Annotated in this window: 50 protein-coding genes (2 of these 50 cut by a window edge); 24 read left to right on the plus strand and 26 right to left on the minus strand. The window is 63.0% G+C overall.

The genetic code is table 11. The features are described 5' to 3' along the window. A protein-coding gene (gene upp / locus R4P70_RS00260; protein ID WP_182261712.1) for a uracil phosphoribosyltransferase crosses the window boundary here: on the minus strand, positions 1–431 show its 5' portion. It extends 193 nt beyond the left edge of the window; the window shows 431 of its 624 coding nt (coding positions 1–431); the start codon lies at positions 429–431; its stop codon lies beyond the left edge, outside the window. Positions 432–654: 223 nt separating this feature from the next. Here upp and R4P70_RS00265 point away from each other — a divergent pair, with 223 nt between their 5' ends. The 11 genes from R4P70_RS00265 to R4P70_RS00315 all read left to right on the plus strand — a co-directional run bounded on the left by R4P70_RS00265 (position 655) and on the right by R4P70_RS00315 (position 16,372). Continuing rightward, positions 655–1,764, plus strand: a complete 1,110-nt coding sequence (locus R4P70_RS00265) for a ring-opening amidohydrolase (protein ID WP_003946033.1) — start codon at positions 655–657, stop codon at positions 1,762–1,764. A gap of 137 nt (positions 1,765–1,901) precedes the next feature. Further along, entirely contained in the window at positions 1,902–3,380 is a 1,479-nt protein-coding gene (locus R4P70_RS00270; protein WP_020971405.1) for an amidase, read from the plus strand. Positions 3,381–3,421: 41 nt separating this feature from the next. Then, positions 3,422–4,645, plus strand: a complete 1,224-nt coding sequence (locus R4P70_RS00275; protein ID WP_317830172.1) for an aspartate aminotransferase family protein — start codon at positions 3,422–3,424, stop codon at positions 4,643–4,645. 292 nt (positions 4,646–4,937) lie between these two features. Next, complete coding sequence (locus tag R4P70_RS00280; RefSeq protein WP_020909747.1) at positions 4,938–6,377, plus strand: uracil-xanthine permease family protein; 1,440 nt, start codon at positions 4,938–4,940, stop codon at positions 6,375–6,377. Positions 6,378–6,466: 89 nt separating this feature from the next. Beyond that, the gene (locus R4P70_RS00285) at positions 6,467–7,369 is read left to right on the plus strand and encodes an FAD binding domain-containing protein (protein ID WP_019746091.1); all 903 of its coding nucleotides are present in this window, start codon (positions 6,467–6,469) and stop codon (positions 7,367–7,369) included. A gap of 2 nt (positions 7,370–7,371) precedes the next feature. Beyond that, positions 7,372–8,016, plus strand: a complete 645-nt coding sequence (locus R4P70_RS00290; RefSeq protein ID WP_029256750.1) for a (2Fe-2S)-binding protein — start codon at positions 7,372–7,374, stop codon at positions 8,014–8,016. Continuing rightward, positions 8,013–10,535, plus strand: a complete 2,523-nt coding sequence (cutA, locus tag R4P70_RS00295) for an aerobic carbon-monoxide dehydrogenase large subunit (protein WP_019746089.1) — start codon at positions 8,013–8,015, stop codon at positions 10,533–10,535. The genes R4P70_RS00290 and cutA overlap by 4 nt, the downstream gene beginning before the upstream one ends. Further along, on the plus strand, positions 10,532–11,203 hold the full coding sequence (locus tag R4P70_RS00300; RefSeq protein WP_003946004.1) for an SRPBCC family protein: 672 nt from the start codon (positions 10,532–10,534) through the stop codon (positions 11,201–11,203). Before cutA ends, R4P70_RS00300 begins: the two co-directional genes overlap by 4 nt. 281 nt (positions 11,204–11,484) lie before the next feature. Then, positions 11,485–13,584: a hydantoinase/oxoprolinase family protein gene (locus tag R4P70_RS00305; protein ID WP_019746087.1), complete on the plus strand. Its 2,100-nt coding sequence runs from the start codon at positions 11,485–11,487 to the stop codon at positions 13,582–13,584. Then, positions 13,584–15,524: a hydantoinase B/oxoprolinase family protein gene (locus R4P70_RS00310; RefSeq protein WP_069145277.1), complete on the plus strand. Its 1,941-nt coding sequence runs from the start codon at positions 13,584–13,586 to the stop codon at positions 15,522–15,524. The genes R4P70_RS00305 and R4P70_RS00310 overlap by 1 nt, the downstream gene beginning before the upstream one ends. A 14-nt stretch (positions 15,525–15,538) precedes the next feature. Beyond that, complete coding sequence (locus R4P70_RS00315) at positions 15,539–16,372, plus strand: NmrA family NAD(P)-binding protein (protein WP_283307762.1); 834 nt, start codon at positions 15,539–15,541, stop codon at positions 16,370–16,372. A 6-nt stretch (positions 16,373–16,378) separates the two neighbouring features. Here R4P70_RS00315 and R4P70_RS00320 read toward each other — a convergent pair whose 3' ends face one another. The 5 genes from R4P70_RS00320 to R4P70_RS00340 are packed head-to-tail and all read right to left on the minus strand — an operon-like array spanning position 16,379 to position 20,803. Then, positions 16,379–17,389 carry a YdcF family protein gene (locus R4P70_RS00320; RefSeq protein WP_019746084.1) on the minus strand — a complete coding sequence of 337 codons (1,011 nt, stop codon included), beginning with the start codon at positions 17,387–17,389 and terminating at the stop codon, positions 16,379–16,381. Between the two features lie 25 nt (positions 17,390–17,414). Then, entirely contained in the window at positions 17,415–18,221 is an 807-nt protein-coding gene (locus tag R4P70_RS00325) for an ABC transporter ATP-binding protein (RefSeq protein WP_069145278.1), read from the minus strand. Next, entirely contained in the window at positions 18,221–19,003 is a 783-nt protein-coding gene (locus R4P70_RS00330; RefSeq protein WP_202022878.1) for an ABC transporter permease, read from the minus strand. The genes R4P70_RS00325 and R4P70_RS00330 overlap by 1 nt, the downstream gene beginning before the upstream one ends. Positions 19,004–19,005: 2 nt before the next feature. Next, the gene (locus R4P70_RS00335) at positions 19,006–19,788 is read right to left on the minus strand and encodes an ABC transporter permease (RefSeq protein ID WP_020971398.1); all 783 of its coding nucleotides are present in this window, start codon (positions 19,786–19,788) and stop codon (positions 19,006–19,008) included. 10 nt (positions 19,789–19,798) lie between these two features. Continuing rightward, positions 19,799–20,803, minus strand: a complete 1,005-nt coding sequence (locus R4P70_RS00340; protein ID WP_029256745.1) for an ABC transporter substrate-binding protein — start codon at positions 20,801–20,803, stop codon at positions 19,799–19,801. A gap of 195 nt (positions 20,804–20,998) precedes the next feature. On the opposite strand from R4P70_RS00340, the gene R4P70_RS00345 reads away from it, so the two are divergent. Genes R4P70_RS00345 through R4P70_RS00355 form a run of 3 tightly spaced genes read left to right on the plus strand, consistent with a single transcriptional unit; the run spans position 20,999 to position 23,019 of the window. Continuing rightward, positions 20,999–21,781 carry an IclR family transcriptional regulator gene (locus R4P70_RS00345; protein WP_019746079.1) on the plus strand — a complete coding sequence of 261 codons (783 nt, stop codon included), beginning with the start codon at positions 20,999–21,001 and terminating at the stop codon, positions 21,779–21,781. Beyond that, the gene (locus R4P70_RS00350; protein ID WP_317830173.1) at positions 21,778–22,590 is read left to right on the plus strand and encodes an alpha/beta hydrolase; all 813 of its coding nucleotides are present in this window, start codon (positions 21,778–21,780) and stop codon (positions 22,588–22,590) included. The genes R4P70_RS00345 and R4P70_RS00350 overlap by 4 nt, the downstream gene beginning before the upstream one ends. Positions 22,591–22,632: 42 nt before the next feature. Beyond that, the gene (locus R4P70_RS00355) at positions 22,633–23,019 is read left to right on the plus strand and encodes a RidA family protein (protein WP_003946047.1); all 387 of its coding nucleotides are present in this window, start codon (positions 22,633–22,635) and stop codon (positions 23,017–23,019) included. Positions 23,020–23,032: 13 nt separating this feature from the next. On the opposite strand, the gene R4P70_RS00360 is transcribed toward R4P70_RS00355, so the two are convergent. The 9 genes from R4P70_RS00360 to R4P70_RS00400 form a co-directional block, all read right to left on the minus strand. Then, positions 23,033–24,283 (minus strand): reverse transcriptase family protein, encoded by a 1,251-nt coding sequence (locus R4P70_RS00360; RefSeq protein WP_317830174.1) that lies wholly within the window; start codon positions 24,281–24,283, stop codon positions 23,033–23,035. A gap of 240 nt (positions 24,284–24,523) precedes the next feature. Beyond that, positions 24,524–25,465 (minus strand): ABC transporter substrate-binding protein, encoded by a 942-nt coding sequence (locus R4P70_RS00365; RefSeq protein ID WP_317830175.1) that lies wholly within the window; start codon positions 25,463–25,465, stop codon positions 24,524–24,526. Between the two features lie 41 nt (positions 25,466–25,506). Continuing rightward, positions 25,507–26,214, minus strand: a complete 708-nt coding sequence (locus R4P70_RS00370) for a class II aldolase/adducin family protein (RefSeq protein WP_020909735.1) — start codon at positions 26,212–26,214, stop codon at positions 25,507–25,509. Then, positions 26,211–27,365 carry an LLM class flavin-dependent oxidoreductase gene (locus tag R4P70_RS00375; RefSeq protein WP_003946051.1) on the minus strand — a complete coding sequence of 385 codons (1,155 nt, stop codon included), beginning with the start codon at positions 27,363–27,365 and terminating at the stop codon, positions 26,211–26,213. The genes R4P70_RS00370 and R4P70_RS00375 overlap by 4 nt, the downstream gene beginning before the upstream one ends. Next, positions 27,362–28,471, minus strand: coding sequence for an LLM class flavin-dependent oxidoreductase (locus R4P70_RS00380; protein WP_283385273.1), 1,110 nt, complete (start codon positions 28,469–28,471; stop codon positions 27,362–27,364). Before R4P70_RS00380 ends, R4P70_RS00375 begins: the two co-directional genes overlap by 4 nt. Further along, on the minus strand, positions 28,468–29,511 hold the full coding sequence (locus R4P70_RS00385) for an ABC transporter substrate-binding protein (RefSeq protein ID WP_317830177.1): 1,044 nt from the start codon (positions 29,509–29,511) through the stop codon (positions 28,468–28,470). Before R4P70_RS00385 ends, R4P70_RS00380 begins: the two co-directional genes overlap by 4 nt. Continuing rightward, positions 29,495–30,337, minus strand: coding sequence for an ABC transporter ATP-binding protein (locus R4P70_RS00390; protein ID WP_031332129.1), 843 nt, complete (start codon positions 30,335–30,337; stop codon positions 29,495–29,497). The genes R4P70_RS00385 and R4P70_RS00390 overlap by 17 nt, the downstream gene beginning before the upstream one ends. Continuing rightward, on the minus strand, positions 30,334–31,191 hold the full coding sequence (locus R4P70_RS00395) for an ABC transporter permease (protein WP_019746071.1): 858 nt from the start codon (positions 31,189–31,191) through the stop codon (positions 30,334–30,336). The genes R4P70_RS00390 and R4P70_RS00395 overlap by 4 nt, the downstream gene beginning before the upstream one ends. 4 nt (positions 31,192–31,195) lie before the next feature. Then, on the minus strand, positions 31,196–32,248 hold the full coding sequence (locus R4P70_RS00400) for an NrtA/SsuA/CpmA family ABC transporter substrate-binding protein (protein ID WP_317830178.1): 1,053 nt from the start codon (positions 32,246–32,248) through the stop codon (positions 31,196–31,198). A gap of 247 nt (positions 32,249–32,495) precedes the next feature. Between R4P70_RS00400 and R4P70_RS00405 the strand changes: the two genes are divergently transcribed. The 4 genes from R4P70_RS00405 to R4P70_RS00420 all read left to right on the plus strand — a co-directional run bounded on the left by R4P70_RS00405 (position 32,496) and on the right by R4P70_RS00420 (position 35,943). After that, positions 32,496–33,245, plus strand: coding sequence for an IclR family transcriptional regulator (locus R4P70_RS00405; RefSeq protein WP_020971387.1), 750 nt, complete (start codon positions 32,496–32,498; stop codon positions 33,243–33,245). A 117-nt stretch (positions 33,246–33,362) separates the two neighbouring features. Further along, a complete protein-coding gene (locus R4P70_RS00410) occupies positions 33,363–33,833 on the plus strand; it encodes an NfeD family protein (RefSeq protein ID WP_029256740.1) in 471 nt (156 codons plus the stop codon). Beyond that, positions 33,830–34,645, plus strand: a complete 816-nt coding sequence (locus R4P70_RS00415; RefSeq protein WP_020971385.1) for a slipin family protein — start codon at positions 33,830–33,832, stop codon at positions 34,643–34,645. The genes R4P70_RS00410 and R4P70_RS00415 overlap by 4 nt, the downstream gene beginning before the upstream one ends. Positions 34,646–34,704: 59 nt before the next feature. Next, the gene (locus tag R4P70_RS00420; RefSeq protein ID WP_317830179.1) at positions 34,705–35,943 is read left to right on the plus strand and encodes an HNH endonuclease signature motif containing protein; all 1,239 of its coding nucleotides are present in this window, start codon (positions 34,705–34,707) and stop codon (positions 35,941–35,943) included. Positions 35,944–36,008: 65 nt separating this feature from the next. Here R4P70_RS00420 and R4P70_RS00425 read toward each other — a convergent pair whose 3' ends face one another. Then, positions 36,009–36,716, minus strand: a complete 708-nt coding sequence (locus tag R4P70_RS00425) for a pyridoxamine 5'-phosphate oxidase family protein (protein WP_019746065.1) — start codon at positions 36,714–36,716, stop codon at positions 36,009–36,011. 97 nt (positions 36,717–36,813) lie between these two features. Between R4P70_RS00425 and R4P70_RS00430 the strand changes: the two genes are divergently transcribed. Together R4P70_RS00430 and R4P70_RS00435 are read left to right on the plus strand one after the other, a co-directional pair. Next, positions 36,814–38,199, plus strand: coding sequence for a PLP-dependent aminotransferase family protein (locus tag R4P70_RS00430; protein ID WP_317830180.1), 1,386 nt, complete (start codon positions 36,814–36,816; stop codon positions 38,197–38,199). Positions 38,200–38,258: 59 nt separating this feature from the next. After that, complete coding sequence (locus tag R4P70_RS00435) at positions 38,259–40,376, plus strand: FAD-dependent oxidoreductase (protein ID WP_070797618.1); 2,118 nt, start codon at positions 38,259–38,261, stop codon at positions 40,374–40,376. 8 nt (positions 40,377–40,384) lie between these two features. On the opposite strand, the gene R4P70_RS00440 is transcribed toward R4P70_RS00435, so the two are convergent. From R4P70_RS00440 to R4P70_RS00465, 6 genes are all read right to left on the minus strand, one after another. Next, on the minus strand, positions 40,385–41,443 hold the full coding sequence (locus tag R4P70_RS00440; protein ID WP_019746062.1) for an isopenicillin N synthase family dioxygenase: 1,059 nt from the start codon (positions 41,441–41,443) through the stop codon (positions 40,385–40,387). 144 nt (positions 41,444–41,587) lie between these two features. Then, positions 41,588–42,691, minus strand: a complete 1,104-nt coding sequence (locus R4P70_RS00445; protein WP_003945979.1) for an inositol-3-phosphate synthase — start codon at positions 42,689–42,691, stop codon at positions 41,588–41,590. Then, positions 42,684–43,247 carry a PadR family transcriptional regulator gene (locus tag R4P70_RS00450; RefSeq protein WP_003946014.1) on the minus strand — a complete coding sequence of 188 codons (564 nt, stop codon included), beginning with the start codon at positions 43,245–43,247 and terminating at the stop codon, positions 42,684–42,686. The genes R4P70_RS00445 and R4P70_RS00450 overlap by 8 nt, the downstream gene beginning before the upstream one ends. 116 nt (positions 43,248–43,363) lie before the next feature. After that, positions 43,364–44,134 carry a DUF1707 domain-containing protein gene (locus tag R4P70_RS00455; RefSeq protein ID WP_317830181.1) on the minus strand — a complete coding sequence of 257 codons (771 nt, stop codon included), beginning with the start codon at positions 44,132–44,134 and terminating at the stop codon, positions 43,364–43,366. Positions 44,135–44,142: 8 nt separating this feature from the next. Then, positions 44,143–44,964, minus strand: coding sequence for a DUF1707 domain-containing protein (locus tag R4P70_RS00460; protein ID WP_317830182.1), 822 nt, complete (start codon positions 44,962–44,964; stop codon positions 44,143–44,145). A gap of 9 nt (positions 44,965–44,973) precedes the next feature. Continuing rightward, positions 44,974–45,813, minus strand: a complete 840-nt coding sequence (locus R4P70_RS00465; protein WP_317830183.1) for a DUF1707 domain-containing protein — start codon at positions 45,811–45,813, stop codon at positions 44,974–44,976. 128 nt (positions 45,814–45,941) lie between these two features. On the opposite strand from R4P70_RS00465, the gene R4P70_RS00470 reads away from it, so the two are divergent. The 3 genes from R4P70_RS00470 to R4P70_RS00480 all read left to right on the plus strand — a co-directional run bounded on the left by R4P70_RS00470 (position 45,942) and on the right by R4P70_RS00480 (position 50,706). After that, on the plus strand, positions 45,942–46,361 hold the full coding sequence (locus R4P70_RS00470) for a DUF5318 family protein (RefSeq protein WP_042448217.1): 420 nt from the start codon (positions 45,942–45,944) through the stop codon (positions 46,359–46,361). Positions 46,362–46,938: 577 nt separating this feature from the next. Further along, positions 46,939–49,089 carry a transglycosylase domain-containing protein gene (locus R4P70_RS00475; protein WP_042953410.1) on the plus strand — a complete coding sequence of 717 codons (2,151 nt, stop codon included), beginning with the start codon at positions 46,939–46,941 and terminating at the stop codon, positions 49,087–49,089. A gap of 39 nt (positions 49,090–49,128) precedes the next feature. After that, positions 49,129–50,706 carry a glycosyltransferase family 87 protein gene (locus R4P70_RS00480; RefSeq protein WP_070795416.1) on the plus strand — a complete coding sequence of 526 codons (1,578 nt, stop codon included), beginning with the start codon at positions 49,129–49,131 and terminating at the stop codon, positions 50,704–50,706. Positions 50,707–50,708: 2 nt separating this feature from the next. Here R4P70_RS00480 and R4P70_RS00485 read toward each other — a convergent pair whose 3' ends face one another. Continuing rightward, positions 50,709–51,008, minus strand: coding sequence for a helix-turn-helix transcriptional regulator (locus tag R4P70_RS00485; protein ID WP_003941253.1), 300 nt, complete (start codon positions 51,006–51,008; stop codon positions 50,709–50,711). Positions 51,009–51,194: 186 nt separating this feature from the next. Between R4P70_RS00485 and R4P70_RS00490 the strand changes: the two genes are divergently transcribed. Then, positions 51,195–55,037, plus strand: coding sequence for a helix-turn-helix domain-containing protein (locus tag R4P70_RS00490; protein ID WP_317830184.1), 3,843 nt, complete (start codon positions 51,195–51,197; stop codon positions 55,035–55,037). 6 nt (positions 55,038–55,043) lie between these two features. Here the strand turns inward: R4P70_RS00490 and R4P70_RS00495 are convergent, their stop codons facing one another. The 3 genes in view from R4P70_RS00495 to R4P70_RS00505 are tightly spaced (at most 45 nt apart) and all read right to left on the minus strand, a layout consistent with a single transcriptional unit that may run on beyond the window. After that, a complete protein-coding gene (locus R4P70_RS00495) occupies positions 55,044–55,823 on the minus strand; it encodes a DUF4190 domain-containing protein (RefSeq protein WP_050656539.1) in 780 nt (259 codons plus the stop codon). 45 nt (positions 55,824–55,868) lie between these two features. After that, positions 55,869–56,453, minus strand: a complete 585-nt coding sequence (locus R4P70_RS00500) for a GNAT family protein (protein ID WP_317830185.1) — start codon at positions 56,451–56,453, stop codon at positions 55,869–55,871. Continuing rightward, positions 56,453–57,671, minus strand: partial view of a glycosyltransferase family 87 protein gene (locus tag R4P70_RS00505; protein WP_007735530.1) — the 3' portion only. It continues 137 nt past the right edge of the window; only the last 1,219 of its 1,356 coding nucleotides appear in the window; the start codon falls outside the window, past its right edge — the gene reads right to left on this strand; it ends in the stop codon at positions 56,453–56,455. The genes R4P70_RS00500 and R4P70_RS00505 overlap by 1 nt, the downstream gene beginning before the upstream one ends.

Consider the following 57,671-nt stretch of genomic DNA (forward strand, 5'->3'; position numbering starts at 1 on the left):
AGATCGATTGTGCGGATGATGGATCCACCGGTCGCCAACATCGGATCGAGGACGTAGACGGGGGTGCCCGACAGATCAGCGGGAAGGGACTCCAGATACGGAACCGGTTGGTGTGTCTTCTCGTCTCGTGCCATTCCCACGAAACCGACGCCTGCCTGCGGAATAAGGGCACTCGCCTGCTCGACCATGCCGAGGCCTGCTCGCAAGACCGGTACCAGGAGCGGTGGATTTGCCAGCCGCACTCCCAGCGTCGGAGCAACTGGCGTCTCGATGTCGAACTGCTCCACTTCTGCGCCGCGCATGGCCTCGTAGACCAACATATGGGTCAGTCTGCGCAAGGCGGACCGGAAAGTTGCGTTGTCGCTGCGAGCGTCGCGCATGGTCGTGAGCAGCGATGCCGCCAGCGGATGGTCGACAACAGTGGTGTCCATGGTCGAATCGTAAGTGAGAACCGATGGGGCGGCGCACAACCGGTGAATTGGAGTCGAAATAACCAATCGCGGTTTTCGTTTGGGCAACTATTGACGATGCCGAAGGGTTCGAGTCGTCATAGCGTGGTCGGCATGGCAGTTCCGAACCGCTCGGCTGGACTGGGCGCCAGGAGCTGTCAAGGCCCAATTTTGCCTCCACGATTCCCTATACAAGGAGATGCCAATGCCCGAAGCAATCGAGGTCCGTAAGGTTCCGCTACACAGCGTCTCCGACGCCAGTGAGCTCGCCAAGCTGATCGACGACGGTGTCCTCGAGGCCGACCGCGTCATTGCAGTCATCGGCAAAACCGAGGGTAACGGCGGCGTCAACGACTACACGCGCATCATCGCGGACCGAGCGTTTCGAGAGGTTCTCTCCGCCAAGGGTAATCGCAGCCCCGAAGAGGTGGCCGAGGTACCGATCGTCTGGTCAGGCGGCACGGACGGTGTGATCAGCCCGCACGCGACGATCTTCGCGACGGTACCGGCAGACAAGGTCACCAAGACCGACGAGCCGCGACTGACCGTGGGTGTCGCCATGAGTGAGCAGTTGCTGCCCGAGGACATCGGTCGTACCGCGATGATCACCAAAGTGGCTGCGGCAGTGAAAGATGCGATGGCCGATGCCGGCATCACCGATCCCGCCGACGTGCACTACGTACAGACCAAGACTCCGTTGCTGACAATCCACACCATCCGTGACGCCAAGAGTCGCGGCAAGACCGTGTGGACCGAACAGACTCATGAGTCGATGGACCTGTCCAACGGCGGTACGGCGCTCGGAATCGCGGTTGCACTCGGCGAAATCGACATGCCGACCGACGAGGATGTCATGCACAGCCGCGAGCTCTTCTCCTCTGTTGCATCCTGCTCGTCCGGCGTCGAGTTGGACCGTGCTCAGATCGTTGTCGTCGGTAACGCACGTGGCGTCGGCGGACGCTACCGGATCGGCCACAGCGTGATGAAGGATCCGCTCGACCAGGACGGCATCTGGGCGGCGATCCGTGACGCCGGACTCGAACTTCCGGAGCGGCCGCACTCGAGCGACCTGGACGGTCAACTCGTCAACGTGTTCTTGAAGTGCGAGGCCAGCCAGGACGGAACGGTCCGCGGCCGTCGTAATGCGATGCTCGACGACTCCGATGTGCACTGGCACCGCCAGATCAAGTCGTGCGTAGGTGGAGTCACGGCAGCTGTCACCGGTGATCCGGCAGTGTTCGTCTCGGTCTCGGCAGCGCATCAGGGCCCCGAGGGCGGCGGCCCTGTCGCCGCCATCGTCGATCTCGGTCAGTAGCCGGTAAGAACCTCGCTGGAAACTTCGACAGTCGCGCGCCGCCACCGGTAATTCGTCTTCGAATCAGTTGCCGGTGGCGGCGAATCCGACCGAGATTCTGCCGGCGCAACCCACTTCACTGCTTGAAAGGATTCACGATGGTTCATGCTGCTGACCCTGTCGACGAGAGCGTTTCCGGTGCGCCCGAGAATCGCGAGCTCGTCATGGCCGATGCGGTCACGCTCAGTGGTCTGATACGCAGGCGTGAAGTGTCGTGTGTCGAGGTGATGGACAGCTACCTCGACCAGATCGAAGTTCATAACCCGGCGGTGAACGCGATCGTCGCATTGCGGGATCGGGAAGCGTTGACGGCGGAGGCGCGCGAGCGTGATTCGCAGTTGGCGAGTGGGCAGTATCTCGGTTGGATGCACGGGTTTCCGCATGCGGTGAAGGATCTTTCGGCAGCCAAGGGTCTGCCGTTCACGTCCGGGTCGCCGATGTTCGCGGATCGAATCGCCGAAGAGGACGACCTGTTCGTCAAGCGGATCAAGTCTGCCGGTGCCATCGTGATCGGCAAGACGAACACACCGGAGTTCGGGCTCGGATCGCAGACGTACAACCCGGTGTGGGGTACGACGGTGTCGCCGTACGACAATTCGCGCACTGCCGGCGGTAGCAGCGGAGGCGCAGCAGCGTCGTTGGCGCTTCGCATGCTGCCGGTGGCTGATGGAAGCGATTACATGGGTTCGCTCCGAAACCCGTCGGCGTTCAACAACGTTGTTGGGTTTCGACCTTCCTGGGGTCGGATACCGGAGACGGGATTCATCGCTCAGGGCGCTGTTGTGGGTCCGATGGGCCGAACCGTCACCGACGTGGCTCACCTGCTCTCCACGATGGCGGGACCGGATGCCTATGCACCGTTGGGGATTCGTGAGAATCCCGCTGTGTTCACCGAAAGCCTCGCACGGGATCTGAAGGGCTCTCGGATCGCATGGGTCGGTGACTGGAACGGCTACCTGGCAACCGAACCTGGAGTTCTCGAGTTGTGCGAATCCTCGTTCGAGGTCTTCGAACAGTTGGGGTGCCGCGTCGAGGCTGCGCTTCCTGACTTCAAACCCGAGGACATCTGGCAACTGTTCCTGCGATGGCGTTGGTGGGCGCAGCTCGGTTTGATCGATCAGTACAACGATCCGAGTTTGCGTGAGTTGATGAAGCCCGAACTGTTGTGGGAACTCGGGCATGCGGTCACCCTCTCGGCACTCGACGTGACCAAGGCTGCGGAGGCCCGCAACGGCTGGCTGTCGGCCATTACCAAGATGTTCGAAACCTACGACTACATTCTCGCGCCGAGTGCTCAGGTGTTTCCTTTCGACAAGAACACTCACTGGCCCGAGACCGTCGACGGGCGGTCGATGGACACGTATCACCGGTGGATGGAGACGGTTGTTCCCTGGACGATGGCCGGGGTTCCGGTTGCGGGGATGCCGGTCGGCTTCGACGATCGTTCGCTTCCCATGGGTATCCAGATCATCGGTCGGCACGGAGCCGACGTGGACGTACTCCAACTCGCCTACGCATTCGAGCAGGCAACCCAGTGGGTCGAGCGGGTTCTTCCTCCCGCACTCCGCGTGAACTGACCTAATCTATTTCGAACGTATCCAGTTGGGAGAGAACGACGATGGCTTCGGCATTGTGGCACGGGTTCGCGGACATGGGCGCTGTGGAGAAGAACGGCGCGTTTGTCGTCTCTCGCGGTGAGGGCGCGTACATCTGGGATTCCGAGGGCACTCGGTATCTGGATGCGACGGCGGGCCTGTGGTTCACCAATGTCGGGCACGGGCGCACGGAGATCGCGGATGCGGTGGCGGCTCAGTTGTCGAAGATCGCTCATTTCTCGAATTTCGGTGATTTTGTTCCCGAGACCACGCAGGTGTTGGCGGAGCGGTTGGCGACGATCGCGCCGGTTGCCGGGAGCAAGATCTTTTTCACTTCGGGTGGTTCGGATTCGGTGGACACTGCGGCGAAGCTCGCTCGCCGGTACTGGCACGAGGTGGGGCAGCCGGAGAAGGCGATCATCGTCGGTCGTCAGAAGGCGTACCACGGAATGCATGTTGCGGGAACGGCTCTGGCGGGTATTCCGGTGAACCGTGAGGGGTACGGCGAGCTGATGGCGGATGCGGCCACGGTCGGCTGGGATGATGCGAAGAGTCTGCTCGAGTTGATCGAGAGGATCGGTGCGAACAGGATCGCCGCGTTCTTCGCGGAGCCGATCATCGGTGCCGGTGGGGTGTATCTTCCGCCGGAGGGGTACCTGGCCGAGGTGCGCGACATCTGCCGCGAGCACGACATTCTGTTTGTCGTCGACGAGGTCGTGACCGGTTTCGGTCGTATCGGCGGCGAGTGGTTCGCGTCTACTCGTTTCGATTTGCAGCCCGACATGATGACCACGGCAAAGGGTTTGACGTCCGGTTACGTTCCGATGGGTGCGGTGTTCATCGCGCCGCGGGTGGCGGAGCCGTTCTATGCGGGTTCGTGGTGGCGTCATGGTTACACGTACGGCGGGCATGCCGGTGCTGCTGCTGCGGCGATGGCGAACCTCGACATTCTCGAGCGTGAGAATTTGCTTGGGGAGTCGAAGCGTCTGGAGGCGTCGTTGCATACGCATCTGCAGCCGTTGGCCGAGCATCCGCGGGTGGCGGAGGTTCGTAGTGGGCTCGGTGCGGTCGCTGCGGTGCAATTGGCTGATCCGGCGGAGGCTTTGCCGTTCGTGAAGACGTTGCGTGAGCACGGTATTTCGGGTCGCGCGGCGGGTCAGGGTGCGATGCAGATTTCGCCGACGTTCGTCATGACCGACGATCAGGTCGCGGAGATGGCAGCAGGGATCCTCGCAGCCCTGGGCTAGGTACCTCGTTTTCCGTTGACAGACATCGTGTTACGGAATCATTAAGCCGAAGAAAATGTTTGGACCCTTCGCGGCGCGGTCCTCATTTCGGTCGAAACTGTCTCCAGCACTGACGATGACCCCTGCCCGCGTCATCTGCCACCATTGTTGCCAATCTCGGCGAGTGGGTTCTGGCAGATTGTCATCACGTCCAAATCTGATTGCTGCATTAGCGTTTCACTCCAGACACGGTGTTTGTGAGCTGGGGCACAAAGCATTTCGAACACCTTCCTCCTTCGCGAAAGGTCTCGTCATGCCGATCTGGACGTTGCACGGAGACGGAAAGAACATCGGACCCGGTGAAGTGGTCGCTCCCGGCGAGCGACTCAGTTGGGGAAGAACCATCGGGTTGGGTGGCCAGCATGTCGTGTCGATGTTCGGCGCGACGTTCGTCTTCCCGATCATCATGGGGCTCAATCCTCAACTTGCCGTGATGATGTCGGGCTTTTGTACGCTCTTTTTCCTCCTGGTGGTCAAAGGACGCGTCCCCAGTTACCTCGGTACGTCGGCGGCCTTCGTCGGCGGCGTTGCCGCTATTCGTGCTCAGGGTGGAACGACGGCGGAAGTGACCGGTGCGATTCTGGTGTCGGGGTTGGTTCTGGGATTCGTCGGCATCGCCATCCACTTTCTCGGCGGTGGCGTCATCAGTAAAGCGCTACCGCCGGTGGTCACCGGCGCTGTGGTGATGCTGATCGGTTTCAACCTGGCGCCCGTTGTCGCGGGGTTGTACTGGCCGCAGGACCAATGGGTGGCACTGATCGTGATGGTTGCCCTGATCGTGATGAGCGTTGCGCTACGCGGCTTCCTGGGACGTATCGCCATTCTCGTCGCGCTGGTTTTCGGCTACATCTTCTCGTGGGTCCTCGACCGGGTCTCCGGTCCGATCACGTCCGCCGGCGGTAGTGGAGCACCCACCGAGCACTTTCGTGTCAACTGGGATTCGGTGCACTCGGCGTCATGGTTCGGGTTGCCGCCGTTCTCGGACGAAGCCAACGGAATCGTCGGTATCCACGCTCCCTCGTTCAGCCTCACGTTCATCGTTCTGGTCCTTCCCGGTGTCATCGCACTGGTCGCGGAAAACGCCGGTCACGTCAAGGCCGTCGCCGAGATCACGGGCGACGATCTCGACCCGTACATCGGACGCGCAATTGCCGGTGACGGTTTTGCCACCGCCATCGCCAGCGCAGTAGGCGGCTCTCCCACGACGACACACGCCGAGAACATCGGTGTCATGGCGGCCACTCGGGTGTACTCGACCGCCGCGTACGTGATCGCGGGTGTCATCGCGATCCTGCTCGGCTTCTCCCCCAAGTTCGGGGCGGTCATGGCGGCGACTCCCGGCGGCGTTCTCGGCGGAATTCTTGTGGTTCTGTTCGGCATGATCGGTCTGCTCGGCGCCAAGATCTGGAAAGAGAACGGTGTCGACTTCGGGAATCCGCTGAATCTGATGCCGATCGCCGCCGGTCTGATCATCGGTATCGGCGACACGGCTCTGAAGTTCAGTGACACGTTCTCACTCGGAGGCATCGCGCTCGGCACCATCGTCTTGATCGTGATGTACCACTTCTGCCAGTTCGTCGGGTCCAGGAACCCCGAACTGAACAGGCCGGAGCCCGGCAGGCGACCGGGCTCCACGACGGGTCCGGATACGTCAGATGACGAACGGGAAGAGCCCGTGGCGCAGCTCACGTGATGCCAAGTTGAATGTATGCCAGGTATGACCCGTGACCGTTGTCACATCTGCACAAAACGTGAAGTGACTCATAGAGGCAGGATTGAGTAATGAAACCGTCGCCGCTGACTTATCACCGACCGTCCTCGGTCGAGGACGCGTGCCGAATCCTCTCCGAGGTCTCTCACGAGGGGAAGGTGCTCGCCGGTGGGCAATCGCTTGTGCCGCTGCTGTCCATGCGCCTCGCCGCGCCCGCCCACATCGTCGACATCGGATCGATCCCGAACCTCGCTTCGGTGACCTCGTCCGAAGACGAAGGAGTGCGGTTCCAGGCCCTGGCCACGCACTCGGTGCTGGCGGCCGACGAAGGTGCTCGTCGAGTTCAGCCTCTACTGAACCGTGCTCTGCAGTTGGTAGCGCACCCCACGATCCGTAACCGCGGGACGAGCGTCGGTTCCATCGTCCATGCCGACCCGTCGGCGGAGATGCCGGCAGTCCTGACACTGCTCGGCGGCAGCGTGACCGTCCAGTCGGTGCGTGGCACCCGCGAGATCGCGTCGACGGATCTCTTTGCCGGTCCTCTCGAGTCGAGCCTGGAATCGGACGAGATCGCGGTGTCGGTGTCGGTGCCCGGCGCCGAACCCGGAGTGGGGACCGCCATCGACGAGATCGCGCGTCGTCACGGTGACTACGCACTGGTCGGCGTCGTCGCCCGGATTCGCGTGGTCGACGGTCTGGTGGCCGAAGCGCACATGACGTACGTGTCCGCCGGAGAGCTGGGGCAGGTCGTGGACTACACGGACGTGCTGGCGGGGGCGTCCGCGACGGATCAGCGAGACCCGCGATGGCGCACTCTCGGAGAATGCGCCCGCGCGCAGATAGATACCGAGGCAGACATTCACGGGACGGCGGCGTACCGCTCGCAGTTGGTGTCCGCGCTCACGGCGCGGGTCGGCTTCGCGGCGGCAACGGATGCTCTCAGTGAGAACGCAGTACTGGCAGGAAAGTGGTGACAATGTCCAAAAACGATCGCTCCATCGATGATCAACTTGCCGAGTTGGCAGCAGACACCGGTGAGCACCATGTGGCCGTGACGTTCACGCTCAACGAGGTGACGAGCACCGTCGTTCTTCCCTCCCGCACTTTGGCTTCGGATGCCATTCGTCACCACCTCCGTAAGACGGGCACGCACGTCGGTTGTGAACACGGCGTGTGTGGTGCGTGCACCGTGCTGCTCGACGGAAAGCCGGTTCGGTCCTGCCTCGTCCTCGCTGCCAGCCTCGAAGGTCGATCGATCACGACCGTCGAAGGCCTCGTCGAGCCGGACGGTACTTTGCACCCGGTTCAGCAGGCGTTCAAGGATTGTCACGGTTTGCAGTGCGGATTCTGCACTCCGGGATTCGTGACGACCATCGCGGCGTTTCTCGAGGAGAACCCCAATCCCACACGTGAGGAAGCAACCGACGCGATCGCGGGAAATCTCTGCCGTTGTACGGGGTACCAGAACATCAGGGCGTCAGTTCTGCGCGCAGCCGAGATCAAGCGTGAACGGGCCGGGCAGTTCCCGCTCGGAATCGACGACGCGTCCACTCGGGAGGCGTTGGATCGCAAGGTGCGGGGAACGACGAATCCCGTCGGAGGACGGGCGGGTAAGGCATGAGTACTCCGGTCAAACCAGCAAAGCGCAACGGGGCGAAGCACCCCGCTTCCGATCATTCGACGGCCGATCATTCGGTTGCCGACGACGGCAAATTCTTCGGTAAACCGATTCCGCGCGAGGAAGATACGCGTCTGCTCAGCGGTCAGGGGCGATATCTCGACGATCTGGGCCACAACGCGCTGATCGCGGCATTCGTCAGGTCGCCGCACGCTCATGCGCGAATCATCGATATCGACATCGACCAGGCGCTGGAAGTGCCTGGTGTGCATGCCATCTACACCTACGAAGATCTCCTGGCCGACACGCCGGAAATGGCGGAGAACCTGCCACTGCTCATTCCGCATCCGGGAATCATCGCTCCGCGCAACGGGTATCCCCTCGCGAAGGACGAGGTGAAGCATGTCGGCGAAGCCATCGCCATGGTGGTCGCCGACAACCGGTACATCGCCGAGGACGCTTGCGCGAAGATCGACGTCACCTACGAGGCGCTGAAGCCTGTAGTGGGGATCGACGTCGCTCGCACCGCCGCCAACGCCGTCCACGCCGACGTTCCGGACAACGTCGCCGCTCACCTGCAGCACGGGTTCGGAGATCTGGATGCCGAACTGGCCGCCGCGCCGCACCGACTGACGCTGGATCTCGAAATCGAGCGTTCGGCTTCCATGCCGATGGAGGGCAAGGGTGTCTACGCGCGCTGGGACGGCGACGAGAACACCCTCACGTTCTGGACCTCCACCCAGACCTCCACGTCCGCCCGCGCCGCAATCGCCGCGCGATTGGGGATGGCGCTGAACAAGGTTCACTGCATCGCTCCTGACGTCGGCGGTGGATTCGGCGTCAAGATCGTTCACCCGTGGCCCGAAGAAGTGATGATCACGTGGGCCGCTCGACGCCTCGGCCAGGCCGGCATCTCCTGTGAGGTGAAGTGGGTCGAGGATCGCCGTGAGCACTTCATCTCGAGCGCGCACGAGCGTGGGCAGATCCAGAAGGTCGACATCGGATTCGACGACGAGGGTCGCCTGTTGGCGTTCGACTTCACGTTCTGGCACGACAACGGTGCCTACCTGCCGTACGGGATCATCGTCATGATCAACACCGCGACGCAGGTTCTCGGGCCGTACAAGCCGAAGTCGTTCCGGGTCAACGCCTATTCGCTGTACACCAACACGGTCATCGTGACCCCGTACCGCGGCGCCGGACGTCCGCAGGCCGTGTTCGCTATGGAGCGATCCATGGACGCCATCGCCAAGTACCTGAACAAGGACAAGATCGCGGTGCGGGAGGCGAACTTCATTCGCCCCGAGGACATGCCGTACGACTTCGGCCTGATGTTCCAGGACGGACGCCCGTTGATCTACGACACGGGCGACTACCAGGCAGGCATCGACAAGCTCAAGAAGCTCATCGACTGGGACGGATTTCCCGAGTACCAGAGGAAGGCTCGCGCCGAAGGGCGGTCGGTCGGCATCGGTATCGGTGCGTACGTCGAGGGAACCGGCCCGGGACCTTACGAGGGTGCCCACGTCGTGGTCGAGACGTCCGGAAAGGTCAAGGCGGCAACAGGCTTGACGACGCAAGGCCAAGGCCATCAGACCGCGTTCGCCCAGATCGTTGCGGACGATCTCGGAGTCAAGGTCTCCGACGTCGAGATCGTCACGGGTGATACCCGCCGGTTCGGTTATGCCGTAGGCACTTTCGCCTCGCGTGGGGCGGTCATGTCGGGTTCGGCCTTCCATGTCGCGGCGCAGATGGTCGCGGAGAAGGCGAAGAAGATCGCCTCCGGAATCTTGGATCTGCCGGAAACCGAACTGGAACTCCGGGAAGGCCACGTGTGCAAGATCGGCACCGAAGCCGGTGTGGAAGGTACGTCCGTACCGCTGAGTGTTGTTGCCGTGCTGTCGAACCCGCTACGATATGCGTTCGACCGTGAGTCGAAGCTGGCCACCGGTTTCGCCAAGACCGACACGGACATGTCGAAGCCGCCGATTCCCGAGGGTGAGCAGCCCGGTCTGGAAGCAACCGGCTACTACTCGCCGCCCAGTTCCACCTTCGCTTCGGGAGTGCACGCGGCGATCGTCGAAACCGATCCCGTGACAGCCGAGATCACGGTCCGTCGTTACGTTGTCATCCACGACTGCGGAAACGTGATCAACCCCCGCATCGTCGAAGGCCAGGTCATGGGCGCCGTCGCGCAAGGTATCGGCGGCGCACTCTACGAGCGGATCGTCTACGACGAGCACGGGCAGATGCTCAACGCGTCGTACATGGACTTCTTGATGCCGTTCGTCACCGAGATGCCGGATTCGCTCGAGATGGATCACACCGTCACGCCGTCAGGGCTCAACCCACTCGGAATGAAGGGTGCCGGTGAGGCCGGTGTGATCCCCACCAGCGCCGTCATCGCGGCCGCCATCGAGGACGCCGAAGGAATCTCGATCACGTCCATGCCCATTTCACCGTCCGAACTGTTCGAACTTCGACTCGCACATGCGGGTTCGTCATCAGAGGAGAATGCATGAGAATCGCCGGCACCGCGCAGCTGACGGCACCTCGCGAAGAGGTCTACGACAAGCTCCAGGACGGTCGTGTACTGGCCGCGACCATTCCCGGTGTGCAGTCGCTCGAGCAGCTCACGGACAATCACTACAAGCTCTCCATCATGGCCGGAGTTGCGTCGATCAAGGGCGTCTACGACGGCGAGGTTGTTCTGTCGCAACAGAATCGGCCCAATTCGTTTGTCATGACGGCTTCGGGGGCTGGTGCTCCCGGCACGGTGAAGGCGGACGTCACGGTCACCTTGACGGAGAACGAGGGTGGCACGCTGCTTTCGTATGACGCCGATGCCGTGGTCGGCGGGATGGTCGGCGGCGTCGGGCAGCGCATGATCACCGGTGTAGCCAAGAAGATGGCCGGGGTGTTCTTCAAGAGCATCGACGGCGTCATTGCCAACGGCATCCCCGAGAAGGTCACTGCCGCCGTGGCGGCGGCAATACCGGCAGTGGCGGTCGAAGGCGCGCCGGTAGTTTCCGGAGCTGTCGCGGCACCGGCGGTTCTTCCGGCCGCTGCACCGACAGCGGGCGGCACAGATGCTCGCACGGTGATGGTCAGCGCCGTCGTCGGCGCAGCCATTGCTTTGTCAGGTGTTGCTATAGGCGGATTCCTGGCGCGTTCTGGTTGTCGCGAGTAGTTCACTCAGGTGTCAACAGCTGATTCACGATGAGGGAAACGCCCCGAACCGACCAGGTTCGGGGCGTTTTTCACGTCCGCGTAACCCACGGGGGCGCCGGCGAAGATCCGCTCGTGATCGTGCGCCGAACCTTGGCCCCCCGATTCGGCGAATTGTGACAAAGAATCCGCCCTTCCGAACCTGTGGAATAGCACTACACGTCAGGTACGAGCCACTCACCGGCTAGGCCGCAACCGTCGATCGGTACCAGACGAGACGAGCCAAAGATCTCAGGAGGAAGCGTGGAACCCAGGAAGATTCGGGTCGGTATCGATACCGGCGGAACGTTCACCGACATCGTGGCAGTGGACGACGAAACCGGCGCCATCGTCACCACCAAGACCCCGTCCACCCCGGCGGATCCCGCCGAGGGCTTTCTCGCCGGTATCGAGAAAGTGCTCGCCAAGCTCGGCGAGAGCGGCGACTCGATCGGTGCGGTCAGCCACGGCACGACCGTTGCGACCAACAAGCTGCTCGAAGGCAAGGTCGAGAACCTCGGCTTCATCACCACCGAAGGCTACGAGCACGTTCTCGAAATCGCTCGTCAGTCGGTGCCGGACGGCTACGGCAACTCGTACTTCTGGGTCAAGCCCGAACGCATCGTTCCCGCCGATCGTGTACGCACCGTCGGTGGACGGCTTTCCTTCGACGGCAGCGAGATTCGTCCGCTCGACGAAGAGAGCGTTCGCAGCGCAGCGCAGTTCTTCAAGGACCGCGGCATCCGGACCATCGGCGTCTGCCTCATGCACTCGTACGCCGATCCGACGCACGAGGAGCGCGTTCGCGACATCCTCTTCGAGGTCTTCCCCGATGCGACGGTGAGCATCTCGAGCCAGGTGCTTCGTGAGTACCGCGAATACGAGCGGTCCATCACCACTCTCGTGGACGCCGCGGTCAAGCCGAACATCCGAAACTACGTGAACAACATCGCGAATCGTCTGCGTGAGTTCTCGACCACCGACGGCGAACCCCGCGACATCCCGTTCTACGTCATGAAGTCCAACGGCGGTGTCCTTTCAGCCAAAGAGGTTGTTCACCAGCCTATTACGACAGTTCTGTCGGGGCCGGCTGCCGGAGCTCTCGGTGCTGCGCTGATCGCCGATGCGGCCGGCGTCGAGCAGGTGTTGACCTGTGACGGCGGCGGAACATCGACGGACGTCACCGTCGTGGTTCGCGGCGAGCCCGCGCTGACCACCGAAGGGCGAGTAGGCAACTACCCCTCGAAGATCCCGATGATCGACGTCGTGACCGTCGGCGCCGGCGGTGGCTCGATCGCGTGGATGACGCCGGAACGCACCCTCCGAGTCGGCCCTCAGTCGGCGGGCGCCGATCCCGGACCGTTGTGCTACGGCAAGGGCGGCAGCGAACCGACCATCACCGACGCGCACGTCCTGCTCGGGCGCATCCCACCCCATCTGCTCGGCGGCGAAATTCCCCTCGACACAGAACTGGCACGCAAGGGCCTCGAAGAGCTTGCAACACAGCTCAGTCTGGGCTTCGAGGAGTGCGCGGTCGGCGTCCTCGAGGTTTCGGCGTGGAACCAGGCCAACGCCCTGCGTCAGATCACCGTCAAGCGTGGCCTCGACGTTCGCGACTTCACCCTCGTGACGTTCGGCGGTTCCGGCTCCCTGCTCGCCTGCCGTCTCGTCGACATCCTGGGTCTGAAAGACGTTCTTGTCCCGCTCAATCCGGGTAACGTCTCCGCGTTCGGTCTGCTGACGGTCGATGTCCGCAACGACTACGTCCAGACGCATGTCAGTCGTCACGACCGGTTGAAGGCTGAAGACCTGCAGAGCCAGTTCGACGCGTTGGCCGGCGAGGCCGAAATCGCGCTTGCCGAAGAAGGATTCGACGAGACGCAGCGCAAGTACTCCCGTACTGCGGATCTGCGTTACCTCGGTCAGGCCTTCGAGGTACGCGTCCCGGTGGCGGAAGGTACCGTCACGGCGCAGATCATGGACGACGCGGCCGAGGCGTTCCACCAGGCGCACCGCGAACTGTACGGCTACGACTTCCGGGGAGACCCGTCACAGCACGTGGAATGGGTCAACCTGCGCGTGAGCGGCATCGGCCCGATCAAGCGTCCGACGCTCAAGGAGATCCCCGCCGGCACTGGCGCCGACACCGCCCGAACCGGTTCGCGGCAATCGTATTTCGACAGCTGGGTCGAAACTGCTACCTACGACCGCACGCTGCTCGGTGCGGGTGACGTCATCGAAGGACCGGCCGTGATCGAGGAGTTCAGCTCGACTGTCCCGATCCACCCCGGATTCTCGGCACGTATCGACACCTTCGGGAACATTCGTATCTCGAAGTCTTCCGACTCGAACGGAGTGAAGTGATGACCGCCATTCTCGATGCTGCTGCTGCCACCGCGGCCAAGCCGTACCGACTCACCGCTACCGACGGCGCGTCACCTGATCCGATCCTGGTCGAGATCGTCGCCGGTTACCTCGCCAGCGTGGAAATGGAAGTCGAGACCTCCATTTCGCGCACCTCGCGTTCGCCGATGATCCGTGACGCTCACGACTTCCGCGCGGGTATTCACGACCGGAACCTCCGCAAGCTCACGGGCCGTTCGTATTCCGCCCTGGTTCATCCGATCGCCCGGGACTTCCCACTCGAGACGATGAAGCCGGGAGACGTGTACTTCCACAACGACGTCTACCTGTCCGAAGGTGGCATCGGCCATCTCCCCGACCTCTGCGTCACGGTGCCTGTCTTCGCCCGCGTCACTCCCGATGCCGAGCCGAAGGTTGTTGCGTTCGTTCAGGCATTCGGTCACCACGACGACATCGGCGGTTGCTGCCCCGGCTCCATGCCGTCCGGCGCCACCACGGTGTACGAAGAGGGACTGATGGTTCCGCCGATCAAACTGTGGGACCAGGGAGTTCCCAACGAGGCGGCGCTGCGCATCATGACGCGTAACTCCCGCATGCCGGACGCTCTCGCAGCTGACCTCGACGCCGAGTGCTCGGCGTGCCTGATGGGTGCGCGTCGACTCACCGAATTGTTCGAGCGTTACGGCGTCGACACCGTCGAGTCGTGCTTCGACGCGATGATGGACGCGACCACCGAGACGTACCGCCGCGAGATCCTCAGCAAGATCCCGGTCGGTGAGTACACGTGGGAGGACTACGCCGAGCACGACGGCGTCGACGAGCCGATGCTCCACATCCAGCGCATCACGCTCACGAAGACGCGGCCGGAGGACGAGGGCGGCGAGCGACTCATCCTGGACTTCAACGGAACCGGACCGCAGGCAAAGGGCCCGATCAACCACTGCGGTGACTACGCGGACGGAAACTTCCTCATCAAGTGGTTGGCCCCGATTCTGCGTAACCTCGCGGACACCCCCGAGCGCATGGCCGAACTGGATGTCAACGAGGGCGTCGTACCGCTGATCGAGATGAAGTTCCCCGAAAAGGGAACATTGATCACCCCGATCTTCCCTGCCCCCACCAACGCTCGCACCTTTGTCATCCTCCGTCTGCTCGGAGTGCTGGCCGGCGTCGTCGCCAAGGCTGTGGACGGCAACATGCCCGCCGACCAGGAGACCATCAGGTACACCGGCGTTTACGGTGAAGACTTCGAGGGTCACTCGTACCTCATGCGTGAGGTGCTCGGCGGCGGTTCGGGCGGACGCTATTACGCCGACGGTGAGGACACGATTCACGTCGTTCCCGATTCACGGAACCTGCCGACCGAATTCACCGAGAGCCGTTTCCCCTTCATCGTCGAGAAGCTCGGTCTGGCCATGGATTCCGGCGGAGCCGGACGCTACCGCGGCGGCCTGGGATACGAGAAGCACATCCGGATGCTCAAGGATGCGCACTTCATGTCCATTGCGGATCGTTCGATCCTCGCCTGCTGGGGAGTCAAGGGCGGCAAGGCCGGTCGGCCGTTCTCCGTGGTCCTGGATCCGGGTGGACCGAACGAGCGTGAGTTCGACGCGCTGACCGATGCCGAGCCGATCAAGGCCGGCGAGGTCGTACGGATTCGCACCACCGGTGGTGGCGGTTGGGGAGATCCACTGGAGCGCCCGATCGAAGAGGTCTTGCGAGACATTCAGTGGCGCAAGGTTTCCGTAGAGGGCGCACGCGACGACTACGGTGTTGTCATGATCGAGGGTGACGAGCCGTCCGTCGACGAGGCTGCTACCACGGAGCTACGGGATCAGTTGCGCTCGGAGCGCGGTGAGAACGAACCCTTCTTCGATCGGGGTCCGGGCTACGCGCAGCTTTCCGGTGGCGCCACCTCAGCGGTCTACGACTACGTCTAGGACGGAAAACTCTCATGGAGAACGGAATTGCTCGCGGCGCCGACATCGCGGTGATCGGTGCCGCGGGTAAGACCGGTGAGGCAGTCGTCGCTGCACTGCCGCCGAGCGTGACAGCTCGGCGACTGGTGCGAAAGGCGCGTGTCGACGGGGACTTCGAGGTAGAACTCGAAACGGGAAGAGGGCTGCGCAAGGCGCTCGCCGGGTGCCGAGGTGTGTACTTCATTGCCCCGAACGTCCATCCCGACGAGCCGGCACTGCTTCGCAATGCGCTGACGGCAGCGGCTTCGGCGGGGGTGGAACACTTTGTCTATCACTCCGTGGCGTGGCCGTTCAGCCCGTCAATGCCGCATCACCTGGACAAAGCCAGGTGTGAGGACGAACTGCATCGTTCTCCCTTGAAATGGACTGTGCTGCAACCATGTGCGTACGCGCAGAATTTCGAAGCGGTACTCACGGGTCGGTCAGAGACCATCGTCGTGCCGTACAGCGCGGACACGAGGTTCTCGTTCGTGAGTTTGGCGGACGTGGCAGCTGTTGCCGCGGTCGTCCTGAGCGAGGGCCCGAGCGAGCATCACGGAGCGACGTACGAGGTGGGGGGCCCTGAAGCTCTGAGCGTCATGGAGGTGGCACAGATGGTGGAGAAGCAGACGTCACGTACCGTCGCGATAGAACAGATCAGCGTGGATCAATGGCGTGAACAGATCGGCAGCGGCCTGGACGTCAACGCCAGCTCACGATTGGCGGCGATGTTCGAGTTCTACAACCACCACGACTTCCTTGCGGGCAGTGCTGCCGTGGAACTGCTTCTGGGTCGCCGACCGATGGGCGTCGAGAGCCTGATTCGGTGATGCTTGCTACGCAATGCCTCCTGCCGCCCAGACAACCAGTGGGGGCAGGGCGGCGAGGATCAGGCAGACCGTTCCGTTGAGCCACTTGTGTTCCACCGTGACGGCGGCGAACTCGCGCAGAATAGCGCTCGGCAGGTAGTACCGGGCGGTGTGGGAACCGATGACTTCTGCATCCAGATCGAGGCTTCGGGCAAACGTTGCGGTTCGGAGTATGTGGAAGTTGCTGGTGACCAGAACCATTCGAGGCTTCGTGGTGTCGGCGCGGAGAAGGTCCCTGGTGTACTCGAGATTCTCGAGCGTGGTGGTCGAACGGTCCTCTAGCATCACGTTCTCGCGCGGGATCCCGTGATCGACGAGGTAGACGCACATTGCCTCAGCCTCGCTGACCACCTCGTCCGATCCCTTCCCGCCGCTGACGACCAACAGCGGGGAACGTCCTTCGCGGACCTCGGCGCGGAAGACGTCCGCGGCCTTGTCCAGACGGCTGGCCAGCAGGGGCGTCACGTCGGCACCCGAAAGCCCGGCGCCGTGCACCACTATCGCGTCCATCCCGGGCTGGTACTTCTGGCGTCCGTACACGTAGGAGTAGAGCAGAAAGCTCGTGAACAGAAACCCCAGGTACGACGCGACCAGGCTGAACGATCCGAGAACGACTGCGAGCCAATATCTCTGCGTCAGCAACGCTGATGCGAGCAGAACGTAGGGAACGAGCAGTCCGAGTCCGGCGACGAGGGAGAGCAGGTTCGCCACGCTGAATCCCTCGCGCCGCAGCATCGTGACCCCGTTGACGATCAGGAATCCTGCAAGCAGGAGCACCAGCAACGGCGAGAGCAGAGCGATCGTCGCGATGACGAACGACGGGATCTCGGTCCCCGGTGCACCCGACTGCAGCATCCACAGACCGGTGAAGATCACTCCGAGAAGTAGATAGACGCCGTTGCTCAGCCTCCGCCGATCCTGCCTGAACCGGTAGCCGCAGAATCCGAGCAGCGCGAGGCCGATGAGGAGAAGGATCACGGAGCCAGACTAGGCGAGGTGCCCACTACACGGGCGCCACCGTTTTGGACTGCTGGATTGCGGACAGCACCCTGGTACGGCACTCGATGAACAGTGGGTCCGCCTTGGTGGTCAGTTGATCTCGAGCTCCGGTCAACGGGACGTCGACGATGTCCTGCATCAATGCCGGCGTTCCGCCGAGTACGACCACTCGATCGGACAGGTACACCGATTCGTCGACGTCGTGGGTGACCAGGAGGACGGTGATACCAAGATCACGTTGAAGCGTCAGCAGCAGGTCTTCGAGTTCCGCGCGGGTCTGCGCATCGACCGACGCGAAGGGTTCGTCCATGAGGAGTACCTGCGGCCGATAGGCGAGAGCGCGAGCTATCGCTACTCTCTGCTGCATTCCGCCGGACAACTGCCAGGGGTAGGAACGCGCAGCACCGCCTAGACCGACAACGGCGAGTGCATCGGTAACCCTCTCGTTCTGAACCTTCCGCGCCAGACTGTTGCCCCGCAGCGGCAGGCGAACGTTCTCGCCCACTCGAAGCCACGGCATCAGTGTGCGTCCGTAGTCCTGTGACACGAGAGCCAGAGTGGCCGGCGGTGCATCGATCGCGATCCCGGCGATGCGGACCTCACCGGTGGTCGGCTTCTGCAGACCGGCGATGCAACGAATCAGCGTGCTTTTGCCGATGCCGGAATGGCCGACGATGCAGACGATTTCTCCCGGTGCGACCGTAAGGTCGATCCCGCGGAGCACTTCGCGGCCGGTGGGGCCGCCGTAGGTCACCCCGAGGCCGCTCAGTTCGACTGCGGGTATCGATGCCGCAGATTCTGTGGATGACATCAGTTTCCTTTCACTGCGAGAGCGTCGTGGGTCCGCGGCTGCCATCTGAGCAACCATCGTTCGATCACGCCGTATCCGAGGTTGAGCACATATCCGATGATTCCCAGCAGGAGAATTCCGGACCACATGTCCGCGATGGCGAATGTCTGTTGCGCGACGATCACGAAGTGACCGATTCCTGCAGTGGAGACATACATTTCGCTGCCGACCATGATGACGACACCGATCGCGAGACTGGTACGGATACCGACTGTTATCTGCGGCATCGCTCCGGGGAGGAGTACCTGCGTCACCAGGAGGGGTGTACGGATCCGGTAGCTGCGCGCCACCAATCGGATACTCGGGTCGATGGAGCGAATGCCGTCGAGGGTGTTGAGGAGTATCGGCCAGACCGCGCCGAAGGCGATGGCGGCAACGTTACCCGTCGAACCGGTTCCGAAAACGATGAAGAGGGCGGGCAATACGGCCAGCGCCGGAATGGCGCGGAAGAACTGGAGAAACGGATCGGCAATATCGGCAGCCAGCGGGAACAGGGCCAGCAGGAGACCGGCGCCGATGCCGACCACCAGTGCCACGGCGAGACCGAAGGCAAGGTTGGTCAAGCTCGGTACGACGTCGTGGGCGAATCCCGGACCGAACCAGTTGTCCACAAACGCTTTCCAGATACGCGACAGTGGCGGGAAGTAGGGTGACTTGCTCGACTCCGAACCGAAGTACCATACGACGACGATCAAGATCGGCAGCCACAACTCCCACGCGAGGAGTCGAAGTCCTGACATCATCTTCACGTCGTCATCCTCCTCGGGATGTAATGCCAAGCAAGTAAACGATTCTCGATCGCCATCACGGCGAAGGCGAGCAGCATTCCGAGTAGTCCGGCGACGATGATCAGTGCGAACATTCGATCGGGGACGGATTGGCTCAGCAGGATCTCCTTACCGAGTCCCGGCACGCCGGCGATCAATTCTGCACCGATGGTCAGCAGCAAGCTCAGTGTTGCCGAGATGCGAATTCCGGTGAAGATGTAGGGCATCGACGCCGGTGCGACGACGAGAGCGAGTCTGCGCCACAGCGGAAGTCGGAAGGAGCGTGCGGTCGCCAGCAGTTCCGGGTCGACGTTGCGCACACCGTGAATCGTCTGGAGCAGAATCGGCCACACACTTACTGCCACGATCAGCGCCACCGCCATCCGTTGGGTCGGGCCCATGATCAGCAGAAAGAGCGGAATGATTGCGAGCGGCGGAACGGTTCGGCAGAAGTCGATGACGAAACGGGAGGAGACCGTCAGGAACGGGTGCGCGGCGAGCAGCAGTCCTGCCGGGATCCCGATGACCAGGCACAGCGCCAATCCGATCGCTGTGGTGGTCACCGTTTGTCCCAGTGATGTCCACAACGAGGATGTGCCGAGTTCGTTCACAAGGGCCACTGCCACGTCGCTGAACTTCGGAATACCTTTGACGTCCTCGTCGCCGAGCATTCCGAAGATCTGCCAGGCGGCTGCCAACGCGAAGAGCGTCAGCAGCCGACCGAGCAGAACCTGCCTCCGGCGAGTCTGCAGGGTTGTCAAGGCGGACAACTCAGTTGGCCGGGGTCAGCAAGGAATCGGCCTCGACCGAATCCGTCAGTACCCCGTACTTGACCAGCAGTTCGATCTCCGTGCCGAGAGCACCCGGTTCCACTACTGCGACGAACTGAGGATTCTTGCTGTTGGCCAGCATTTCGAGCGGAATCTTGGCTTGTGTCGAGAGTGCAGCCTTGACGGCGCCCGGATTCTGATTGGCGTAGTCGACGGATTTGGCAAGCGCCGTGCGGAATTTGGCGAGTGAGTCCGGGTTCGCGTCGACAAACGATTCCGAAGCGACCAGCGAGGTCCCTGGCACACCGGGCGCGGCCAAGGGGAAGGGGTGGCCGAGGATCTTCAGCCCCGAGTCGGTTGCTTTGCTCAGGAACGGATCGATGAGGAATGCCGCATCGGCTCCGCCAGTGGAAACAAGGTCGCCGAGGTTGGGCATGGGCGCCTGAATGAACGAGATCTTGTCCGCTGCTCCACCGGACTTCTCCACCGCAGCAGAGATGACTGCCTCGCTGACGGACTTCAATCCGCTGATCGCAACGGTTTTGCCTTCGAGGTCACGGAAGCCGCTGATGGAACTGTCTTTGGCGACGACGAGGCCGGACTGGTCGACGCCGTCACTCGCGGCAAAATTCGTGAGTCCTCCGACGATGGTGACGGGCATGTTCTGGCTGCGTGCCTGAATTGCGGCGGCGGCGGTCGTGGCTGCCATATCTGCATTTCCGCTGAGCAGCAACGGAATTTGAGCCGAGGAACTAGCACCGCCCTCGACGAGTTGGATGTCGAGTCCTTCGTCGGTGAAGTATCCCTGCTCCATTCCGAGCCAGATCGGTGCGAAGTCTGCGATCGGCTGAGGTGCGATTCGAATCGTGGTGGTCTGGGTGCCCCCGTCGTCGGAGGCCGTGGCGTCGCTCGAGCAGCCGGTCAGTGCCAATGCTGCGGTCGCGACCGCAGCTAGGGCAACAACTCTGAACCGTGGTGTCGACCGAAGGGTATGTCCAACCGTCATGTCCGAAAGCCTCTCGCTGGGAAAGATATGACTTCCTTGCCGGTAATCCGGTGGGAAGGTGAAGACGCTCAAAGAATTCCGTACGCCGGAACGATTGTTGTGACTATAGTAATTTCCAAGACGAATGCCAAGGGTTTTCCAAGAACACGAGATTTCGGATCGCCGGGTACATCCACGGCACCGGGAGGGGATCGGATGACGAAGGGTTCTGCGTCCGCCGTCGACAAAGCGCTGGATCTACTCGAGGCCATCGCGCGCTCGACCACGCCGATGAAGCTCAGCGAACTGGCAGAAGAAGTCGGGATGCTCCGCCCGACTGCGCACCGAGTGCTCGGAGAACTCGCGAACCGTGGTTGGGTCTTCCGCTACGACGGTCGCTATCTCCCCGGCCCGGCTGCACTGCAGGTTTCCCACGAAGCGGCAGCGCACTCGTTGGCGGCCTTGTGCGATCCGACCATGCGGGTGCTGTCCGAGAGCACCGACATGATGGTGAATCTGCAGGTTCTCGAGAGCGGCGGAACGCGGATCATCGCGGCGCTGCGTCCCGAGAGACTCAAGATGATCACTCGGATGCTCGGGGATCTGCTTCCGCCGCACCGGTTCGCGGGTCCGCTCGCGTTGGTCGCGGCACTCGAGGACAACACCCGGGCGCCCTACCTGGCGATGGTGGAGAAGAGCGGCTATCCACTGGAAGGCCCCACCGGCTTTCTCGCCGACATAGCCGAGACGCAGAAAACCGGATTCGCCGTTGTACACAAACGATCTCAGGACATCATCGGTTCGGTCTCGCGTGCAGTGTCTTCCCGCAAGGGATCTCCGCTCTGCGCGTTGACGGTGATCGGGTTCGATACCGACTTCGATGCGAAAACGACGCGAATGGTCGAAGAACACCTGCTGCGGGCCACCGATGAAGTGCAGCAACTCCTCACTGACCACACTTCGGGCAAGCGCCCGTCCGACACAGGAGAAGAAGGATGATTTCACGGACCGAGGGCTTCATCACCGTCGCAGACGGCGAACGGGTCTGGTACGAGACTGCCGGCGAAGGCCCGGATCTGATTCTCACGCACGGTCTCGGCGGCAACGCCGCGGTCTGGTACCAACAGGTACCGTACTTCGCTCAGCATTATCGGGTAATCAGCTGGGATCAGCGAGGATTCGGCCGGTCCACCAACAAAAAGGGCAACCACGGCCCGGTAGCGGCAGTCTCGGATCTGATCGAAATCATGAACCTGTTGGAGGTCGATCGAGCGCACGTGGTCGGCCAGTCGATGGGCGGTTGGGCCGCATTGGGGACCGCGATCGCTGTTCCGGACCGGGTGGAGTCGGTAGTCCTGGCCTGCACGACCGGCGGCATTCCCGTCGGATTCGGTCCGGACGGCGCACCTCCCCTTACCGCGGCGCCCGTCACGGCGCGGCCACTGGGGGAACACCCCGCTGTGGGCGGACGGTTGCCGAGCTTGGACATGGCGAGGGCATACCTGTACCAAGCTCTCGGCACCTTCGGTCATCGCCCACCTGACACCGAGTTCTTCCGAATTCTCAAGGCCCACAACTACTCGCCGAGCGATCTTGCCGCGGTGACGGCGCCGGTTCTGCTGATCGCTGGTGAGCTGGACGATTTGATGACACCCGAGCGGATTCGCAGCGCCGCCGAGTTCCTGCCCCACGCCGAAGTGGTCGAACTTGCCGACCGCGGCCACTCCCCCTACTTCGAGGACCCACACGCGTGGAACGAGTTGGTGGCGCACTTCCTGGCCGATGTTCGTGCCCGCCCAGTGCGCTGAAACACCAACTCGTCACGCATATTCCAACTCCGAGGAGATCTAATGGATTCATCTCAGACCGTCGAGTTCATCCCACCCGCTTTCGATACGCCGTTCTCCACCGGAGTGCGCGTCGGAGACGTTCTGTATCTGTCGGGTCAGATCGGTATGCTCCCGGACGGGACTTTGGCCGACGGCTTCGAAGCGCAGGCTCGACAGACCATGGAGAACATCGTGGCTTCGCTGATCGCTTACGGTTCCGGCGTCGAAGCAATCTTCAAATGCACTGTCATGCTTGACGACATGTCTCGTTGGCAGGAGTTCAACAAGGTCTACCTCGAGTACTTCCCGGCGTCGAGACTGCCGGCCCGCAGTGCGTTCGGAACAGATGGACTGGCGCTGGGTGCGCACATGGAGGTCGAATGCATGGCGTACACACCGCGGGTCTGACTGCTCGCGGGCACTAACCGTCCCAATCCACACGTTCAGCCAGGCGCAGCAATGTGTGTCGGCGTGTAGTGCTGGTTTCGCCGATGTGCGCGATCCGGCCGTAGATGTGGGCGCGGAAGTTCTCGATTCCGTCCCGATTCTTTTCCTGCGCAGAAGTACTGGCGGCATTGTGCAGCAGGGCACGCAAGCGATCGTAGTCGTCACGCGGATACGACGGTTGGTCGTTGATCACCAGCCCGGTGAGGTGTTGGCGTCGATGAGGGCGCATCACCTTGGTCTTTCGTGGATGGATGGCAAACCCTTCGTCCCTGGCGATCTGCTCGACGCTCCAGAGGAGGGTTCCGACGTCGGCAACTTCGATTCCGGAGAAGGCGAGGTCGTCGGCGTATCGGGTGTAGGTGAGCCAGTTTGCTTGTGCGAGTCCGCTCAAGCGGATATCGAGTTTGCGCGCGACGAGATTCGCCAGTGCAGGCGAAGTTGGCGCGCCTTGCGGAAGATGCGCGGTGCGTAGCTGTGATGCCTGTGCATACGGTAGGCCGCGCAGGGTATCGGCAGGTGTGGCAACAGTGCACAATCCGGTGAGAACTCCCGCCACTGCGGGTGGATAGCCGAGGGCGGTGAAGACGGCGTGGACGCGGCTGCCGCTGATCGAGGGGAAGAACTGCGCGAGGTCCACACCGATCACGATTTCCGACTGTGCGTGCGGCGCTGCAAAAGTCAGAGGGCTTCGACCACGGACAAATCCGTGTGCCGCGTCGTGCGGGGGCACCAGGTCGAGTATGCGGCGCAGAATCTTGCGCTGAATTTCGCGCAATCGAGGTTTCGGTACCTCGAGGAGGCGAGCGCCGGTCTTCTTGCTGATCTGCATCGGCCGGTAGTGGCGTAGCGGTAGGGGTTTCGTGCGGAGCCAATCCCCTCGGTCGGCAAACCACTCGAGTTCGGAGATCGTCAGATCCAGTGAACGAGCCAGGTCCACACTGGTGTTGTAGCGAGGAACGTCGAACCGCCACACCGAGGATTCATTGGTGTCCAGTGAGAGAGGAACAGGCCGCAGGCGAGGTAGTTCGCGTAGCAATCGGTACAGAGTCTGCGGTTCGAACGGTGGGGCGGGCATGAGGTCGAGAACGCGCACGGCCAGGAGCGTCGGGGAAACGCCGAAGACGGTTCCGAATGCCTCCTCGAGTCCGCTGAGGGTCCACGGAGCGTCAGCAGCCGCAACGGCCAGACGACGCGCCAACTCGGGATCGAGCTCGAAGTCACGCATGATTCGACTCCGGGATGCGACGGGGCGGGGTGACCAAATCCTTTGTCCGGTGCGGCGGCAAGCACGCGGAGCGTGCCGAACGCCGGTGGACGCAGTATCCAATTCTTCTGGCCGACCCAGGGGTTACCCCTGAGACTGGTCGCGTGGACCAACTCTCACCCACGCGCCGCCGCATCCCTTCACAATGGCAGACCGTCCGGTATCTGTCACGTGTGAAGCGGATCTGTCAGGTGTGGGTTCTCAGATCGACGAACGATCCGAACCGACGAACTCGCTGATCCACGGCACGACTGCTTCGCGGACGGTGACCGCCTTCGGCAGTAGCCCGTTGCTCAGCAGGAGATCGGCCGCTCGCTGCTGCTCGTCGAGGAACACGTCGGTGACCGGGTTGACACCGAAAGGACGCCCGCGCAGTGCAGCTTCCCAGGCATCGATGCTCGCGGACCCGCCACGCTTCTCGATGTCGTCGACGAAGATCTGCGCGGCTTCGCGGGGGTTGGCTTCGATCCAGGCGTCGGATTCCTGCAGGGCCTCGATGATCGCCTGGAGGGCCTCCGGGTTGGTATCCGCGAAATCGCGCCGGGTGAACCACAGTGAGGGGTGGCTGAAGAGTCCGTCGGTGGCGATCAGCGTGCGCAGTTCGTGGTTCGCTTCGATGTCGGTCAGCCCCGGGTACGCCCCTACCCAGGCATCGATGGTGCCGTCGACGAGGTCCGCTCCACCACCGCGCACGTCGGTGTCGACAGGGACGATGTCGGACCAGGTCAGCCCCGCCTGATCCAAGGCGAACAATAAAAGTGTGGTCTGCCACGATCCGTGCGCGATGCCGGCGCGCTTGCCGCGCAGGTCCTCTACCGTGTTGATCTCGGACTCTGCCTTGACTACCAGGCGCCCGTTCTCCACGCGGGGGCCGGAGATTCCGATGTAGACGAGATCGCGGCCCTGGGCCAATCCGGTGACCGGCGGCGTGAAGCCGGTTCCGATCACGTCGTATCCGCCCTCCTCGAACAGCCAGTCCGAGTGCAGGGTCGGCAAGGCGTTCTCCGGGTTCACTGCAGGCTTGGCGGGAAGCTCACGCAGGTCCACCCACTCGACATCGGGGAGACGGCGCTCGAGGATTCCGGTGTGGCGCAGTACGAACAGCGAATTGTTGTGTGGGAAGTATCCGACGCGAACGGTCATGAGATCTACGGTTTCCTGTTCTGAATCAGTGATGGGGGTGGCTAGATGAGGCCGCGTCGACGCGCCTCGTCGGCGAGTCCGCTACGGCCCCACTGGACCGTGAGGTTGGACGGATCGAATTCGACTGAACCGCCGAGGGTTTCGGCGATCGCCTGGAACTGCGCGCCTTCCTCGAGGAGGACGACGAACTTCGCGAGGTCGAGCAACCCGCTGCGGCCGATGACGTTGACCCCGCCGTTGGCTTCGAAGATCGCCACCAGATCGGGATCGTGTTCGAGACGCTCGAGAATGAACTCGCCCGCAGACCGGGACCGATCGATGTGCGGCGGAATCTCTCGGGAGAGCGTCAGCCTCTGCGAAGCCGCATATCGGATGGGTAGCGTCCGGTGTGTCTGGGCCCAACCGCCGAGCCACGGAGTGTGGATGTGGACAACGCTGGTGATTTCCGGATGCTCACGGAACACTGACGCGTAGCCGGTGACAAAACCGGCCGATCCGTTGCCGGACAGCACCTCTCCATCGAACGTAGCAACAACCGGTGACACCGACGGATCGTCCGCCCACGGTCCCGGGTCGTTCAGGGCGACCGCGATTTCGGTGCCGGGTACGCGTTCGACGAAGTTCACGGTCCCGTTGGCTGCAACCGTTCCAGTCTTGCGGAAGACGTCGAATGCCTTGTCTGCTGCTTTGCGCGCTGCTTCGACGAATGCTGCGGTATCGGCGTCGAGTCGAGTTTCGGTGGTGGTCATCGAGTCTCCAGTCCAGAAGGTGTGATCGGGGTGCGCTGCAGGAGGGGAAGAACTTCTTCGCCGACGCGGTATGCCTCTTCGAGATGCGGGTTACCCGCGAGGATGAAGGCGTCGACGCCCAGTTCGCGGAGCTCGTCGAGTCTTTCGGCGACCTGTTCGTAGCTGCCGACCAGTCCGAACGCTGGTCCGCCGCGGATGAGGCTGAAGCCACACCACACGTTGGGCTGCACTTCCAGATCTCGGTAACCGGTGATGTGTTCGGGCACCCACCCCTTGATGCGGGCGGCGCCCACCGAATCACCCTGCGCTGCGCGGTCGGCGGCCCCCTTGTCGACGAAGGCCCAGCCTTTCTCGATCTCGGCCCAGGCGGCTTCTTCGGTGTGCCGGGCAACGACGTCGATGCGTACGGCGAACTTCGGGGTGCGTCCCAGCTTGGCCGAGTTCTCCCGCACGCCGTCAATCTTGGCTCTCAGATCGGCGTACGGCTCCAGCCAGGAAAGGTAATAGTCGGAGTGCAGTCCGGCGGCGGCGACGGCTGCTGCCGAAGATCCGGAGAAGTACACCTCGGGAAACGGCTGGCCGGCAAGCCCGGGTGGAAGTGCAGCACCGTGGGTTTGGAAGAATCGACCGTCGAAGTCGAAAGGTTCGCCGTCCCACACACCCTTGAGGACATCGAGGAACTCGGACGTCCTGGTGTAGCGATCGTCATGGTCGACTTTGTCGCCCCACCACAGCTGAGGCGCGCCGCCTCCACCACTGATGATGTTGTAAACCAGACGTCCGCCGGTTGCTCGCTGCAGACTGGCCGACATCCGCGCGGCCTGTACCGGGTGAAGGAACCCCGGTTGGAACGCGACCATGAAACGGTACGTGGTGGTCTCGGCGGCCAACGCTGCTGCGGTCGCCCACGGATCCTCGGTCATCGGGAAGGACGGCAGCAGTCCACCGAGGAAGCCGGCAGACTCGGAAGCCTTTGCCACTGCGGCCATGTGGTCGATGTAGCTGTATCCGTCCAACTCGCCGCCGCGGATCGCGGGAGCGATGTTGCCCGGCCCGTATCCACCGGCATCGCCGCGGTTGTAGCGACGCGGAGTACGCAGCGACGCGTGGTCGCCTTCCATCCCGATCCGCCAATAGAAATCGATGCTCATGCGGTGGCCTTCTCTTCTGTGGTGGCCTTCTCTTCCTTGCGGATCCGACCCTCGGGATCGACCAGGTGCAGGAGATGCTCGCCCGCCCGGTGCAGCTCTTCGATGTGTGGCCGACCTGACAGGACGAAACCGTCCACGCCGAGATCGCGATACGACGACAATCGCTGCGCCACTTCCTCGTAGCTTCCGACGAGGCCGATACTGTGCTCGTAGCCGATGCGGTCGAATCCGGACCACAGGATGCCGCCCCGATCGATTTCGAGTGCAGCGGAATCGGTTTCTCTCAGTTGCCGTTCGACGCGAGCCCAGGCTTCGTCGGCTGTCTCCCTCGCGATGATCGGGATGCGCAGGACCTTCTCGACGGTCCTGCCGAGTTCGGATGCTCGGTCGTCGAGGGTGGTGATCCGTGTCGACAACTCGTCACCGGCAAGGGTGAACTGATGGACATCGGCATGGTGGGCCGAGAGTTCCAGAGCTTCCGGTGAGTCTCCGGTCAGATGTACTCGGGGAAAACGGAGCCCCGACAAGATGCCTCGGAATCCGCCGCCGAGTACGTCGTAGTACTCGCCGTCGAAGTCGTAACCCGTGCCGCCGAATCCGCCGGGGAGAATCTGTTCCTCGTTCCACACACCGCGTGCGACGGTCAGGAACTCCGCGGCGCGCGCGTAGCGGTCGGCTCCTCGAACCACGTCTCCGCGAGCAGCGGCGTCTTCGGGGTCCGTCTCTACCTTCACTCGCCATTCGAGACGACCTGCCGACAGGCGCTGAAGTGTCGCCGACATTTTGGCGGCGTAGACGGGGGTGCCGAAAGTGGGGTGAAACTCCACGACCACTCGCGAATGACGCGTCTGACGTAGGGCGGCGGCAGCAACGATCCAGGATTCTTCGCCATTCGGATCGTACGGTGCGACAACGCCGTCGACGCCCGACAGTTCGGCTGCGAGAACGATCTGTGCCAATTCGTCGAAGGGCCCGAAGTTTCCGGGGCGAACATCGGTCGCGACGGTAGTCGGTCGCTGTGGCCCGAAGCCGCCGCGACTGTTCAGCGCGGCCACTGCCCGGCGTCCGTCACCGCGCGAGGGCAGCTCCCAGTAGACGTCCGTCATTCTTCTGTGCCCTTCTGCGCGGCGACAAGTGCGCGTGCCTGTTCCAGTGGTTCGTGCGCCACCCAGGACCGCAGGTCGAAGTCGGCGGCAAGGAAGCCGTGCGCATACAGGAATTGTTTCTGCACGCCGAGCAGGTCCACACGCTCGTCCGACAGGCTCAAATGCAGTCCGGTGTGGAAGTTCTCGCCGTAGGCTGCCACCACACCTTCGGGCCCGGACTGTGTTTCGGTCTGCAGCACGGCTCGGACCTCGTCGATGTTGGCTGCGGCCCAGTCCGCCGCTCTCAGGCTCTCGGCGAGGAAACCGACGACGATGTCCGGGCGCTGTTCGAGTAGGTCGGCATGAACCGTGATCGGTCGTGGGGTGCCGTTGTTCACGCGATCACGTAGCGATGCAGTGGAATCGAGATCGACGGCAACGGCGAGGCCGTGTTCGCGGGCAACTTCCTGGGCGCGGGCACCCTTGACGTAGATGGCATCGACGTCGCCGCGGAGCAGGGATTCGACACCCCACGTCGTGTTGCGGGTGGACGAGGCGGTGCGGACCTCGGGGGCTGCGGTCGTCGCAACCTCGACGAGGGTGACGTCGGCAAAACTCAACTCGCCCAGTCGAAGTGCGGAGGCGAAGCCGTGCAGGGCCATGGCGCGAGGAAAGCTCCTGGCCTGATCCGCAGCCCAGGCCGGGATACCGATCCGAGCGCCGGCCAGAAGACCTGCTTCGCGGATGTCGGAGTCTCCGCGCACCAGGATTGCCTGGGCCTCGTCGATCCAGGTGAGCCCGATGAGCCTCGTCGGAGAACCACTGGCACGCGCAGCCAGTGCGGGGACGTTGCCGCCTTCGCGAATGAGTCCGGAGAGATGGTGATCGAAATGGCGCACTGCCAATTCCGGTCCGGCATCTTGCAGTACGCCGAAACGCACTCCGGATTCGTTTGCCGTCCGGCCGAGCCAACCGAGACTGTTGGCGAGACCGCTGGCGGTGGGAACGGGGCAGCGGGTGTACCAGAGTGTGTCGATTGCGGAATCAGCGATCAATGTCATGACTGTCCTGTCCGTCGGGGAAGGTGCGGCCGACACCGAGTTCCTTCAGGAAACTCGCTCGGTAGCGCAAAGATTCGGGATCGTTCCGATCGCGGGGGCGTGGCAGGTCGATGTCGACGTCCACGGCAAACCCGCCCTTGTCGAGGATGAGCACGCGGTCGGCAAGTCGTACGGCTTCGTCGACGTCGTGCGTGACGAGTAGTACAGCCGGACGGTGGCGGGCGACCAGATCGCCTACCAAGTCTTGCATTTGGAGCCTGGTCAAAGCGTCGAGGGCCGCGAACGGTTCGTCGAGCAGTAATAGTTCAGGTTCGCGAACGAGAGCGCGAGCCAATGCGACGCGTTGGGCCTCGCCGCCGGAGAGGGTGGCCGGCCAGGCACGGTGCTTGTCCGCGAGGTTGACCTCGGAGAGTGCGTTGCGTGCATTGTCGGTCACCTGACGTGACCGCTTCTGTCCGACTGTGACATTGGCCAGAACTCGCTTCGACGGGATCAATCGCGGTTCCTGGTAGACGACCGTGCGGTCGCGCGGAACCAGCACCTCGCCGCTGTCCGGTGCTTCCAAACCGGAGAGCACTCGCAACAGGGTCGTCTTGCCGGTGCCGCTGGGGCCGAGGAGAACGACGAACTCTCCGCGTGTGATCTCGAGGTCGATACCGCCCAGAACAGTCTTGTCACCGAACGATTTCCGCACTCCGGTGAGTGAGACTGCCACTGGTGATCCGGCTCGTCGTTCGGCCGCGGTGGTACCGGTCCGCTCACGCGTTGCCAACGGTGGTAGAGGTGCTTCGGTGGTCGGCAGCGAGCCGACGGTCGTGTTCGTCACCGCGCCACCGACAATCTCCGCCACGGCATGGAGTACCGCTCGATCAGCCTGACGACGGCGTCGAAGATGAGACCCAGCGCCGCGTACATGACGATGCACAGAACCATGTAATCGGTGCGGTTGTATTCCTGCGCCAGAGTGACCAGGTATCCGATGCCCTCACGTGTGCCGACCTGCTCGGCGGCGATCAATCCGGTGATGCTGAGCGACAGGCAGATTCGAAGCCCCATCAGAACACCGGGGAGGGCGGTCGGAAGAATCGCTCCGAACACCAGTCGCCAACCTGTCAGTCCGAAACCCTGTGCCGCTTCGACCATCTTGCGATCGACCCCGCGCACTCCCAGGTAGGTGTACGCGTACATGGGGGCGACGGTCGCGACCGCGATCAGGACCACCTTGAAAGTTTCGTCGATACCGAACCAGGCGATGAACAGCGGAACGAGCGCGAGGAACGGGACCGCGCGATTGATCTGCATGGTCGAGTCGATCAGTTCTTCACCGAGCGAGGAGAGACCGGACAGAACCCCGAGAACCAATCCGACGATCACACCGACCGAAACACCGAGTGCAGCACGTTGAAGCGACGCGAGACCGAAGTCGACCAACTGACCCGACTGGTACAGCTCGGCGAATGCCGTCCACACCGCCGGAGGTCCGGCCAGGATCTCTTCGCGGATCAGTCCGGTAGCGGATCCGATCCACCATCCGGCAACCAGCAGCGCGGGCACGAGGAAGCGGAGGGGGATCGAGACCCACTTGGGCCTGCTGCGATTGCGCCGGTAGCGGGGCGTTTCGAGTTGCGGATGCTCCACTGACGGCGACGCCGTTCGTGCGGGCCGGGTCAGCGTCACCATCGGGTCACTTCCCCTCGGTGGTGGGCGCTGCCGTTGCCGAACCTGCCACAGCACCCTGGAGGTCGAAGATCACGTCGCTGCCCTCGAGGGGCTGCTGGATCACCTTGTTCTCGGCGAACAGCGTGGAGATGGATTCGAGGTCGGTAGCGTCGGCTGCAGTCGGGTAGCGGAAGTTGGTGATCTGGCCGCCGAGGGTGATCGCGTCGTCGAGTCGCTGTCCGGAGAGTGCACGCGGACCGGTCTGTTCGAAGACGTTCTCGAAGGCTGCTGGGTCGGCCTGCTGCTTCGCGGTGAGTTCCTGGGTGACCTCGAGGAACTTCTGGACAACCTCGGGATGGGCTTCGAGTACTGCGGTGCGGCCGGCGATGATGGTGCTGTCCACGGAGTCGATGCTCGCCTCGGTTGCGATCTCGACCGCGCCCTTGGCCTTCGCCTCCTGATACGGAATCAGGAACGATGCCCACGCGTCGACCTGCCCGGTGGAGAACGCCGACGCCGCGTCAGCCTGTTGCAGCGGAACGCGTTCGACGGAATCGATCGGCACTCCGGCCTGCGTCAGGGCCTTGAGCGTGATGTACTCGCCCTTACCTGCAGGGTTGACGGCGATGCGCTTGCCGGCCAGATCTGCGACGGTCTTGATTCCGGATTCCGGAGTGGCGATGATGCCGGCCTGGTCCTTGTTGTACGGGTCGGACGTGGCGAAGATGCGGACACCCACGTCCTTGGACAGTGCTCCGACGACGGGACTGTATGCGCCGGTTTGGATGTCGAGTTCTCCGCTGTTGAACAGTTTGAGGTTGGAGCTGAATCCCGGTGTGGTCTTGACCCATTCGATCTTTGCGCCCAGCGGTGCCAGCGCCTCGTCGTAGGTTCCGTCACGCTTGCCGACGGCGATGGCACCGGAGTTTCCGGGATCGAAGACTTTGAGCGTGAAGTCGGCGCTGGAATTGCCTGCGGCGCTGTCGGAATCGGAAGACCCACACGCCACCGCCAACCCGGCCAGCGGGATCATGGCGAGCGCAGCGGCAGCTCGTGGCAGTCGGCGGAAGCGGGACATGTATGTGGCTCCTTCAGGCGTTGATTCGTCAGAACTGACGACGATGACGCTATTGGGTGCCTGTCCGTTTTACCCCCGTTTGTTTTCTGGAGATTGGAAATCTTGACAACATCGGAAGTCTGTTCATCTGGGCTTTTGTGGGTCCGCGTCTGCTTCCTTTCCACCTGACGGAAAGGATGGCCGGACTGCTGGGTCCGTGTTAGCGTCCGATTCTCAGGTCGATCAGGCCACAGCGAAAGGATCGTTCGTGACGGACGCACGCGGCGCGGGAGTTCAGACGGTAACCCGTGCCCTGACCATGCTCACATGTTTTCGCAGTGGCGAAGAACTGGGAGTCTCGGAAGTTGCGCGGCGACAAGAGCTTGCGGTCAGCACCACGCATCGATTGCTGCAGTCGCTCGTCGACGCGGGGTTCCTCGAGAAGGACGACGCAACCAGTCGGTATCGCATCGGCGCGGCGCTGGCGGCATACGGACAGGTCTCCTACCGGCAGCATCGGATCTATCTGTCCGAGCCCTATTTGGAGCAATTGGCCGCGACGACAGGAGCATCCGCCTCCCTGGCAGTGCGAAGCGGAAGTGAGGTGGTGTTGCTCGGATTCAGCCGATGGCGCGAGGCCGACGGGCACGTGCTCCAGGGTGTCCGCCTTCCCTTGCATGCGAGCGCACTCGGGAAAGCGTTTCTGGCGTGGTCCGATGTCGACGATTCCGAGCTCGCTGCGCTGCCACGTGAAGCGACCACTCAGCGTGCGATCACCGATGTTGCCGGTATCCGCCGGGAATTGGAACTGACTCGTGAGCGAGGATACGGATTCAACGACGAGGAGTTGACCCCGGATTACCGAACGATCGGAATTCCGATCATCGATGGATCCGGCACTGTGCGTTACGCTCTCGGGCTTCGTGGTCCGGTCGAGCTGATGATCGACGAACGGATTCCGTTCCTCGCCGACCTTGCCAAGGTGACTGCGCGACAGATCGGTGAAGTGCTTCTCTGAACTGGCGTGAAGCGCTTGTGGCAGATCCGGCCGAACGTGATTACCGTTGAAGTCGAGGGCGCGATCGCACAATGGCTACGCGACGTGACCGCGTCCTCGCGAGCGTGGAGACGAGTGATGACGACGATCGGTGTCGTTGCCCTGCTGCTGGGCGTCCTGTTGATCGTGGTCGAGGCGCATGCCCCAACCGCGGGGGTGCTCGGTGTGCTTGGAGCACTCATGATCGGTGCCGGCGTCTGGATGCTTTTCACATCCGACGGTATCGGCCAATTGATCGCGATCCCGGTGACGGCGGGAGTCGCGGTAGTCGGCCTGGGCGTGGTGGCGGTAGCGAGTCGAAAAGCGCTTACCGCGCGCCGCGCTCCCGTGCGTACGGGGACGGAATCTCTTGTCGGTTCCGACGCGACCGTTCGCAGTTGGACCGGCGCGCAGGGTCAGGTCGAGCTTGACGGCGGATTATGGAGTGCTCGAATGGAATTCGGGTACGACGACTCTGTGCCTGCCGTGGGCGAATCCGTCGTCGTAGAGCAGGTACGAGGCCTGACTCTGAAAGTGCGCCGTCGTGAACCGTGGGAGCTGCCGCTATGACCACCGTGCTTGTCGTGTTGTCCGTGTTTGTCGTGCTGATTGCAGTCCTTGTGGGAATGTCGGTGAGAGTTCTGCGCGAGTACGAGCGCGCGGTGGTGTTCCGCCTCGGCCGATTGATCACCTTGAAAGGCCCAGGCCTGGTGATTCTGGTGCCGGCGATCGATCGTATGGAACGGGTCAGTCTGCGAACCGTCACGCTGAAAATACCGGTCCAAGAAGTGATTACCCGCGACAATGTTCCTGTGAAGGTCACCGCCGTCACGTACTTTCGGGTCGTCGACGCTGACCGTTCGATAGTCGAAGTCGAGGACTTTCTGGCCGCCACCTCACAGATCGCCCAGACCACACTGCGCTCCATCCTCGGTAAAGCTGAGCTGGACTCGCTGCTCTCCGAACGTGAACGCCTCAACGAGGATCTGCAGAAAGTCATCGACCAGCAGACCGAACCGTGGGGCGTCAAGGTCACGACCGTCGAGATCAAGGACGTCGAGATTCCAGCCAACATGCAGCGCGCCATCGCCAGGCAAGCAGAGGCCGAACGTGAACGTCGAGCCAAGATCATCAACGCCGACGCAGAGTTTCAGGCTTCGGCCAAGCTCGCCGAGGCGGCCGAGGTGATCAGCCGCAATCCGACCACTCTGCAATTGCGATATCTGCAGACACTTCACGAGATCGGTAGCGAGAACAACTCCACCGTTGTCTTCCCCTTGCCGCTGGATCTTGTCCGGCCGTTCATGGGCGGCCAAGCGGAGGTCTCCACAGCCACCCAAGAACATGCCCGTTCTGTCTGGAATGCGAAAGTTGTTGATTAGCAGCTAGTTTCATCTCGTTTTCTCTTGTATTCGAAACTGTGTTCGAATATGATTGCTGCATGGACAGTCGGGAAGCGTGGCAACTGGATGGTGAGGACCTCAAGAGTGAGGTTCTCGATCTGGCGCGTGCCCGGCACGAGTTGCAGTCGCGGATGGTGTTGTTGATCGTGGAGATGTTTTCCCGTGAGGTTCTCGGGGGGAAGGGTTTTCGGGCGATCGCGCAGTGGTTGCATGGTTCGACGAATCTGGAGATCGGTGAGTGCAGTCTGCTGGTCGGGTTGGCGCGGTTGTTGATGCTCGAACCTGTTGTGGCGGATGCGTTTCACCGTGGTGATGTGGATGCGTTGAAAGCCCGTCAGGTGGCGTCGTTTTGTCAGCATCCGCCGAAGAACATGACCCTGGCGGATGTGGACAAGGCCCGCGGGATTCTGTTGTCGTTGGCGTCGAAGAACATTGCCGATTGTGATGCGGTGCGGGCAGCGATCCGGCGGATCGAGAAGCAGTACGGCAAGCGTGAGGACGGTGTTCCGGTCGGCGAGGATTCCGAACGGAACGAGTTCTACGCCTCGAAAGGCTTGTACGGGCGTGTGTCTGTGAAGGGCGATCTGGATGCTGTGAACGGGGCCCGTCTGATCACGTTGTTGTCGAGCCTGTCCGCTCCGACACCGGAGAAGGACGGCGTGAAGGACACCCGTACTCCTGCATTACGGCGGGCGGACGGGTTTTGCGAACTGTTGCGCCGGTACGAGCGGGCGGGGTTGGGCCCGGTCGAAGGCGGGGTGAAACCGCACATCACGGTGACCGCATCGGCAAAAGACATGACGGACCTTAAAGCTTTGAAAGACCTGTTGCCGTCCACGGAGGAACTCGGGTTCGCGTGGACGGATTGGGTGGGTCCGATCAGTATCGACACTGCCCGGATGTTGGCGTGCGACTGCACCGTCACCCGAATTTTGTTGGATGAGAATGGTGTTCCGCTCGACTGCGGTAAGGAAGCGAGAACGGCAACGGTGCCGCAGAGGCGGGCGTTGGCGGTTCGTGATGGCGGTTGTGCGTTTCCAGGGTGCGGGACTCCGTCGGGGTGGTGCGATGCCCACCATATTGTTCACTGGGGTGATGGTGGCCCAACAGATCTCGACAACCTGATCTTGTTGTGCGGTCACCATCATCGGACACTGCACCACACCGAATGGCGGGTCGAGATCGGCCCCGATCGGAAGACGGTGTTCTACCCACCGATGTCGATCGATCCGCACCAGCAGCCGATCGGCGGGAACAGCCCACCGACAGCAGCCTGAACGGGCGCAACTGAATACGTACACACCGGGGCATAGCCATGCCCCGGTGTGTACGGCGTGTGCGGTCAGAGCATCGTCGAGATATGGTCCGGAAGCGCGACACCTGAGTCGAGATCCTCGGACGGGATCGGTTCACCGAAGTGCGTAGCTGCGGGAACTACTCCAGCCCAAACGGTTTCGACACCAATGTCGGCGGCATCGTCGCCGGGGCCGCCGGTGCGGGCCTTGACGGAAGCCTCGTACAACGGCAGTGCAAGAACGATGGTTGCCGCCATTTCCTTGCGCGTGTGATCCCGCAAGTGTTGGGAACGTCCGGGAACCACCTGGTCGACGATCAGATTCAAAGCCTTCACTCGCTCGTCGCCGTCGGTCACGACTCGAGGTGATCCGATGATGACGCCGCTGCGGTAGTTCATCGAGTGATGGAAGCCCGACCGCGCCAACACGAGCCCGTCGAGGATCGTGATGGTGATGCAGATTTCGCTGTCGGGAGCCAAGCTTCGCGAGGCCACCGAGCCGTGAACATAAATAGACCCGCCGCGGTCAGGGCCGTCGAGGTCGAACCCGTACGCGGTGGGAAACACCATGGGAACTCCGCCGACGGTCACGCCCATGTGGCACAGCTTCGCGGACTGCAAGACGTCGACGAGTGCCGCGCGTTCTGCGACGCCGTGGTGGCGGGCGCGCTTGTGCGTCGTACGTGCTGTCGGGGACAGCGGAATAGGTGCAGTGGGGGCAGGAGCAGGGGCAGCAAAGACAACGGAATCTGTCATGCAGACAATGCTGGTGGCAAAGTGGCTTCAAGTCATGGTCCAATCAGTGGAGACTTCGATAGGCCACTTCGATTCGCCACTTCCGGGAGGGTTCTGAATGTTTCTTCCTTCGGCGGTAGCCGTCGTCCTCGACCGGACAGATCGGCGGGCGCTCCCGATCCAGATTGCCGACCACCTCAGAGCGGATATCCGCAGTGGTAAGGCGGCAGTGGGTCTGAGGTTGCCCAGTTCCCGGAAGCTGGCGGCGGAGCTCGAGGTGGCGCGGGGCGTCGTGGAACGGGCGTATGAGCAGTTGATCGCCGAGGGATGGCTTGTCGCTGTGCACGGCTCGGGCACCTTCGTTGCCGAGGCGCCCTCTCCCGTGGTCACTCCCACGACTACACCGAAGAAGGCCGCCGACAAGATGTCACCCAGGGTGCAGCTCCGGCCGGGCGTGCCGTGGACGCCGCCGCGTGCATCGGCAGCGTGGCGGCGGGCGTGGCGTGACGTCGGGGCCAAACCGCCACCATTCGAGGATCCCGATCCTGCGGGTGACTACGAATTGCGTTCGGCACTCTCGGAATTGCTGGCAAGGGCCCGCGGAATGTCGGTTGAACCCGAGAGAATCCTGATCACCTCAGGTGCCACGCATGGTCTCGGCCTCGCCTTGTCGGCCCTGCGTACCCGTGGTGCTGTTCTGGCGATGGAAGATCCCGGATACCGGTATGCATCCTCGGCTGCAACAGCCTGTGGATGGTCGCTGCTCGACGTGCCCGTCGACGCTCATGGTCTCTGTGTCGACCAACTCGAAACGGCGTCGGAGAGCGTCCGCGGTGTGTATGTGACACCGTCCCATCAGTATCCGACAGGTGGGCTGCTTCCGGTAGGTCGGCGCAACCAGTTGATCGAGTTCGCACGCGCCCGCGACGTCGTCCTGTTCGAGGACGATTACGACTCCGAATTCCGTTACGACGTAGCGCCTTTGCCTGCGCTCGCCCAGTTGGCTCCTGATCGGGTGGTATATCTCGGAACGGTTGCCAAAACGCTCGGCGCCGGAATTCGATTGGGCTGGTTGGTAGCTCCCCTCGACCTGGTCGACCGCATAGCAGTACACCGCAAGCGAATCGGCGACTTCCCGTCGGTTCCGCTGCAGCAAGCGCTCCTGTCCCTGCTCCGTGACGGCGAATGGGATCGAGCGGTACGTACCGCCCGGCGCAGGTACCGCGAGCGCGATCGGGCGGTCGAGGAAGCACTGTCATCGTTCGGTGAACTGCGCGGACTCGGCGCCGGCATGCACACGACGCTCATGCTCGACGCGGATCTGGCAGCCACCGTCGCTCGCGAGGCACTTGAACTCGGCGTCGAAGTGCCCACCCTGGTCGAGTCCACCCGAACGCACGGAGACCCCGGTGGATTGGTCATCGGCTACGGGCGAGTGGAATCCGCGGACCTCGAATATGCGCTCGAGGTGATAGCCGAGTGCCTCGCACGTCACAGCGCGTGAAGTCTCGATGATCGGGAGTGCGGCAACGGATGGGCGTGGTCCAGCTCTAGCGTCTGCTCGTGACGATCCGAAGCCAGACCTTTCCGCACCTGCTCGCACCAGGCACCATCGGCCCGATGACCGTGCCCAATCGTGTGGTTCTCCCTGCGATGGACATGAACCTGTGTGAAGACGGGGAAATCGAAAAGGGCGACATCGACCACTTCGTGGCTCGTGCGGCTGGTGGAACGGGTCTGATCATCACCGGTTGCTGCGCTGTTGCGTACCCGCTGGGCTGCACCAGCCGCAAGGAACCGGGGCTCTCCGAAGACCGGTTCATCCCCGGACTCAAAGCGCTGGCCGACGCGGTGCACGACGCAGGCAGCAAGCTCTGTGTGCAGATGACACACCACGGCAAGGTGGCGCGCATCGATACCCTCGACGGCCGACCCCAGTTGGTCCCGTCCACACCGAAGCCGCCGGGTGACATGAGTGCGATGGCCGATTGCACGCCCGAAGAACTGGGCAAGATGGCTGCCATCAACGAGGGCAAGAGGGCGACCTACCACGAGGCCACCAAGGAAGATCTTGATTGGCTCGTCCGCATGTTCGCCGAGGCTGCCGGACGGGTGAAAGCGGCGGGCGGCGACGCCGTCGAGATTCACTGTGCCCACAACTACGTCCTCGGAGCGTTCCTGAGTCGGTACACGAATCAGCGCAGCGATGAGTACGGAGGTTCCATGGAGAACCGTGCACGCCTGGCTTGTGAGGTCATTCGGGCGGTCAAGGAGGAGGTCGGCGGTGCGCTTGCCGTCATCGTGCGTCTGGCCGGTCAAGAGTACGGCGAAACCGACGGGCTGACCGTCGACGAGGCTGCTGCGGCCGCCAAGATGTTCGAAGAGGCCGGCGCTGACGCCATTCACGTCACCGGTACCGCGCTGAATGCTTTTGCCAACTTCACCGACGGCCCCCTGCCCGACAAGGTCGGCTACTACACGGACAATGCAACGCGAATCAAGCAGGCGATATCGATCCCCGTGATCACGGTCGGACGTATGCTCCCCGAGGTCGGCGAGAAGATGATCGCGGAAGGTCGTACGGACTTCGCCGCGATGGGCCGCCAGCTCCTGGCCGATCCACAGCTGGTGAACAAACTCAAAGACGGTGTACCCGAGCGGGTTCGGCCGTGCATCAATTGCTACGTCTGCGTGCAGGAGAACTTCTGGGACGAGACCCCGCTGTGCGCGGTGAACCCTGCCCTGGGCAACGAAGCGCTGCTCCCCTTCGTTCGGACCAGCACCCCGAAACACGTTGTTGTGGTCGGAGCGGGCCCCGGTGGTCTCGAAACGGCTCGCGTGGCCGCTGAACGTGGGCACCGAGTCACGGTGTTGGACAAGTCCGATCGCCTCGGCGGCACCCTGTGGTTCTCGAGCCTCACTACCCCGGACAACGGGCGTCTGCTCAGCTGGTTGAAGGTGGAAATCGAGCGTCTCGGTGTCGATGTTCGACTGAAGACCGAAGCCTCGGTTGCTTCGATCCGGGCACTGAACCCCGACGCCGTAGTTGTGGCCACCGGTGCAGTTCGTGAGCGGCCTAGTGTTCCGGGCGGCGACTTGCCGCACGTGCACACCGGTGATTCGTTGCGCGCGTTGATGACCGGAGCGGGAGACGTCTCACAGGTGCCGCCGTTCCTGCGTACGATGGCCAAGTTGGGCAAGCTGTCCGGTATCACCAAGAGCCCCGCGGCGATTCGAGCTGTGACCCGCAAGTTCCTGCCCATGGGTAAGGACGTTGTCGTGATCGGTGGTTCGCTTGTCGGACTCGAGCTTGCGGAGTTCCTGGCCGAGCGAGGTCGCAATGTGACGCTGATCGAAGAAGGCCAGCAGTTGGGTATTCCGATGGCGATGCCGCGCCGCTGGACGGCTGTGCGCCACGCCAAGCATGTCGGTGTGGACATTCACCGCAATTCAACGGTGCAGCGAATCACCAAGGAGCACGTCGAATTCCGTTCCGGTGACAAGACACTGACCGCTCCAGCCGACATGGTTGTCGTCGCGTCGGGGGTGTCAGCGCAAGCGCCGCTGGCCGACGCTCTGATCGGCGTCGTCTCCGACGTGCACGTGGTCGGTGACGCGGTGAACGTCGACTACATCGAAGGTGCGATGCACACGGCGTGGAAAGTTGCGATGGATCTTTGACCCATCCCCTAGGTAGCGCTTTGTGCCGCAACGATGTCCGGCCACCATCGGGCCGCGACATCGGGGTGCGCGCGTAGTCGACTCTTGAGGGCGTTCGCCCCGTAGGAATCGTGGATCGGGTTGTTCGCGTCCACGGTGACGCCGGTGGCGCGCGCCGCCAGCTCGGGCGGTAGGTCGAACTCCGGGATCTGCGCTGCGTAGTTCGGGTTGAAGAAGAACGGCACCGAGATACGTTCACCGTCACCTTCGGGTGAAACTACCCGGTGCACAGTCGCTTTCAAGTAGCCGCCGGTAGCGACCTCGAGCAGTTCGCCGATGTTGACCACCAGCGCCCCGTCGATCGGCGGGGCGTCGATCCAGTCGCCGTCGTGCTCGACCTGCAGACCGCCCTTGCCCGGTTCGACATAGAGCAGAGTCAGCACACCCGCATCCTTGTGCCCGCCGACGCCCTGGGAGCCGGCACCTTTCGGGCGGCCCGGGTAACGCACCACCTTGATGAGGATCGACGGATCGTGAGCGAACGCGTCGTCGAAGATGTTCGCATCCTGGCCCAGGGCTACCGCCCATTCGCGTAAGAGGCTCAATGCGATCGAGGTGAGTGTGTCGTTCCACTCGGTAATGACGTCGCGGAGTTCGGGAAGGGCGTCGGGCCACTGGTTGGGGCCCTGCAGGATCTCCCAGGCCGGTGAGGTGTCGGTGCGCTCGGCTGCGGGCTGCTCGGCGCCGATGTCGATCTGCTCGCGCCAGTCCTGCTTGCCTTCGGTCAGTTCGCCGCCGAGCCTGGTGTACCCACGGAAGTGCGGGCTGCGGACGTTCTCGATCGCGAGCTTCTCGGCAGTCGGTAGCGCGAAGAACTCGCGGGCGACGGCGAGGAGGCGGCGCTGCAGTTCGTCGGGAATTCCGTGGCCGACCAGGTAGAAGAATCCGACCTCGTGGGTGGCCTCGCGGAGCTGAGTGCGGAATTGCTCGGCGGTGTCGGGGTTCTGCGCAAGCGACAGATCGAGCACTGGCAGCGACGTAATCGACATGGGGTCCTCGATCCGTGTGATGGTTCTGATGTCCATCATTCCACGCTGATCGGCACCCGGACCCGCTCGGCGATTCGGCAGCCGCAGGCGTGATTACCCGCGCGGATGCGGAAACACCCTGCGGATAACAGAATCGGGGCCTTGCGCCGTTGGCGCAAGACCCCGAATCAGCGTGAACCTAAATCAGGCCTCGTCGGCTCCGATGATGAACGCTTCGAGCTCGATGCGAGCCTTGTCGTCGGCCATCTGGACCGGCGGGGACTTCATCAGGTAAGCGGAAGCCGGGTAAACCGGTCCACCGATGCCGCGGTCCTTGGCGATCTTGGCTGCGCGGACGGCGTCGATGATGATGCCGGCAGAGTTGGGCGAATCCCAGACCTCGAGCTTGTACTCCAGGTTCAGGGGAGCGTCACCGAAGGCGCGGCCTTCGAGGCGGACGTATGCCCACTTGCGATCGTCGAGCCACTCCACGTAGTCCGAGGGACCGATGTGGACGTTGCGGTCGTGAACCTTGCCGGCAAGTGCGCCGGTCAGGTTGGACGTCACGGCCTGGGTCTTGGAAACCTTCTTGGACTCCAGGCGATCACGCTCGAGCATGTTCTTGAAGTCCATGTTTCCACCGACGTTGAGCTGGTAGGTGCGGTCCAGCACGACGCCGCGGTCTTCGAACAGTTTCGCCATCACGCGGTGGGTGATGGTGGCGCCGACCTGGCTCTTGATGTCGTCGCCGACGATCGGGACGCCGGCGTCCTTGAACTTGGCAGCCCACTCCGGGTCGGAAGCGATGAAGACGGGCAGGGCGTTGACGAATGCCACGCCTGCGTCGATCGCGCACTGTGCGTAGAACTTGTCAGCGTCGTCGGAACCGACGGGCAGGTAGGAGACGAGGACGTCGACCTGAGCGTCCTTGAGTGCCTTGACGACGTCGACGGGCTCGGCGTCGGACAGCTCGATGGTCTCGGCGTAGTACTTGCCGATGCCGTCGAGGGTCGGGCCACGCTGAACGGGAACGTCCAGGGGCGGGACGTCGGCGATCTTGATGGTGTTGTTCTCGCTCGCGAGGATCGCCTCGGAGAGGTCGAAGCCGACCTTCTTGGCGTCGACGTCGAACGCAGCGACGAACTGCACGTCGCGGACGTGGTACTTGCCGAACTTGACGTGCATGAGGCCGGGGACCGTCTGGGTCTCGTCGGCATCCTTGTAGTAGTGGACGCCCTGAACCAGGGACGAGGCGCAGTTACCCACGCCCACAATGGCTACGCGCACCGCGGTGCTGTTCTCACCCATGGTCGGGTTCTCCTTCTTTCCGGGATGTTCCTGTTGTCGATTGCTCGGCTGCGATCAATTCGTTGAGCCAACGCACTTCGCGTTCACTCGATTCGAGTCCGAGCTGATGGAGCTGACGGGTATAGCGGTCCAGCGATCCGCTGGCCCGACCGACGGCCTCGCGGAGCCCCTCACGGCGCTCCTCGACCTGGCGTCGCCTGCCTTCGAGGATCCGCATCCGCGCTTCTGCGGGGGTGCGGCTGAAGAAGGCGAGGTGAACGCCGAAACCGTCGTCGGTGTAGTTCTGCGGCCCGGTGTCGGCGACCAGTTCGGTGAACCGTTGCCGACCTTCCGGAGTGAGCTGGTAGACGCGACGCGCCCGACGCTTGAGCGTGCCGGTGGCAGTGTCGACGTCTTCCGAGATCAATCCGTCGGCTTGCATGCGCCGCAGTGCCGGGTACAGCGATCCGTACGAGAACGCGCGGAATGCGCCGAGCAGACCAGTGAGCCGCTTACGCAGCTCGTATCCGTGCATCGGTGACTCGAGGAGCAGCCCGAGGATTGCGAGTTCGAGCAACTGACAAACCTCCCGAGTCGTTGAACCTAACCGCTTGATGCGATAACCAACTATATCGCGCCGATATATAAAACCACACTGCGGCCCGATACGTGTACCAAGGTGTCACGGCTAGATCAGGGGGTGAACGGGTAGATCGACATGATTTCCCCGTCGAGGCCAGCGGTCAGGTACCCGCTTTCGTCGAGGTCGTTGCCGACGTGGATCTCGATGGTCGGCACGGTTTCGGTGCTTCCGACAGAGACGTACCGAGTGGTCGGATTTTGCACCGACGTTGTGGTTCCGGCGCCGTCGAGCAGGGCGATCACGATGCGAGGATCGAGCTGTGTGACGTCGATCTGTGTCACGTCGGGTTCGCGCGATCCTCCCGAAGTCGTGTCCTCGAGGTCGCCTCGGTAGTAACTGTCGAGGCTCTTGCGCTGCGCAGCAGGATCGGCGCGCGTTACGCGTGCATAAGTGGGATAGATGGTCATCTCGTCGACCAGTCCGCTGCCGTACTGCGTTTCGATGGCACGGAACATCGCCCCCAGGCCGTCGACGGTGTGCAACTGTGGCTCGGGGCTGGAGAAGATCGTGACGTCCGACGCCACATATTTGATTCCGAAGCCGATTGCCGACACCAGTGACAGAGCGATGATCGCAAGGGCGATCAAACGCGTGTCGAGCGAAGGTTCTTTCCGGAGAACAGGCAGAGACGCTTCGGTCTGCAGATCGGACGTCAAATCTTCGAGATCGCCGAGAGTGACAGCCACCGCGGCGAGTTCGGTCAATTCGTCGTGCTCGGTCGCCGTGAGTTGCCCGTCGGCGAAGGCGGAGTCCAGCACTGCGCAGGTAGCCTCGCGATCGGCATTGCGAGCGCGGGTGGTCCTGGTCAGATCGTTCGGCATGTCCGGGCCTATCGAGGAGTGAAGGGAGACAAGCGGATCGGGCGGCCATCCGGGGTCAACTCCATCGAGGCGCTCGCGCCGAGGTCGTTGTCCACGTAGATGGAAATGCGTGGTTCCTGGCTCGACGAGCTCATGCCGATGTGTGAGACCTTGGCGTCGGGGACGTTGAGATTGGCGGACGCTCCGGCCAGGTATCCGGCGAGTTTGTCGATGTCGACCGAGGCGAGGTCGAAGGTAGTCGTGCTGGCCGCCCGGGATGTGGAGCTCTCGCTTGGTGTGAAACCTCCACGAAAGTCGATGTCCTCCTTTAGATTCGGCGAGACATCGGCGGCGCGAGTGACGCTTGCATGGCCGTCGTAGAAGTTAGCGGAATCGATCATCGTCGTGCCGAACTTGTTGTTGTACCGGGTGATGAACTCCCGTATTCCGCTTGCTGTGACCGTATCGAGCGTCGAACCCACAATGGGGGCAAGCGGTTCGATTGCCTGTGGTGAAACCGGCGGAGGCGCAGGGGGTGAATCGTCGGCGGACAAGGTGAGGTACCCGATCAGGCCGGCGAAGATAGTCGATGCGGCTGCGAGGTACCAGATCTTGTCGATACGACGAACTTTGGCAACGGCGTTGCGCAGCGTTGCTTTCTGCAGATCGCGGACCAGTAGATCGAGCTGGCCGAGGGTGGTCGCGGTCATCGCCGCAGCCGTCCGGTTGGCGTGCTCGTCGACCGTGATCTGGCCGTCGGACAGAGCCGTATCGAGAACGGCGCAGGTATCGGAACGGTCGACGTCGCGCGCACGGGTGCGCGTAGAGGTAGTAGTCGGGGACCCACTCACCGGCTCACCCTAGCTCCCGTACGGGTAGGAACGAGAGATCTCGCCCCACGGCGTGACCTCGATTCGTCCTTGGTGGCCGAGTCCGTTCTCCGCATAGATCGCGATCTCCGGGAGGCCGTAGTTCGCGTCCACGATCAAGTGCGTGATCGTGGCGTCCGAAACATTGACGTAGGCGCCGATGTTCACCATGTACGGCGCGAGCTTGTCGATCTGGATGGAACCGAGATCGAAGGTCGGCTGGCCCGTCCGCCGCGGAGTGGATGTCACTTCCCGCTCGAAGCCGTCGCGAAAACTGATGGACTCGGCGCGAGCTGGAGCGTCGGGGACCGCCCGGCTCACCAGGGAGAAGTCGCCGTGGAAGCTGGCGTCATCGATGAACATGTCGCCGAACTCGTCGCGATACTTCTCGATAAATGCGCCGATACCCTCGGGAGTCAATGTGTCGATGTGTGCGATCAGGATCGGTTCGACGGTCGGCTCCGGCACCAGGGTGGTGGTCGGCAACGGTGGCGCGAGGGAAGTAGTGCCGGCATAACTGGCGGTGATGTCTTCCGAAGGCGTCAATGGTGAGCGACTCCAGGCCACCGCGGCGACCGCGCCGACGACGATCAGAGCAGCGCCACCGATGTACACGGCCTTGCGCGTCACCGACGTCCGAGGCGCCGTTGTGGTATCGATCTTCGGCACCTGCAGATCGTTGACCAGGCGCGCGAGCTCGAGCAGGGTTTTCGCGGACCTCGCCTTTTCGGTCCGTTCGAAGTAGTCCTCCGCGCTCAACTGCCCTTCGGCGTACGCGGCGTCCAACACATTGCACGTTTCGACGCGATCAAGATCACGAGCACGCGTCATCGGGGAACGGGAAGACTTCACAGGAAGTGATCGTAATGGCTGGTCGCCATGCGTCCGGACCGCAAAATGTGTTCATCGTGACCCTCCCGAACCGTCCGTGGCGGCACGGACGCACGTACGCTGGTCAGGTGCGGATACAGCGGCAAGTTGTGGACTACGCGCTCGCGCGTCGGTCTGTGCTGGCCGAAGTGTCTGCGGGTAGGACCGACGTCAAGCAAGTGTGTGACGCCGATCCGTACCTACTCAGAGCCGCGAAGTTCCACGGCCGGGGCAGCGACGTCGTCTGCCCCATTTGCCGCAAGGAACAGTTGACGCTCGTGTCCTGGGTGTTCGGCGACAAGCTCGGTCAGGTTTCGGGATCGGCCCGAACCTCGGACGAGCTCGCTCGGCTTGCGGAAACAGCAGAGGAGTTCACGGTGCACGTTGTAGAGGTGTGCCGTACCTGCAGTTGGAACCACTTGGTGCAGTCCTATGTGCTCGGCGCAGTACCTGCGCCGCCGCGACCGCGGCGAGCACGCCCACCAAGCCGGCGCACCGCCAGCGAGTAACGCCACACCCGAAGAAGGGCCCGATCGAAGTCTGCACGTGATCGGTCCGTGACCACTGGAGATTTGATTCGTGAGTTCCCCCAGCAACAACAACCCGGGAGGCAACAACCCGGGTGGCCGTCCCGTCGGTCCCAACCGTCCCGCCGGACCTCCTCAGGGTCGTCCGCCGCAGGGACGTCCGATGGGTCCACCACCGCAGGGTCCGCCTCCGCAGGGACGCCCTCCGATGGGTCCGCCCCCTCAGGGTCGTCCGCAGCAAGGCCGTCCGATGGGACCCCCGCCTCAGGGTCGTCCGCCGCAAGCCCGACCTTCGGGCCCGCCTCCTCAGGGCCGCCCCGCCGGTCCCCCTCCTCAGGGTCGTCCGCCGCAAGGCCGGCCTGCCGGCCCGCCGCCTCGAGATCGTGCCGCAGGCGCTCAGGCAAACGAACCGACCCAGCGCGTCGCGGCAGCAGCAGCGACCACCCGTACCAACGCGGGCACCCGCCCGCCGGTCGGACCTCCGCCGACGAAGCCGCCGACAGGTGGCTCCGGTGGCGGTGGCAACGACGGACAACCCCCGAAGGGAAGAAAGAGCACCGTGAAGAAGAAGTCCAAGTGGCGCACAGTTCGCCGCTCGGCCTACGTCTTGGTGGCGCTCGGTCTTGTTCTGCCCGTCCTTGCCTTCATGGCCGCGTACATCGTGCAGGACGTCCCCAAGCCAGGTGACCAAAAGACCAATCAGGTGGCGACGGTCTTCGCCGCCGACGGCACCACGGTGATCAGTACTGTCGTCCCGCCGGACGAAGGTAACCGCGTCGAGGTCTCACTCGATCAGGTGCCGATGCACGTTCGGAACGCCGTTCTGGCCGCAGAGGACCGCGATTTCTACTCGAACCCGGGCTTCTCGATCTCCGGTTTCGCGCGCGCAGCCCGTGACAACGTGCTCGGTCGTGACAGTGCCGGTGGTGGCTCGACCATCACGCAGCAGTACGTGAAGACCGCGCTCGTCGGCTCGGAGCGTTCGCTGACGCGAAAGATGAAGGAACTCGTTCTCTCCTCGAAGATGGCCAACGAGTGGTCCAAGGACGACATTCTCGCCGCATACCTGAACACCATTTACTTCGGTCGCGGCGCGTACGGCATCGAAGCTGCGTCCAAGGCTTACTTCGGCAAGCCCGTCGACCAGCTGTCCATCGAAGAAGGCGCCGTCCTGGCATCGTCGATTCAGCTTCCGTCACTCCTCGATCCCGAGACCAACCCGACCGGTGCCAAGTCCCGTTGGAACTACGTGCTCGACGGCATGGTGTCCGCCGGCACGCTGGATCAGGCCGCGCGCACGCCGATGCAGTACCCCGCCTACATCCCGCTCGCCCAGGTCGACAACAGCAGCCAGGGCTCGACCGGACCCGAGGGCCTGATCAAGCGTCAGGTGCTCAAGGAGATCGGCGACGCTGGAATCAGCGAGCAGTTGCTCAACACCGAGGGCTTGCAGATCACCACGACCATCGACCCGCAGGCTCAGGCCGCAGCGGTCGAGGCAGCCCGTTCCAACATGGAGGGTGAGCCGGAGAACCTGCGCACCGCAGTTGTCTCGGTCGACCCGAAGACCGGTGCCGTCAAGGCGTACTACGGCGGTGAGGACGGCGCGGGATACGACTTCGCGAATGCCGGACTTCAGACCGGTTCCTCGTTCAAGGTGTTCGGTCTCGCAGCCGCCCTGGATCAGGGAATCCCGCTCTCGCAGATGTACGACAGCTCGCCGCTGACCGTCAACGGCATCTCCATCGGCAACGTCGAAGGTGAAAGCTGCGGCACCTGCACCATCGCAGAGGCGCTCAAGCGTTCGCTGAACACCAGCTTCTACCGCCAGATGCTCAGCCTCGACGGCAACGGCCCGCAGGCAATCGCGGACATCGCACACCAAGCGGGCATCCCGAAGGACATCCCGGGCGTCGGCCCGTCGCTCACCGAGGCTGACGGTTCCGGTCCCAACAACGGCATCGTGCTCGGCCAGTACCAGGCCCGCGTGCTCGACATGGCGTCGTCGTACGCGACGCTCGCCGCATCCGGCACGTATCACGCACCGCACTTCGTCCAGAAGGTCGTTGCCGCCGACGGCACCGTGCTGCTGGACCGCGGCGCACCCGCTGGCGAGGACCGCATCGACGCTGCCGTGGCGGACAACGTGACGGCTGCGATGCAGCCGATCGCGGCGTACTCGCGCGGTCACAACCTGGCCGGCGGACGTCTGTCGGCGTCGAAGACAGGTACTGCGCAGCTCGGTGACACCGGAGCCAACAAGGACGCATGGATGGTCGGCTACACGCCGTCACTCTCGACCGCGGTCTGGGTCGGAACTCCCGACGGTGAAGCGATCACCAACTCGGGCGGCGCGATGATCTACGGCTCGGGTCTGCCTTCGGACATCTGGAAGGACACGATGGACGGCGCCCTCGACGGCACCGACAACGAGAAGTTCCCGACGCCGGGCAAGATCAACGGCCAAGCCGGTGGTGTTCCGGAGTACACGGCACCTGCACCGCCCAAGACGTCGGCGCCGCCGACCACCGCACCGACGACGACGGAAACCACTCCGCCGCCTGTGGTGACGACGACGCAGGTCGAGGTTCTGCCGGGCATCACCATCCCGATTCCGGGCATCTCCCGACCGACGACAACCACGCCGCAGGTACCAGGGGCAGGCGAGACCACCGAGGAAGAACCGGCAGGTGTGAGCCCCGGCCAGTAGTTGGAGGGTGGTCGGTTCGAAAGACGGTAACCTCGCGGAGTGGCCGCGAATGCTGATGATGCCGAACCGACCTCCCCCGCTCCGCTGGCCGAAGATCTTCGTTCGGCGGATTGGCGGGACGTTCCCAGTCGCAACGACGCGATGGTGTCTGCGCTGTCGGGAACCGTCGGCGGTCCGGTAGGTCGTCACGCACTGATCGGACGCACTCGCTTCTTCACCCCGATGCGAGTGATCCTTCTGCTCGCCGTGGTGTTCTTGGCTTTCGGCTGGTTCGCGAAGGCCGGCTGTATTCAGCAGGCGCCGGTCGGCGAGAGCGGGCAGGTCGGCCTCGACTGGAGCGGCAGCCGTCAGTACGTGGCGATGTGTTACTCCGACACCGTTCCGCTGTACGGAGCCGAACGCCTCGATCAGGGAGCATTCCCGTACAAGACGTCGTGGGAAGAAGTACGCGGCGACGGTTCGATCCAGATGCGGTACATGGAGTATCCGGTCATCTCGGGGCTCTATCAGTACGGCGCGATGAAGGTCGCCAAGGCGTGGGATTCGATCACCTGGCTGCCGGGCGCGATTCAGGTGGCGCTCTATTTCAACGTCGTGGCGTTCGGGTTGGCGTTGGCGTGGCTGGTCACCGTGTGGGCGAGCACCCTGCTGGCCGGACGACGAGTGTGGGACGGCGCGCTCATCGCGTGTTCCCCGTTGGTGATCGTGCACGTGTTCACGAACTTCGATCCTCTGGCGACGGCGTTCGCGGCTGGCGGGTTGTTGGCGTGGGCACGCAAGCGGCCGGTGCTCGCGGGAATCCTGCTCGGCCTGGGCGGCGCCGCGAAGCTCTACCCGCTGCTCCTACTCGGACCGCTTTTTGTCCTGTGTCTGCGCGCGGGCAAGACGAGGGACTGGCTGGTGACCGCACTCAGTGCCGTCGCGGCATGGCTTGCGGTGAACCTGCCCATCGCCGCGCTGTACCCCCATGGTTGGTACGAGTTCTTCCGGCTCAACTCCGAGCGCGGGGCCGATCCCGATTCCCTCTACAACGTGATCGCGTCGTTCACGTCGTGGAAGGGCCTCGACGGTCCTCTCGCACAGGGTGAGTCGCCGTCGAATCTCAACGCCGTCTCTCTGCTTTTGTTCGTGGCCGTCTGCATCGGTGTCGGATACGTCGCCCTGACGGCGCAGCGTCGTCCGCGCGTTGCACAGTTGTGCTTCCTGTTGGTGGCGGGCTTCCTGCTTACGAACAAGGTGTGGAGCCCGCAGTATTCTCTGTGGCTGGTGCCGCTGGCCGTGTTGGCCTTGCCGCACCGCAGACTCCTGCTCGCGTGGATGACCATCGACGCCCTGGTCTGGGTTCCACGAATGATGTATTACCTCGGGGTGTCCAACAAGGGGCTGCCCGAGCAGTGGTTCACCGGAACGGTCGTGATCCGGGACATCGCGGTACTCGTTCTGTGCGCGCTGGTGCTCCGGCAGATCTACCGGCCGTCGGAGGATCTCGTGCGGTACGGGTTCATCGACGATCCGGCGGGCGGTGTTCTCGATCAAGCACCGGACAAACAACCTGCCTGGCTACCCGGTTGGTTGAAGCCGTCCAAGGCGAAGGAACCGGAACCCGTCGCGGTCTGAGGTCACCACTCGTCGAGGGTGGTGTACCCGTCCTGGACCGCGCGGGCAAACAATGCTGCCTTCGTGGGAGCCGGCCGCCCGACGTCGCTGTACTTCGTGCGGATCCGAGTGATGTGTGTGTTGACGGTGCAGACGCGTAGGCCGAGTGTCTCGGCGACCTCGGACTTGGAATCCGAACGTAGCCAGGCAAGAAGTACTTCGATCTCGCGGACGCTCAGCTTCGGCTTGTGCTTGCCGTGCTTGGGGTTGCCGACTCGGGACACGTTTGCCTCGATCTTCGGAGAAATGCCGATTGAAGACATGCGAGTAGCGCCTTTCGACGGAGGGGATGGGCGTCGACTGCCTTATTTGCAGAAGGGCTGCTGGCTCAAGGTGCGACTGAGACGAGTATTTCGATCGAGGTGTCTCAGTGGAACGGGTGCAACTCTCTCGATACAGAGTCCATACAACGGACAAATCTCCTACCTGCTCCGATAGAGTGCGTCGCTATGAACTCGAAGGCGGAAGCCGGTACGCACTATCAGGTCGATCCCGCCCGGATCGAGTCGCGTGGGCAGTTTGCTGAGACGCTCACTGCACTGCGGAACGCAGCCGGACTGACGGTCCGCGAAGCCGTCGAGCGTTCGGGTGGTTTGCACGGAACCGTCAGCGGATGGTTTGCCGGCCAACACCTGCCGACGCCGGCGAGTACCCCGATGTTTTTCGCGCTCCTCGAGGCCTGCGGCGTCGATTCCGAGGATGAGCGGCAGCGCTGGATCAGTGCGGTGCAACGAGTGAGGCAGTTGACGGCCAGACGACGCGGCGACGCCACCGTTCCGTACCGAGGTCTCGAATCTTTCCGACAAGAGGACGCCGAGTGGTTCTTCGGTCGAGACGAACTCACTGCCAACTTGGCCCAACGGGTGGCGTCGGCGATACGAGGTGTCGGCCGCCGTCAGTTCATGGTGATCGGTGCTTCCGGATCGGGTAAGTCGTCGTTGCTGCGGGCCGGGCTCGCCCCCAAGGTTGCCGAGGGCGATTCACGGTTCGACGGCTGGCGGGTGGAAATCCTGCAGCCGGGTACGGGAGGAATTCCGTCGTCGATTTCCGACGAACCAACCGTCTTGATCCTCGACCAGTTCGAGGAACTGTGGACGCAGTGCGACGGTGATCGGCGCGAGGAAATACTGCGGACTCTCGCGGAACTCGGTGAGAACACCATCGCCGTCATCGGAATGCGCGCCGACTTCTACGGGCTCGCGGCGGAGGAACCGCTTTTGGTGCCGCTGCTCGACGATTCGCCGATGGTGGTCGGGCCGCTGACCGACGAACAATTGCGCGAGGTGATCGTCGAGCCGGCGATCAAGGCCGGGATGACCGTGCAGAGCGAATTGGTTCAGGTTCTGGTCTCCGAGCTGACACCACGCGGCTCGCGTACGGCGAGCGACCCCGGAGCTTTGCCCTTGCTGTCACACGCACTGTTGGGGACCTGGCAACGGTCGACGCGTAAAACTCTGACCGTCTCGGATTACTACGCCACCGACGGGATTGCCGGAGCCGTCCAGCAAAGCGCGGAGGAAGTGTACGGCGAGCTCACAGAGCGGCAGCAGCAGTTGGCGCGCAGGATCTTCCTCCGATTGGTCAACGTCGACGAAGTGACGCAGACGCGTCGGCGTGCACCGCGCACCGAACTCTTCCTCGGTGACGACGTCGACGACGTGAACACCGTCATCGACCGGTTCGCCTTACGGCGCCTTCTCACCGTCGACGAAGAGACGGTCGAGGTTTCGCACGAGGTCTTACTGTCAGCGTGGAGTCGGCTTCGCGATTGGATCGACTCGGACCGCGCCGGCCTGGCGGTGCATCGCCGGTTCACCTACGCGGCGCAGGTGTGGGAAGACAGTGGACGCGACCCCGGCGCGCTGCTCGGACCCGCACGTCTTCACCTGACGGAAGAATGGCTGAACTCGGGTGAACTCGGTCTCCCACTGGAACCGAGTCGGACCCGCGCCGCCGACCTCAACGCCACCGAGCGGGAGTACCTCGCTGCGAGCATCGAGCATCGTGATCAGCAGGAATTTGCCGATCGCCGACGTACACGCGTTCTGCGACGGCTCGTGACTGCGTTGGCAGCTGCGTCGGTGATCGCTCTGGTGTTGGCGGTGGTTGCGACCGTCGCCGGTATCGGAGCCAATCGTCAACGTGTCCAAGCAGATACCGCGCGAGACGAGGCGATGTCGCGTCAGGTGGCCACCGAGTCGATCAGGATGCGCGAGCGGGATCCGTCGCTGGCGTCGCAGCTTGCTCTGGCGGCATTTGCGGTCAACGAAACAACCGAAGCCCGCTCGGCATTGCTGGATGCGTCGGGCGTTCATTCGGCTACTCGCATCATCGGACCGCCCGGCGCGATGAAGGCCCGGATAAACCCAGCCGGAACTGTTGTGGCGGTGGGTGGTTCGGATGGGAAGGTCAGACTTTATCCGATGGTGGACGGTGTGGCCTCAGCTGTTCCGCAGGCGGAGTTCCTCGGAGTCTCGGAGGGCACGGCGCTCTTTGCCGTCGCCTACAGCCCGGACGGACGGCTGCTTGCGACCGGTGGCGCCGGCGGCGCTGCGCTGTGGGACGTGTCGGATCCCGAGAATCCGGTCCGTGGAACTCTTCCCGTCGACGGTGAACGCGTAGTGCAGGACATGGAGTTCAGTCCAGACGGAACCAAGCTGGTCGCCGGTACCTCGACGCCCGACGTCCTGCGATGGAACATCGACGTTTCCGCGAATGCCGTTGCTTTGCCTGCTCTTCCGCACCCAGCTGACGGCATCGTCACCGCGACGTTCAGTCCTGACGGACGTTTCCTCGTGGCAGGCGGGCGTCAATCGACACTTCGTGTGTGGGACGTCGCGAAGTGGGGTGAGGAATCGGCGCCGATCTTCGCGACCGAGCCGAACGGCACCACCGTCCACTACCTCGGTGTTGCCTTCAGTCCGGACGGACGCGAGCTTGCGGCGGGAACCACTGGCAGGGAGGTGGTTCGGTGGGACATGAGCGATCCGGCGCGCCCCACTCCCCTGCCGGCACTGACGGGATTTTCCAGCTACGTCAACGAACTCAACTACGGCAAAGACGGAACACGTCTTGCCGCAGGAAGTTCCGACAACTCCGTGCGCGTGTGGGACCCACGAACCGGGGCGTTGATCGAAACACTTCCGGACAGTGGGGCGGTGACCACCGTCGACTACAGCGACGACGGCCGCAACCTGGTCACCGGAGGACTCAACGGTGTGACTCGCGTGTGGGCTCTACCGGGTCCGGTCTGGGCGGGACCTCGGGACACGATTTTCACCAGTCCCTTTGCCGCGGACGGCTCGCGTCTGGTGGCCGGCGTCGGGGCCAGGGGTGGCGCGATGTTGGCGTGGAACACCGAGGATCTCGATCGCCCCGCGGTGATGCCGGAGTTGAAACCGCAAGGGGACGACTCTTTCAGCGGTGCGTCGGCGGTGTCGGCAGACGGGAACCTGGCTGTGAGCGGCACCGGCGGCGGCGGTGCATATCTTTGGGACCTGAGTGATCCGGCGTCGCCACGGATCTACAGCGAACCCGCGGTGTACGTGAAGGGCATCGTGGCGGTCGTCGCGTTGAATCCCGCCGGAGATCTGCTGGCGGTGTCCTCGCAGGACGACAACAGCATTGCGTTGGTCGACGTTTCCGATCCATCGGAACCGAAGCTGCTGTCGTCGACCGATGTCGGCTCTTACCCGCAGATGATGGCATTTCAACCGGGCGCCGACATCCTGGCGATCGCGAACGCCAAGAACGAAGTGGATCTGTGGGATGTGTCGAACCCAGCGTCGCCCCGGGTGGCGGCGACGGTGGGTGGATTCGAAAGTTACGCATTAGCAGTGTCTTTCAGCACCAACGGAACGCTGTTGGCCGCCGGAAGTGCGGATCACAGTGTCGCCGTGTGGGACGTACGCACACCGTCGGCACCCGAGGAGCTCGCTCGTCTTCTCGGTCCCGAGGGCGCAATCTATTCGATCTCGTTCAACCGCGCCGGTGATCGGCTCGCTGCCGGTGTCGGCGACGGAACCGTCTGGCTCTGGGATATCGAGACGCCCTCGCAGTCAACACGATTTGCGACGCTGTCCGCCCACCCGGGTCGCGTCAACGACGCTCAGTTCGCCGGCGCGAGTGACATGATCGCGGGCAGCGGGTCGGACAAGACCGTTCGCTTGTGGGGAATCGACCCCGACAGCGTCGTTGATCGATTGTGCCGCACCGCAGGATCTCCCATCACGGAAGCCGAATGGGAGCGTTACCTGCCCGGTGTTCCCTACCAGGATCCGTGCGCCGGCTGACGCGGGTCAGTTCATCCAGAACTCGAGCGCCGCTTCCCGACCCAGCTCGCCTCCGCTGCCGGTGATCACCAGTCCGGCGGAGGTGAGCTTGTACGTCACGTCCTTGTTGGTGACGGTGAATCCGTTGCCCGTGGGCGTCGGATCGTCGAGTTCGATGGTGGCGCCGTCGCTCAGCCGTTGACCCTTGTAGTAGTAACGCCCGACTCCGGTTTCGCAGATGACGATTCGTGATCCGGTCGTGACGGCGATGGCGACGGCAGGATTGGTGGAGTTGCAACTGGGGCCGCCGGAGATGAAGCCCTGACGGTTGGTGCCCGAGACGGTCGGCGCTGGTCCGATCGAGGTTGTGACGCGTGGGGGCGTCGTCGTTTTCGGCGCTGTGGTGGGTGCACTCGGCGCCCGAGTTGTGGTCGTGGAGTACGAGTACGGCGTCGTATAGGTGAGACTCCGCGAACTCGCTTCATTGGCGGCGTTGCCGAAAGCGGCGGCGAGCAGCCCGAAGAACGCGATCCACACGATCACGGCCAAGATGCCGAGCGCGGTGAAGATGTAGCCGATGATCAGTCCGGCAAGGGCGAGTCCGTCGCCTTCTTCGCCGGTCCGTTTGATCTGGCCGCGAGCGATGTGCCCGAAGACGATCCCCAACGGCGCGATGAGGAACGCGAAGACGAGGGCGAGCACCGCGAGTGTGTTCGTCGGCCGCCTGCCGTACGGATCGGGCTGCCCGTACGGAGACGGTTGCCAATTCTGATTGCCCTGGTACCCGTACCCACCCTGATCGCTCATGAGGTGAATCTTGGCATGGACTTGGCCGAAGAGTGCAGGTGATCGCTAGTTTCGGGTACGTGTCTCGAGCTGAGGTGCGATGGTCGGCCAATCGTCGTCGGTCATCGCGAACAGCGCTGTTGTACGCCAACTGCCATCGGCGCGGCGTCGGTGCTTGCGCAGCAGGCCCTCGAACTGAGCGCCGAGCTTTGCGATCGCGGCCCTGGACTGTTCGTTGAACTCGTCCGTGTGCCACTCGACGCGTACGGCTTCGAGCTGGTCGAAGGCGTGACGAAGCAGGAGCAGCTTCGATTCGGGATTGATCCCGGTTCCCTGAACCGATCGCGACAACCACGTGTATCCGATTGCAAGACTGCGGTTTACCGGGTCGATCTGGTACATGGACGTGGTGCCGACCACGGCGTTCGTCGCGATGTTCACCTGCGCGAAGGCGATCCGATTAGGGTCGTCGGTTGCTGCAGCGATGTACTTCTGTGCCTGTTCCCGATCGGTGATGGGCGATGCGGTCCAACGAAAGATCGCCGGGTCGTCGGCAGCAGCGAGCAGAGCGTCGGTGTGCGCGACGCCCAGGGGCTCGAGTCGGACACGATCACCGGTCAGCGTCGGTGATTCGAACCATGATGCAGCCATCAGGCGTGCTCCCGTGAGTGAGTCGGAAGGTTGTTGTCGGAGTTGGCAATCTGATCGGTCCCACCGGCAAGCGGATACCGCAACGGGACTCGCAGGAACAGGAAGAAGAACACGGCGAGCAGGATGACGTGGCCCCACACGCTCGCCTGGACGACGGCCTCGTACTTGCTCGGATCGAGATTCATGTCCAGTTGGTAGAAGTACCGGAAGATGCCGATACCCAACGCTGCGTCGGCGATCAGATAGGCGACGATCCAGAACCACCGGATCTTGAACAGTACGAGGAAAGGCAGGATCCACAGTGTGTACTGCGGTGAATTGACCTTGTGCAGCAACACGAATCCGCACAGCATCGCGGCACTGACTGCAATCCACGGAAAGTAGCCGTCGCGGACGTAGCGGCGCCAACCCAGATACATCGCGAGCGCGAACGACAACAGGATCATCACCGGAGACAGGATGCTCACCAGTGCGTCGTAGTCGGCGTTGAGTTCGCGAACTCCGAAACCGTAGAACGGGCGCAAACCCCAGAACCACACCGAGTTGGTGGTGATGTCCGCGCTTCGCTTCTCCTGGAAGCTGAACGACGCGCGCCAGCCTTCGTACGAGATGAGGGCGAACGGCAGGTTGACGAGGACGACGGTGACGATCGCCGCGCCCGCCGTCATCAGCGCCCCACGAACGTCGTAGCGCTTGCCTTCGGTGCCGCGTAGGAGCACGTAGGCCATGAGCGGCAGCACGAACATTCCCGGGTACAGCTTCAAACAGAAACCGATCGCCAGGATGACGGCCGCCAGAACCGCGCGAGTTCGCAGCGGGATCCGCTCGAACGTCATCAGGAAGATCGCGCCGACGCTGGTGGCCACCACCGGGAGCTCCCAGTTGTGGAATGCGTACAGAACCAGGGGCGGAGTCGCCGACCACACGAGCGCGTACGCGCCGCTCATCTTGCCGAGCATCCACGCCGTGAGCAGTCCGAAAGGAGCCAGGATCAGGGCCGAGTGCAGAAGGAAATCGGTGTCGGTGTGTGAGCCGATACCGCCCAGCCACATCAGAATTCCGCTGAGCACCGGGTATTCGACGGTTCCGCCGGTCAGGAATCCTTCGGGCGTTATCCCTCCGGTGACGAAGGGGAACAGATGCTGATCGATACCTCGTCCGAGCCAGAGCAACTGAATGTCGGAGTAGCAGACGTCGATGTTCTTGTTGACGTCGAAG

Origin of the sequence: Rhodococcus sp. IEGM 1241 (genome assembly GCF_033142365.1) — a bacterium.
In the GTDB taxonomy this organism is placed as follows: Bacteria; Actinomycetota; Actinomycetes; order Mycobacteriales; family Mycobacteriaceae; genus Rhodococcus_F; species Rhodococcus_F erythropolis.

Excerpts from the sequence above, each read along its gene's own strand:
- R4P70_RS00265 (WP_003946033.1), top strand. The coding sequence starts at position 655 with ATGCCCGAAGCAATCGAGGTCCGTAAGGTTCCGCTACACAGCGTCTCC.
- R4P70_RS00270 (WP_020971405.1), top strand. The coding sequence starts at position 1,902 with ATGGTTCATGCTGCTGACCCTGTCGACGAGAGCGTTTCCGGTGCGCCC.
- R4P70_RS00275 (WP_317830172.1), top strand. The coding sequence starts at position 3,422 with ATGGCTTCGGCATTGTGGCACGGGTTCGCGGACATGGGCGCTGTGGAG.
- R4P70_RS00280 (WP_020909747.1), top strand. The coding sequence starts at position 4,938 with ATGCCGATCTGGACGTTGCACGGAGACGGAAAGAACATCGGACCCGGT.
- R4P70_RS00285 (WP_019746091.1), top strand. The coding sequence starts at position 6,467 with ATGAAACCGTCGCCGCTGACTTATCACCGACCGTCCTCGGTCGAGGAC.
- R4P70_RS00290 (WP_029256750.1), top strand. The coding sequence starts at position 7,372 with ATGTCCAAAAACGATCGCTCCATCGATGATCAACTTGCCGAGTTGGCA.
- cutA (WP_019746089.1), top strand. The coding sequence starts at position 8,013 with ATGAGTACTCCGGTCAAACCAGCAAAGCGCAACGGGGCGAAGCACCCC.
- R4P70_RS00300 (WP_003946004.1), top strand. The coding sequence starts at position 10,532 with ATGAGAATCGCCGGCACCGCGCAGCTGACGGCACCTCGCGAAGAGGTC.
- R4P70_RS00310 (WP_069145277.1), top strand. The coding sequence starts at position 13,584 with ATGACCGCCATTCTCGATGCTGCTGCTGCCACCGCGGCCAAGCCGTAC.
- R4P70_RS00315 (WP_283307762.1), top strand. The coding sequence starts at position 15,539 with ATGGAGAACGGAATTGCTCGCGGCGCCGACATCGCGGTGATCGGTGCC.
- R4P70_RS00325 (WP_069145278.1), bottom strand. The coding sequence starts at position 18,221 with ATGTCATCCACAGAATCTGCGGCATCGATACCCGCAGTCGAACTGAGC.
- R4P70_RS00330 (WP_202022878.1), bottom strand. The coding sequence starts at position 19,003 with ATGATGTCAGGACTTCGACTCCTCGCGTGGGAGTTGTGGCTGCCGATC.
- R4P70_RS00340 (WP_029256745.1), bottom strand. The coding sequence starts at position 20,803 with ATGACGGTTGGACATACCCTTCGGTCGACACCACGGTTCAGAGTTGTT.
- R4P70_RS00345 (WP_019746079.1), top strand. The coding sequence starts at position 20,999 with ATGACGAAGGGTTCTGCGTCCGCCGTCGACAAAGCGCTGGATCTACTC.
- R4P70_RS00350 (WP_317830173.1), top strand. The coding sequence starts at position 21,778 with ATGATTTCACGGACCGAGGGCTTCATCACCGTCGCAGACGGCGAACGG.
- R4P70_RS00355 (WP_003946047.1), top strand. The coding sequence starts at position 22,633 with ATGGATTCATCTCAGACCGTCGAGTTCATCCCACCCGCTTTCGATACG.
- R4P70_RS00360 (WP_317830174.1), bottom strand. The coding sequence starts at position 24,283 with ATGCGTGACTTCGAGCTCGATCCCGAGTTGGCGCGTCGTCTGGCCGTT.
- R4P70_RS00365 (WP_317830175.1), bottom strand. The coding sequence starts at position 25,465 with ATGACCGTTCGCGTCGGATACTTCCCACACAACAATTCGCTGTTCGTA.
- R4P70_RS00370 (WP_020909735.1), bottom strand. The coding sequence starts at position 26,214 with ATGACCACCACCGAAACTCGACTCGACGCCGATACCGCAGCATTCGTC.
- R4P70_RS00375 (WP_003946051.1), bottom strand. The coding sequence starts at position 27,365 with ATGAGCATCGATTTCTATTGGCGGATCGGGATGGAAGGCGACCACGCG.
- R4P70_RS00380 (WP_283385273.1), bottom strand. The coding sequence starts at position 28,471 with ATGACGGACGTCTACTGGGAGCTGCCCTCGCGCGGTGACGGACGCCGG.
- R4P70_RS00385 (WP_317830177.1), bottom strand. The coding sequence starts at position 29,511 with ATGACATTGATCGCTGATTCCGCAATCGACACACTCTGGTACACCCGC.
- R4P70_RS00395 (WP_019746071.1), bottom strand. The coding sequence starts at position 31,191 with ATGGTGACGCTGACCCGGCCCGCACGAACGGCGTCGCCGTCAGTGGAG.
- R4P70_RS00400 (WP_317830178.1), bottom strand. The coding sequence starts at position 32,248 with ATGTCCCGCTTCCGCCGACTGCCACGAGCTGCCGCTGCGCTCGCCATG.
- R4P70_RS00410 (WP_029256740.1), top strand. The coding sequence starts at position 33,363 with ATGACGACGATCGGTGTCGTTGCCCTGCTGCTGGGCGTCCTGTTGATC.
- R4P70_RS00415 (WP_020971385.1), top strand. The coding sequence starts at position 33,830 with ATGACCACCGTGCTTGTCGTGTTGTCCGTGTTTGTCGTGCTGATTGCA.
- R4P70_RS00420 (WP_317830179.1), top strand. The coding sequence starts at position 34,705 with ATGGACAGTCGGGAAGCGTGGCAACTGGATGGTGAGGACCTCAAGAGT.
- R4P70_RS00425 (WP_019746065.1), bottom strand. The coding sequence starts at position 36,716 with ATGACAGATTCCGTTGTCTTTGCTGCCCCTGCTCCTGCCCCCACTGCA.
- R4P70_RS00430 (WP_317830180.1), top strand. The coding sequence starts at position 36,814 with ATGTTTCTTCCTTCGGCGGTAGCCGTCGTCCTCGACCGGACAGATCGG.
- R4P70_RS00440 (WP_019746062.1), bottom strand. The coding sequence starts at position 41,443 with ATGATGGACATCAGAACCATCACACGGATCGAGGACCCCATGTCGATT.
- R4P70_RS00445 (WP_003945979.1), bottom strand. The coding sequence starts at position 42,691 with ATGGGTGAGAACAGCACCGCGGTGCGCGTAGCCATTGTGGGCGTGGGT.
- R4P70_RS00455 (WP_317830181.1), bottom strand. The coding sequence starts at position 44,134 with ATGCCGAACGATCTGACCAGGACCACCCGCGCTCGCAATGCCGATCGC.
- R4P70_RS00465 (WP_317830183.1), bottom strand. The coding sequence starts at position 45,813 with ATGACGCGTGCTCGTGATCTTGATCGCGTCGAAACGTGCAATGTGTTG.
- R4P70_RS00485 (WP_003941253.1), bottom strand. The coding sequence starts at position 51,008 with ATGTCTTCAATCGGCATTTCTCCGAAGATCGAGGCAAACGTGTCCCGA.
- R4P70_RS00490 (WP_317830184.1), top strand. The coding sequence starts at position 51,195 with ATGAACTCGAAGGCGGAAGCCGGTACGCACTATCAGGTCGATCCCGCC.
- R4P70_RS00495 (WP_050656539.1), bottom strand. The coding sequence starts at position 55,823 with ATGAGCGATCAGGGTGGGTACGGGTACCAGGGCAATCAGAATTGGCAA.
- R4P70_RS00500 (WP_317830185.1), bottom strand. The coding sequence starts at position 56,453 with ATGGCTGCATCATGGTTCGAATCACCGACGCTGACCGGTGATCGTGTC.